This window comes from Anaerovibrio slackiae (assembly GCF_009695585.1).
Lineage (GTDB): Bacteria > Bacillota > Negativicutes > Selenomonadales > Selenomonadaceae > Anaerovibrio > Anaerovibrio slackiae.
The window spans coordinates 57672-108150 of sequence record NZ_VUNR01000008.1; the positions used below are offsets into that span (position 1 = coordinate 57672).

A 50479-nucleotide genomic window follows, 5' to 3' on the forward strand; every position below is an offset into this window, starting at 1 on the left:
CTAAACATATATGTTGTCAATGAATGACTGATGTATACATAGAAAACTACTAGGGAAATGGGCATAAAGAAAAGCACAAAAAAGGCTGGAACCATGTTCCAGCCTCGAGCTATCAATTGGTGACGCGTAAGGGATTCGAACCCTTGAAGCCGCCGTGAGAGGGCGGAGTCTTAACCACTTGACCAACGCGCCAATGACAATAACTATATTACACTATATTTGAATTTATGTCAATAGCTTTTTTGAAAAAAGTTAATTTTTTGTGAGATGGCTTATTCTGTCAGCCCTGCACTTTGGCAAGTCCGGCCTGCAGGCGCCTGAAGGATTCCTCCCTGCCCAGGATGTACAGGATTTCCGTTACGCCGCCAGGGGTGACCTTCTGTCCGGACAGGGCGATGCGTGCCGGCCACATAAAGGTGCCCATCTTGATGCCTGACTCGGCAACGCCCGGCTGCAGCATGGCATCAATGCCCTCTGGCGTCCACTCCTGCACTTTTTCCAGGATGGAGATGACTGTCGGCAGGATTTCCGCTGCTTTCTCCGGGGTGACCTTGTTGCGCTTGTTGGCAAAGAGGTCAGTAGTGTAGTCAGGCAGCTGGCTGAAGAAGCCGATCTGCTCGCCTACCTGGTTGTAGCGGCTGACGCGGGTGCGAAGCAGGGCGGCCAGGTAGAGCCACTTTTCCTCGCCGATTTTCTCAGGCAGCTCTCCGGCAAAGGCCTTGGCACCGGCAGCAAAGTCAGCATCGCTCATGGCCTTGAAGTATTCACCGTTTACCCAGTCCAGCTTGTTGTAGTCAAATACCGCAGGGGATTTGCTGAGGCCGTCCAGATTGAACTTTTCAATCAGCTCGTCCATGGTGAAGATTTCCTGCTCGGACTTCGGGCTCCAGCCCAGCAGGGCTACGTAGTTGGTAATGGCCTCCGGCAGGTAGCCCATGTCCACCAGCTGGCTGAAGCCAGTGGCGCCGTGGCGCTTGGAAAGCTTGGAAACGGAGCCGTCCTCGTTCTTGCCCATTACAGGCGGCAGGTGGATGAAGGCAGGCGGCTCCCAGCCCAGGAACTGGTATAAAAGCACATGCTTCGGGGTGGAGGTGATGAACTCGGTGCCCCGGATGACATGGGTAATGCTCATGAGGTGGTCATCAATGACGTTGGCGAAGTTGTAGGTAGGCATGCCGTCCTGCTTCAGGATAACCTGGTCCTCCAGGGTTTCGTTCTGGAAGCTGATATGGCCGTGGACGGCATCGTTGAAGGCGGTCTCGCCGGTCAGCGGCATCTTCTGGCGGATGACATAAGGCCTGCCCTCTGCCAGGTACTGGTCGATGGTCTCCTGAGGCAGGTCGCGGCATGCCCTGTTGTAGCCGCCGAACGCCTTGGCATCCCCTGCCTCCTGGGCCTCGTGCTGTTCCTCGCTGGAATCACCGCAGAAGCAGCGGTAGGCATGTCCCCGGGCAATCAGCTCCTCGGCATACTTCTTGTAGATGTCCAGCCGCTGGCTCTGAATGTATGGGCCGCAGTCACCGCCGATGTCAGGTCCCTCGTTAGGCACGATATGGGCAGCGGCAAGGGTGCGGTTAATGAAATCCACGGCATCAGCTACGAAACGCTTCTGGTCGGTGTCCTCGATGCGCAGCAGAAAATCTCCGTCATTTGCCTTGGCAAAAAGATAAGCGTACAGCGCGGTACGCAGGTTGCCGATGTGCATGTAGCCTGTCGGGCTAGGGGCAAATCGGGTACGGATACGGTCACTCATGTTGAAAGCTCTCCTTTATAATATATGATATGCAAATAATTTTTCCTTCTCAAAGTGTAAACAAAATTGCAATTTGTGTCAAGGAATATAAGCAATTGGCAATACTGCATCTGACTATAAATCTGGCTATAGTAAAAATATCTTTATTGGCTATTTTAGTTATAGCCAAATGCGTATATAATTACAATCGTTCAAGGCTGACGGACAAACATAGAAAGACTATATGTAAACGTTATATACAGAAAGTTGTCAATATAGCGGTATGCAGAATGATGAAGGTGAGGATTTAATTATGAGCGAGCAGAAAACAGAGAATAGATATGAGCTGAACAAGCAGCTGGCACAGATGCTGAAGGGCGGCGTCATCATGGACGTTACCACTCCTGAGCAGGCAAGGGTTGCCGAGGCGGCAGGTGCCTGCGCTGTCATGGCGCTGGAGAGGATTCCGGCTGATATCCGCGCCGCAGGCGGCGTATCCCGCATGAGCGACCCGAAGATGATCAAGGGCATCCAGGAGGCTGTTTCCATTCCTGTCATGGCCAAGTGCCGTATCGGCCACTTTGTAGAGGCGCAGGTTCTGGAAGCTATTGAGATTGACTATATTGACGAGAGCGAGGTTCTCTCTCCGGCTGATAATGTTTATCATATTGACAAGCATCAGTTCAAGGTGCCTTTTGTCTGCGGTGCCAAGGATTTGGGCGAGGCACTGCGCCGCATCAGCGAGGGTGCTTCCATGATCCGCACCAAGGGCGAGCCGGGTACCGGCGATATTATTCAGGCTGTGCAGCACATGCGCAAGATTAATGCAGAGATTGCCCGGGTGGCTTCTTTGCAGAAGGATGAGCTTTTCGAGGCTGCCAAGGAGCTCCGGGTGCCTTATGACCTGGTGCAGTATGTGCATGAGAACCGTCGCCTGCCTGTAGTGAACTTTGCTGCCGGTGGCGTGGCAACTCCTGCTGATGCTGCCCTGATGATGCAGCTGGGTGCGGAGGGCGTCTTCGTAGGTTCCGGTATCTTCAAGTCCGGCAACCCTGAGAAGCGTGCGGCAGCTATCGTCCAGTCCGTTACCAACTACAGGAATGCTGACCTGATTGCCCGTCTTTCCGAGGATCTGGGCGAAGCAATGGTGGGCATCAATGAGGATGAAATCAGCCTGCTGATGGCAGAGCGCGGCAAATAAGAAGGTAAATTAAGACGATAAATAAGAAGGTGCTGTTTTATGAAAATAGCTGTTTTGGCTTTGCAGGGAGCCTTTATAGAGCATGAGAAGGTTTTGTCGGAGCTGGGGGCAGAGTGCATTGAGCTCCGCAATGCCGAGGATTTGCAGCAGGATTTTGATGCCCTGGTGCTGCCGGGTGGCGAAAGCACCGTGCAGGGCAAGCTCCTTAGGGAAAGCGGCATGTTTGAGCCATTGAAGGAGCGCATTGAGGCCGGGATGCCGGTTCTGGCTACCTGTGCCGGGATGATTCTGCTGGCTGACCATATTGCCGATGACGATACCCGTCATTTTGCCACTATCCCGATGACCGTAAAGCGCAATGCTTATGGGCGGCAGCTGGGCAGCTTCCACGCCTATGGGGAGCTGGAGACGGTAGGGCAGGTGCCTATGACCTTTATCCGGGCACCTTATGTGGTGTCCGTGGAGGATGGCGTCGAAATGCTGGCACAGGTGGATGGCCGCATCGTGGCAGTCCGCTATGGCAATCAGCTGGCCCTGGCCTTCCATCCGGAGCTGGATGCTGACCGGCAGGTGCACAGCCTCTTTACGGAGATGGTGGAGGCATACCTTCATGGCAGCCAGCAGCGCCATAGTGCCTGAGTTGTGCTTGCTTCGGCATTGCTATGGTGTTAGGGCTGTACTTCTTTCAGCAGTGCAATAAAACAGGAAATATGTATTATAAAAATGGGACTTTGCGTTTATTGCAGAGTCTTATTTTTTACCCAAAAGATCTAAATTAATTTAAAGTAATAAAACATCTAGCTTGAGTATTGAATTTTAAAACTGATAGTGCTATACTTTAATCGTAATTGTCAGAATATTTATAGGGAGATGATTAAATTGCGATTTGATTCAGTCAGGCAGCGGCTAGTAATGCTGTTTGTCCTGCTAAGTGCGGTGGCGACCGTATCAGTAGGTGGCTATTTTATCTTTTCGATTATTGAGCAGAATGAGGAGGCATCCGCCAGCTATCGGACTATGATGGAGGACGCCTTTGACAGGGAAATCAAGCTGCAGACAGAGGGGCTGGTGTCCTCCCTGAACGGTATTTATGAGGAGCAGAAGGCAGGTGCCCTGACCGAGGAGCAGGCAAAGAAGCTTGCCATTGCCACTATCAAGGCGAACCGCTATGATAACGGCAAGGGATACTTTTTTGCTGATGACAAGGCAACAGGGGTCTGCGTAGCTCATGCCACCCTCGGGGCGAAGGTAGAGGGCAAGCGGCGCATTGATGACAAGGACAGCCATGGGGGCTCCTATATGCAGGAGATTTTCAAGGCAGCAACCAGCAGCCCGGAGGGGGGCTACTCCAATTTTTATTTCCCGAAGCCGGGAGAAACGGAGGATTTGCCGAAGCGGGGCTATTCCATGGAGTTTAAGCCTTATGGGTGGATTATCTGCACAGGTACCTGGACTGATTATATTGATGCTGCCGTGGCGGAGCATGAGGCAAAGGCTGATGAGGCGCTGTGGCATCAGATTGCGGTATCCGTGGTGCTGCTGATTGTTTTGGAGGCGTTGATTATCCTCTGGGGCATGAATCTGGCTGCCGGTTTTGCCAAGCCTATCGGCAGTGCTACAGCTGCGCTGGAGCAGTTTGCAGCCGGGGATTTCAAGTCAGATTTGCAGCATCTGGACGGGAGCCGCAGCGACGAGCTGGGAGCTATGGCAAGGGCACTGAAAACGGTGCAAAGCTCCATGCACGAGCTGGTTAAGCATGTGCAGGCATCGGCTGACCAGGTGGCAGGCCATGCAGGGCAGCTGACAAATATCTCGGAGCAGTCGGCTCAGGCAAGCACCCAGTCGGCCGGGGCGATTACAGGTGTGGCTGAGGCGGCAGCAGGTCAGCTGGAGGCCGTTAATTCCGCGGTGGCAGCCCTGGAAAGGCTGTCTGCTGGCATGCAGGATGTTGACGAGGATGTCAAAAAGAGCGTGGAGCAGACAGAGATGGCACGGCAGGCTTCCCATGATGGCAGCCAGGTAATCAGCCAGGCCCTGGGCGGCATGAAGGCGCTGCAGCAGGCGGTGGCAGATTCGGCACGGGTGGTCAACCAGCTGGGGGAGCGTTCCCATACCATCGGGGAGATTACGGATACTATTACCGGCATTGCGGGCCAGACAAACCTTTTGGCGCTGAATGCTGCTATTGAGGCAGCAAGGGCCGGGGAGGTAGGCCGCGGCTTTGCCGTAGTGGCAGAGGAAATCAGGAAGCTGGCGGAGCAGTCCCAGGATGCTGCCAGCCGTATTGCGGCTCTTATCGGCGAAATTCAGCAGGATACCCAGTCGGCTGTAAACAGCATGGTGAAGGGCAAGGCAATGACGGATGATGCCCTGAAAATGGCAGAGGATGCAGGAGCTGCCTTTGACCATGTGGACGGGGCTGTGGCACAGGCTGCGGAGAAGTCCAACGAGATTGCAGACATGGTTCAGGAAGCCACAGACCATACGCGGAAAGTATTTGAAGCGGTGGAAAAGGTGCGCGACATGAGCAGCAAGATTTCTGATGATTCCCAGAGCGTTTCGGCAGCCACTGAGGAGCAGTCTGCTTCTGAGGAAGAAATGGCGGCCGCCTGCCAGCAGCTTTCCCGTATGGCGGAGGAGCTGGCCGAGGGCATCCACAAATTCAGGGTGTAATTTTGCCTGGCCGGTGTAAAGTTACGGCAGCAAAACAACGATATAGTGTATGTGGGGCTGGTGCAGCTTGTCTGCGCCAGCTTTTTTATTTTATTCTTTGTGTTTTTAAGGAGTATGCTGTTTGAAGAACAACACCTTGGAGATTGCAGCCTGACCGGAAGGTCGGACTACAATTGAAGTAATTTGCACTTGGTATTTGTATAAGGCCTTCCGATGGATTTTTGGCAGGGAGCCTTTTGGTGGCTGATGAGCAGCCAGAGGCTTCTTTGTGTTAGTGTGCTTAATTTGCGAAAATCGTCAGGAGGAAAAACAATGAGCAAGAATTTTATCCATAATAATGACCGTATTAATGGAAGTAATGGTGGCCATAGCAATAGTGAACGGATGAGCATCGGGAAATTTGTTAATGGCAATAACAGGGTAATTATCCGTCATGAGCGGCAGGATGAGCAGCGGCAGGTGGAAAGCCTGGTGCGGGAGTCCTTTTGGAACGTGTATCGTCCCGGCTGTCTTGAGCATTATGTGCTGAACCAGCTGAGGCAGGATGAGGCGTTTGTGCCGGAGCTGAACTTTGTTATGGAACTTGAAGGCGGGCTGATCGGTCAGGTTATTTTCATGAGGGCGGAAATCAAGGCTGATGATGGCAGGAGCATTCCCATCATGACCATGGGGCCTATCTGCATTGCGCCTGAATACAAGCGGCAGGGCTATGGGAAAATCCTGCTGGATTACGGTTTTCAGCAGGCAAAAGCTTTGGGGGCCGGTGCCCTTTGCTTTGAGGGAAATATTGACTTTTACGGCAAGAGCGGCTGTGTGGAGGCGTCAGAGTACGGCATCCGCTATCATGGTCTGCCAGATGGGGCGGATGCCTCGTTTTTCCTGTGCCGTGAGCTGATTCCGGGCTATCTGGAGGGGATTGCCGGCGAATACGCCACCCCGAAGGGGTATTTTGTGGATGAGGCAGAGGCTGAGGAGTTTGACAGGCAGTTTCCGCCAAAAGAGAAGCTGAAGCTGCCGGGGCAGATTTTCGGCTGAGAGGATAGTTTGTAAATGGCCTTGCAAATCCTGCAAGGGAATAGGTGTAATTCAAAAAGGCTCACGGCGAAAAAGCCGTGAGCCTTGTGTCTTCAATGGCGGAGAGAGGGGGATTCGAACCCCCGGTGGTTATTAGCCACACCTGATTTCGAGTCAGGCACCTTCGACCACTCGGACACCTCTCCGCATTATGTGTTTATACTGGCACAATAATGCCAGCTAAATTATTATATACTAAAACGCAGAAAAATGAAAGTATTTTCTGTGGGCTTTGCCTGGTAATTAGTTATACTCGTATAGTGTGGCATTATGCTTATTTGGGAGGGGATATAATTTCGGGCAAATAGCTAAATGATATGCAATATTGAGACAATATAATATTATCTTACAGATGTAATAAAAAGCTTAACAGTTACTATCATGCACTTTCAAGTGACAAGCTTGCCAATACCAAAATTCGCCAGATGCTAGCAAGCACATTCTTAATTCAATTAATGATTTTCATGGTGAGGTAAAATTGGGAAAATACGAGGCGAAATTTAAAATAAGCCGCAGGAATCTGCAGCTTATTGACGGACTTATTGAGTTAGAGCAGGGCAAGGTACTGAGTATAATCTGATTTTGGGATGCCGATGGCTTCCATGGCTTTTTCGGCTGACCAATGAGTGTTCTTCATAAGATTCTTTATAGAATCCAGTTTGCTGGTTGCCGCTTTTTCTTCGGCTTTAACTCTGGCAGCTTCAGATTCAGCTCTGGCGGCTTCAGCTTTGGCAAGCTCCGCCTTTGCCTCTGCCATTCTCTCGGCAACATATTCTTCTACGATATTGCACATTTTGCATACCTCCTCGTCAAGAGATTTTAGATGTTTCATTTTGTCCGCTAAAAGCCTGGAGTGCATTTTTGCCGGGTCGGCATTCTGAAAATCCTGCATGAGCCTGCCCAGGGGTGTGTCGGATTTGTTTTCGCCATTGACATAGATGATGTGAGCCATGTCGTCAAACTTTACGCCCAGCTCATTGATATGCCTGTCAATGTGGTAGATGGGGAGGCCGTATCCCAGCACATCCTTTGCGGTAATGAAGATCACATATGTCTCTGGCAGGTCATCGAAGTCATCGCCTGCTTTCAGATGCCGCAGATCCAGCATATCAATGTTGTACCTGGCTCTTTTGGGAGCAGCTCCGCTGCTGACATTCTGCACCTCAAAGTTGTATTCGTTGCCGTACTGGTCGATGGCCAATACATCGAAGCGGACACCGCGCCCATAAAGGTTGGGAACAGCATACTGAGTTTTTACGCTGATGACCTTCAGGTCATGCCGTTCCATGATGATGTTCAGGACATACTGCATGGCAGCGGTATCGTCTTCCATGAAGCAGTTGAAGAAAATGTCATCCATCAGCGTCATGGCCTGAACTCTGGCTATCAGCCGCTGCCAGTGTGCATCATCTTTGGGGAGTAATGGTGAATTAGCGTTATTATTTACCGTTTTCAATCCTTTCACCGCCTTCATTATAACATGAAATGTATCTATTTTTCTACTATGGGAATTTGACAAATGTGGGAATTGGATGAATAACTATGGAAGTTATTAATGAGAGCAAATTTTCATTACATACATTCTAACATATAAATGTTTGCAAATCAAGAGTTTTTTCTTGAGGATAATTTAATTTTTTCGCAAAAGTAAGGGGAAAAGCCATTTTCTAATTGACATTAATTCTCTATTATTCTATAATATGGTCACGGTATAAATATAACAATTTTTACATTATTGGACGGTTTTCTATAACTAAAAAATCATAATGGAGGCTGAGTATTATGAGTGAAAAGACTTTTCCTTTATCCAAGGAACAGCTGGAGGCAGTGATTGCCAAGTACCCGACACCTTTTCATATTTATGACGAAAAGGCTATCAGGAACAATATCCGCAAGTTGCAGGCGGCATTCAGCTGGGCTCCGAAGTTTCAGGAGCATTTTGCCGTGAAGGCAGCCCCGAATCCGCGGCTGATTCAGGTGCTGGCAGAGGAAGGTGCCGGGAGTGATTGCAGCTCATTGCCTGAGCTGCTTTTATCCAAGGCGGCAGGCGTAGTAGGGGAGGATATCATGCTGACCTCTAACGATACTCCTGCGGACGAGTTCCAGAAGGCTATTGAGCTGGGGGCTATCATCAACCTGGATGATATTTCCCATATTGAGTATCTGGACAAGCATGCCGGTATGCCACAGTGCATGTCTTTCCGCTACAATCCTGGTAATCTGATTGAGGGCAACGATATTATTGGCAAGCCTACTGAGGCGAAGTACGGCGTTACCTATGACCAGATTTTTGAGGCGTACAAGCTGGCGCAGGCAAAGGGCGTTAAGCGTTTTGGCCTGCACACCATGGTTATTTCCAACGAGCGCCGCACCGAGGGCTTTATTTACACGGCAAAGCTCATGTTCAATCTGGCTGTGGAAATCAAGAACAAGCTGGGCATTGAGCTGGAGTTTGTCAATCTGGGGGGCGGCGTAGGCATTCCGTATCGTCCGGAGGAGGAGCCTGTTGACCTGGAGGCTGTAGGCAAGGGCATCCAGCAGGCATACAATGAAATCCTGGGTACTGCGGGGCTGACCAATATCGCCATCAAGATGGAAAGCGGCCGTGCCATGACCGGTCCTGCCGGATGGCTGGTGTCTACTGTCCTGCATGAGAAAAAGACCTACAAGGACTATATCGGCCTTGATTCCTGCATGGCAAATCTCATGCGCCCTGCCCTCTATGGCGCATATCATCACATCACTATCTCCGGCAAGGAAAATGCCCTGTGCGACCACATTTATGATGTGACCGGCTCCTTGTGCGAGAACAATGACAAGTTTGCCATTGACCGCAAGCTGCCGAAGATTGATATCGGTGACCGCATTATCATCCATGATGCCGGTGCCCACGGCCATGCTATGGGGTTCAACTATAATGGCAAGCTGAGAAGCGCGGAGCTTTTGCTGCATGAGGATGGCAGTGTGGAGCTTATCCGCCGTGCCGAGACTAACGAGGATTACTTTGCTACGTTGACAGGCTTCGACGGAGCTATAATGTAAAAATAAATTTGCTGCCGCTGTGTTTTTGAGATAATCAAGGCACAGCGGTATTTTTCTGCCACAATTTTTTTAAAAATTATGTAATGCTTTTCCCTATGCCGCGTATAAGGATTGCAAGAAGGAATTCCGCTAAGAGATTAAAATATTTGTGAGGATGTAAACGGGAAAGGATGATTTTTATGTTGAAGAGCATGTTTGAGGGACGTATGGGCAGGGGAAGGTATATCAGGAATTGCCTGCTGGCAGCTGTGGTGACCTTTTTTGCCTTTTTGGCAGTAGAGGGGGCTGCTGTAGCCATGTATGGTGAGGAAGTTTTTAGTAATACGCTCAATCAGCAGCTGATGATACTGATTTTTGCAATTGCCGAGCTGGTTACCTTCAGCTTCGATGTGCGCCGCCTGCATGATTTGGGCAAGGGTGGCAAGTGGCTGCTTTTGCCAATATTGCCTGTGGTGTCCGGCGTTATCAGCCTGGAAATCAGCAGCAACCTGGTACTGGAGATTGTTAATTGCTCTGGGTATGTACTGTTCCTGGCATTGGCTGTGCTCAAGGGGCAGGAACAGGAAAATGCTTACGGCAGCCCTTGCTGAATACGATACTGGCAGATAACGATAGATGTTTTTTGTAGTCCCTGTGTGTGGTGATATGCCCTGCACAGGGGCTTTTTTCTGTGCAAGTGGGTATACTCATTTGCAATATGACTGCAAAACAGGTATCATTGATGTAGAATAAAAATAGTAACGGGAGATAATGCAAGGTGCGTTTATTTATAGCGGAAAAGCCCAGCATGGGGCGTGAGATTGCGGCAAATCTGCCGGGGCCTCAGCGGAAGGGCAATGGGTTTATCGAGACGGCGGCAGGCACGGTGACGTGGCTTTTTGGCCATGTGCTGAGGCAGGCGGAGCCACAGGAATACGATGCAAAATACAAAATCTGGCGGGCGGAGGATTTGCCCATCGTGCCTAAGAAGTGGCAGCTTCTGGTATCGGAGAGCAGTGCCAAGCAGTTTGCCGTGGTGCGGCAGCTCATCAGCCAGGCTGATGAAATCGTCCATGCCGGGGACCCGGACCGGGAGGGGCAGCTGCTGGTGGATGAGGTGCTGGAATACGTGGGCTGTGACAAGCCGGTGCGGCGCATCCTCCTGAATGCCCTGGATGAAAAGAGCATCAAGGAGGCAATCAGCAATTTGCGGCAGAATGGGGAGTTTTTCAATCTCAGGCAGTCGGCACTGGCAAGGGCAAGGGCTGACTGGCTGATTGGCATGAATCTGTCCCGGGCCTATACCCTGGCTGCCCAGCGGTCAGGCCACCGCAATCTGGTGCTGCCGGTGGGGCGCGTCAAGACCCCGACGCTGGCGCTGGTAGTGCGCCGGGAGCGGGAGATAGAGAATTTCAAGCCCCAGGATTATTACACCATCAAGGGGCTTTTTCAGCATGCCAACGGGCAGTTCTCTGCCCAGTGGAAGCCAAAGGATATTCAGGCAGGCCTGGACCCGGAGGGCAGGCTGATTGATAAGAAGATTGCCGAGGCGAAGCTGGCAGAGTTTTCTGAGAGCCCCAATGATGGCGTGATTTCCGGCTACACCAAGGCAAAGAAGCAGGAGCCACAGCGGCTGCCATTTTCACTGTCGTCCTTGCAGGTGCTGGCAGGCAGGCGGTTTGGCTATGAGCCTCAGCAGGTGCTGGACACGGCTCAGAAGCTCTACGAGCAGAAGCTGACCACCTATCCACGTTCCGACTGTGAATACCTGCCGACAAATCAGTTTAAGGATAGCGCAGTTATCCTGCAAAATTTGCAGGGGCTGGCTCATGAGCAGCTGGCTGCCTGGGCGGCAGGGGCGGATAGCAGAATAAAAAGCCGTGCCTGGAACGACAAGAAGATTTCGGCTCATCACGCCATTATCCCCACCCGTGTCAGGGCGGATTTGACGAAGCTGAGCATTGTGGAGCGCAATATTTATTTTTTGATTGCCCAGGCGTATCTGGCGCAGTTTTATCCTGTCCACACCTACTATCAGACCAAGGTGGAGGTGACCTACAAGGATGAGCTGTTTGCTGCCAGCGGCAGGACGGAGATTGATTTGGGCTGGAAGGCTCTTTATACCTATAAGAAAAAAGCCGGGGATGCAAATAATGCTGGCGGCACGGATAATGCCGATGGCAGTGATGATGACAATAACGAGAATAGCGAAAATAATGATAACGGCGAGAATGGTGACAATGGTGCCGATGGCAATGCCCTGCCGCCCATGAAGAAAAATGACGGCGTGCAGTATTTGTCCGGCGAGCTGGGGCAGAGTGTTACCAAGCCGCCAAGCCGTTTTACCCAGGCGACATTGATTGCTGCCATGAAGGATATTCATAAATTCGTGCAGAACCCGGAGGCCAAGAAGCAGCTGAAGGCGGTATACGGCATAGGCACGGAGGCTACCCGGGCAACTATCCTGGATGAGCTGATTCACAAGCGGAAGCTGCTGACGGAAATGGGCAAGAAGAAGTATCTTCAGCCTGCCAAGTCGGCCTATATGCTGATTGATGCCATGCCGGAGGAGCTGGCCTATCCGGATTTTACGGCAATCTGGGAGGACAGGCTGCACTCAATGGCAGAGGGGGAGGGCTCTCTTGACGAGTTTCTGCAATCCCAGGTGGACTTTACCACTAGCCTGTGCCAAAAGGCGAATGGCACCAGCCTGGCGGCCGAGGGGCAGATACGCTGTCCTCGTTGCAATATTGGCGTTATGAAGAAGCGTCATGGCAGAAATGGCGATTTCTGGGGCTGCAGCAATTATCCCCGCTGCCGTATGAGCTGTGATGACAAGGAGGGCAAGCCTGACTTTGAGGGCACCAGGAGGCGGCAGGGAGCTTATGGAAGCTATGCAGCTAATTCTGCTAACCTTGTTGATGCTGCTTCTGATGATTTTGATTTGGGCAATCCTTATATGAGTGATGAGGAAATGGAAGCTTTTTCCAGAGAATTTTTGCGTTAGTGTGGAGGTAGAAGTAAGATTTGGACGATATTACGACGATTATCATCAAGCTGATATTGGTAGTTTTACTGGTGCTGATGAATGGGTTTTTCGTGGCAGCAGAATTTGCAGTGGTGAAAATCCGCAGCTCCCGCCTGGAAACCATGATAAATGAGGGCAATAACCGGGCGGTGTACGCCAAAAAGCTCACTGACCATCTGGATGTGTCCCTGTCCGTCACCCAGCTGGGTATTACATTGGCATCCCTTGGCCTTGGCTGGCTGGGCGAGCCTACGGTCAGTCATGTGCTGGAGCCGGTATTTGTGTATTTCGGGCTGAGTGGCGCCCTGGCTACTACCATTTCCTTTGCCATCGCTTTCGGGCTGATTACGGCAATGCATATTATCTGCGGCGAGCTGATTCCGAAAAATCTGGCTATCCAGAAGGCGGAGGCGGTGACGCTGAATATTGCCGTGCCTATGCTGCTCTTTCAGAAGGTGATGTATCCTTTTGTGTGGTTTTTGAACCATGTGGCCAATTATACGGCAGAAAAGCTGGGGATTCCGGTGGAAACGGAAAGCGAAAATCCTGCCCACACGGAGGAAGAAATCCGCATCCTCATGGAGGAAAGCCACAAGAAGGGCTATATTGACAAGACGGAGCTGGATTTTGTGGACAATGTCTTTGATTTTGCCGACAGGAATGTGCGTGAAATCATGATACCCCGTACCGACATGGTGTGCCTGTATACGGAGGATTCCTTCGATGAGAATATTCAGGTGGCAGTGTCTGAGCACATGACCCGCTATCCTGTGTGCCGTGAGGACAAGGACGATATTATCGGCTTTTTGCACATCAAGGATTTGATGGGCTATCTGTACAAGAGACGCCGCCCAAGGCTCAGGCAGCTGGTGCGGAAGGCACTGATTGTGCCGGAGACCATGAAAATCAGCATGCTTTTGAAGATGATGCAGCGTGACCGCTCCCAGCTGGCTATTGTGGTGGATGAGTATGGCGGTACGGCTGGCATGGTGACCATTGAGGATATTATTGAGGAAATCGTGGGTGAGATTCAGGATGAGTTTGACCAGGAGAGGCCGCTGGCGGAAAAGCGGGATGAGTGCCTGTACTCCATTGATGCCAAGCTGCTGCTGGAGGAAGTCTGCGATATTCTGGAGATGGATATCGAGGCGGATAATATCGATACCATAGGCGGCTGGCTCTACAACAACGTCCAGTCACCGCCAAGCATCGGCATGAAGGCCAGCTGGAACGGCAGGGATTTCTTCGTGGAGGAAATGGACAATTTGCGCATTACCAGAATTTTGGCGAAGCTGCCGAAGCCTTTGGCAGAGGAGCATGACGAAATTGTGGATATGACGGAAAACGGCCAAAAGGATGAAAATGCAGCAAAGCAGTAAAATAAATTATGCGTTATTGCATGAAGGCGGAAAATAGAAATTATAGTAAATTTTAGTAAATTATAGCGGGGGCAGGGGCAATGGTTCTGACAGTGGAGGATTTGGGCAAAAGCTATGGCGAGAAAGCCCTTTTTAGTCATGTAAATCTCAATATCAACGAAGGGGACAAAATCGGTATTGTGGGCATCAACGGCACCGGCAAGTCCACTTTCCTGCGGACTGTGGCAGGAAGGCTGGCGGCGGATACCGGCAGCATGGTGACTATGCGCAACCTGCGCATCAGCTTCTTGGAGCAGTCCAAGGAGTTTGAGGCTGGCAATACGGTGCTGATGGAGGCATTCAAGGATGACAGCCCCCTGATGCAGGCACTGCGGAATTATGAGTCTGCGCTGGCAAAAAGTGAGGCAGGGGACACCTCGGAGGAGGTGCAGAAGCTTCTGGTGAAGGCATCGGGGCAGATTGATGCCCTGAATGGCTGGAGCATGGAGAGCGAGGCCAAGAGCATCCTCACCCATCTGGGCATAACGGATTTTGAGGCGAAGGTGGAGAGTCTTTCCTCCGGACAGCAGAAACGGCTGGCACTGGCTACGGCACTTATCCAGCCCTGCGATTTGCTGCTTCTTGATGAGCCTACCAACCATCTGGACAGCGAGACTATCGGCTGGCTGGAGGAATACCTGGCCAGTTGGAAGGGCTCACTGCTGATGGTTACTCATGACCGTTATTTTTTGGACAGGGTGGCCAGCGGCATATTGGAATTTGACAAGGGCAGGACATATAGCTATCAGGGGAATTATTCCGAGTTTTTGGAGCTGAAGGCGGCGCGGATTGAACGTGAGGAAGCCGGGGAGCGGAAGCGGCAGAATTTCCTCAGGAATGAGCTGGCATGGATTCGCCGGGGCGCCCAGGCACGGTCTACCAAGCAGAAGGCCCGCATTCAGCGTTATGAGCAGGTCAGGGACCAGAAGGTGGATTTGGAGCGGAACAAGGTGGAAATCGGCCTTGCCGGGAGCCGCCTGGGGCGGAAGATTATTGAGCTTGACCATGTGGGCTATGAATGGGAAGGCAAAACATATATCAGGGATTTGACCTATACTGTGCTGAGGAATGACCGCATCGGCATTTTGGGCGGCAATGGCACTGGCAAGTCCACCCTGCTGAATATTATTGCCGGGCGGCTGCAGCCTACCAGCGGCAGCGTGGATATCGGCCAGACCGTGAAGATTGGCTATTTTGCCCAGACCAATGCAGAGATGGACGGCAGGCTGCGTGCCAAGGAGTATATTCAGGAAGCGGCCCATTATATTACCATGGCGGATGGCACTAAGCTGTCCGCAGGGCAGCTGATGGAGCGTTTTTTGTTTCCGCCGGATTTGCAGTATACGGAGGTTGCCCGCCTGTCAGGCGGTGAAAAGCGCCGTCTTTACCTTTTGCGGGTGCTGATGGAGGCTCCTAACGTGCTGCTTCTTGATGAGCCTACCAATGATTTGGATTTGGAAACCATGGGTATCCTGGAGAATTTTATTGAGGATTTCAACGGGGCGATAATTTTTGTGTCCCATGACCGCTTCTTTACTGACCGCATGGCAAAAAAGGTTTTTGTCTATGACAAAAATGACTTTGGCAAAATCAATTTTTATGTGGGCGGCTATAGTGATTACAAGGCGAGGGCTGAGGCAGAGGAAAAAGCGGCTGCTAAAGCCGCTTTGAACAGTCCGGGCAATAAAAAACAGCAGGGCACAGATATGGCAGCTTCTGCTGAGAAGAAGCCTGCCCAGAAGGAAAAGACCCAGAAAAAAGGGCTTACCATGTCTGAGAAGCGTGAATATGGCGAGATTGAGGCGATTATTGCCAGCAAGGAAGGGGAGCTGAAGGGCATCCACTACCAGATGGAATTATATGCGGCAGATTATAGCAAAATCAGCGAGCTGACCAGGGAGGAAACCAGGGTTTCTGCCGAACTGGAAAAGCTGATGGAACGCTGGGCATATCTGGAGGAAAAGGCGGAAGAAGGGTGATATGCAAAAGTAGCTGGCAAAAAATGTCCAATTTGTTATTGCAGTTTAGGGGAAAAAATAGCTGGCAAAAAAATGCGGCAGGTAAAAATCAGCTGTGGAAGAAATGTGAAGTGTCAAAATGAATGGGGGGACGGACATGGAGTCGAAGAAAGTGCTGAACTTTTATAAGGCACTGGCAAATCTCAGGGAAATTGAGGCACAGGAACCGCCTTATGATACTGTTACGGAAACTGGCATGGTTGCCCTGTATGGAATATGTTTTGAGCAGGCATGGAAGGCCATGAAGGACAGGCTGGAGTTTTCAGGTTATGCAGAGCAGAAGCTGGATTCACCAAGGGCTGTTATTAAACTGGCATATCAGGTGAATATGCTGGCTGATGAGCAGCTTTGGCTGGATGCGCTGCAGGCACGTAACAATGTAGCTCATTCTTATAATGAACAGATTGCCTTGGGAATTATTGCAGACAGCAAGTCAAAATTTATTGCTATGTTTGAGGTGTTAAAACGGGAAATAGAAGAAAATTGGGTGTGATATAAATGGATTTGCCGGAAAAAGTGCGCCTGGGGATTGTTGACCTGGCAAAAAAATATGATATTGACGAGGTAATTCTGTTTGGCTCCCGGGCAAGAGGTGACAACAAGCCCCGCAGTGATGTGGATTTGGCAGTGCGTGGCGGCAATATAACCTGCTTTTCCCTTGATGTGGATGAAGAAATTCCTACTCTGCTGATGTTTGATGTAGTAAATCTTGATTGGGCTGTCCAGCCTGAACTGCTGGAGGAAATTGCCAGGGATGGCGTAGTTTTGTACAGTCGGTGATGAAGGGCAATAGATTAGTCGGTGTCTACTTATTTATTAGGTACGTCAGATGATTTGTGATAAGTATATAGGTTCTAAAATATTTTGCAAAAAAGCATCATTTGTGGTAAGATTTTGTTAGAAGATATGTTGCAATAGTTTTGTTGGGCATACTGGGATGGTGATGGTGTAATGTGCGAAATTATCGAGAAATATAAAGCTGAGGGCAGAATTGAGGGACTTTTGAAAATGGCTGTTTCGCTGTGGAAAAAAGGCAAGCTCACTGAGCAGGAAGCGGCGGATGAGGCCGGTATCAGCTTGGAAGAATTTAAAAAAGCTGCCACATCTGGTATCGTTGTATAAAAAGAAAAATGGTGGTGCTGAGTATGAGTTATAAGGCCAGAATTCGCGAAGATGCCATGCGCCTTAATCCGATGGATGATGCCATGTTTCAGAAAATGGCGGAGGATGTGGCGTTTCCCCAGGAAATTTTGCAGGTGATATTGTCTGATAAGGCTTTGCAGGTGCTCGAAAATGTTCCGCAGTTTTCATTAAAGAATATGCAGGGGCGTTCTTGTATACTGGATGTCAGGTGCCTGCTGAGTGATGGCCGCATCGTCAATATAGAGGTTCAGAAAGCGGATGATGATGACCATCAGCGCCGGGTGCGGTATAATGGTTCCCTCGTGACCACCAACATTACTGAGCCCGGGGATAAATTTAAGGATGTGCCTGATGTAATAATTATCTTTATATCCAAGTTTGATGTTTTCAAATCCGGTAAAGCCCTGTATCATGTAGACCGGGTGATTCGTGAAACAGGAGAGCTGGCGTATAATGGCTTTTCTGAGATTTATATCAATGCAGAGGTTAATGATAATTCTGATGTGGCAAAGTTGATGGAAATCTTCACTAAGGATGAAGTATATGATGACGTCAAGTTTCCTGCGACTTCCAGTCGCAAGCGTTTGTTCAAGCACACTGAGGAAGGAGTGAGCGCAATGTGTGAAATTATTGAGAAATATAAGGCTGAAGGTATGGCACAGGGCATGGCTATGGGCAGAGCCGAGGGCAGAATTGAGGGCAGAGCCGAGGGCAGAGCCGAGGGCAGAATTGAGGGACTGCTGAAAATGGCAGTTTCGTTGTGGAAAAAGGGCAGGCTCACTGAGCAGGAAGCGGCGGATGAGGCTGGCATCAGCTTGGAAGAATTTAAAAAGGCTGCAGCTGGTGCAACCATCTAAAAAATAAATGTTATTTTTAGCACTTGCGTTATTGTAATAATAGCGTAGGTGCTTTTGTTTTGTAGTAAAAGGACATAATGTGTCTGTGGTAGTGTGTATTATACTATGTTGTATGAAACTGTTTATCAAAATAAATGTGAATTCAATATGATAAATGCTTAAATTGTGTAAATTTTATTTGAATAGCAGGATTTTCGCTGTTTATGTTGGTATTGAATAATCTGGAGTAAATAGAGTATAATATCCACGAGCATTGTCTCCTTTGATGGTAATGGTTTGTGGTGAACCCATTATACTTCATTTTGGAGGTCAATGCTCTTTTTATTTGCAAACTTTCAATAAATCAATGTTTTGAGGTATTTTTGAATTATAAAAACGGGTAGTTTTTGACACTACCATAATTTATCAGAGAGACATAATATGTACTTCTGCCTGTATATAATGTACCTATAAAAATTATTTTTAGTTCACTATATACATGGGAGGCGGATTATTATGGGCTGGTTTGAGGATTTTTTTGATGATACCTTGGATGTGGTGGCTGATGCTGTAGTGGGTGTTTCCAGTGCGGCGATTGATACTGCGGTCAAGGCACGTCAGGCAGGAGTTGTGTTTCCTCCGGGGGAAGCTGTAGCGGATTTTTGGGATGTGGATATGGATGATGCGGTATCCGCTGCTGAAAATCAGGGGCAATACCTGCATGATGAGGATGCTGATACGGATGAGGAAATAGGTGAATATGTGTTAGAGAAAGACGATGGGCTGGTCGAAGCTATATCGGATTTGGAGAATGAAACAGGTAAAAACCAGTAAACTTGTAAAAAAATAAATTTGAAAAATGCAGCCGTGCTTTCGCGCAGGCTGCATTTTTCATGGAGTTTACGGAACAAATTGTTTCTATACATAGATATTATATTTTTTAGAATGTTTATTGCACTTCTTAATTAGAAAGATTATAATTAGATTAGAAAAGATTATTATGGTTATAACCGTGCAATTTTTACCAATCCAAGCCTGAGAGGGGGAGATGTGGATGCCATTACGGGAAAGTGATACTGTGGAATTAAAAAGAGAAGTAGTTCCTGATATTTGCAAAGAAGTTATTGCTTTGGCGAATACAAAGGGAGGAACGATATACATAGGCATAGCAGATGATGGTGATATAATTGGGGTTCATGATGCAGATGCAGTGATGCTGCAGGTTAATAATATGGTAAGGGATGCCGTCAAGCCAGATGTGACCATGTTTGTCAGTTATGATGTGGAGGATATGGATGGCAGGCAGGTAATCAGGATTGGTGTGCAAAGAGGGACAAACAGACCGTATTATCTAGGCAGTAAAGGGCTGAAGCCAAGCGGTGTATATGTAAGGCATGGTACATCTACTGATCCGGCTACTGACAGCGCCATACGGCAAATGATAAAGGAGTCAGATGGCGATAGCTATGAAGCCATGCGTTCCTTGGAGCAGGAGCTGACTTTTACCTGCGCAGAAAAAGAATTTGCCAGGCATGGTATGGAATTGGGGCATGCCCAAATGAAAACGTTGGGCATGCTTACTCAGGAGAATATTTTTACCAATGCGGCGTATCTGCTTTCTGACCAGTGTACGGTGTCTATCAAGCTGGCGACTTTTGCAGGCTCAGGCAGATTGGAGTTTCAGGACAGGCGGGAGTGCAGCGGCTCTCTCTTTACCCAGCTGGAGAAGGCTTATGCCTACATTGATATGCACAACAAAAATCGTTCATCTTTTCAGGGGCTGTATCGCATTGATACAAGGGACTATCCGGAGGAGGCCCTGCGGGAAGCACTGCTGAATTGCTGTGTACACAGGGATTATGCCTTTAGTGCCAGCACGCTGGTAAGTATTTTTGAAGACAGGATTGAGTTTGTATCTGTAGGCGGACTGGTGGATGGTATTGAATTGGAGGATGTATTGCTGGGGTTGTCTGTATGCCGCAATCCCAAGCTGGCTGCTATATTTTATCGCCTTGACCTGATTGAGGCTTATGGCACGGGGCTGAGGAAAATCATGCAAGCCTACGATAAGGCTGAACGCAAGCCGCAATTTCAGGTTACGGGCAACGCATTCAAAATCATTTTGCCAAATACATCTTCCTCTGCAATGGCAGGTGAAACAGTCTGTGAAAACTCTGCTGGTATAAGCATGCTGTACTCGGCTATGGATAAGCCGGAAACAACAGTTATGAACATGCTGGCTGCACGGGGGACGATTGTCAGGAGCGAGGTTGAGCAGCAGCTGGGCATCAGTCAGGCCAGTGCTATCCGTCTGCTGAAGTATATGAGCGAAAATGGGCTGATAAAGCGTGTGGGGCGTGGCAAGTCAACGCGGTATATCAAATAAGGGATGCTATTTCAGTTCCTTGATGGTAGCTGCAATAGTTTTGGCGGCATGGCGCAGCTCGTCCTCCGTATGGGTTGCCATGAGGGCTGCCCGGAGCATGGCATGATTTTTTGCCACGGTCGGGTAGCGGATGGCGGAGATATAGATGTTTTTCTGGCGCAGGGCAGCGGCGGCCTTGAGTGCCAGTTCTTCATCGTGGAGGATAATAGGCACAATGGCGGTTTCGCTATCTGCCTCGATGCCATGTGTCTGCAGCTCCTGGCAGAAAATGCGGGTATTTTGCTGTAGTGCCTGTGCCATCTCCGGCTGCTCCGTCAGAAGCTGCAGTGCCTGCTTGGCGGCGGCAAGTACCGCTGGTGCCAGGCTGGTGGAAAAAATGTAGCTGCGGGCCGTATTTCTGAGATAATCAATCAGCAACTGGCTGCCGCAGGCATAGCCGCCTTCTGCGGCAAGGGCTTTGGACATGGTGCCCATGAGAATGTCAGGCATTTCTGCCAAGCCGAAATGCTCCGTGATGCCCCGGCCTGTTCTGCCGAGAACCCCGGTGGAGTGCGCCTCGTCCACCATAGTCAGCACATGATATGTTTTTGCCAGCTCCATGATGCGGGGCAGGTTGGCAATATCCCCGTCCATGCTGAACACGGCATCGGTGACAATCAGGCCCTGGCAGTCGGCATATTCCTGTAGCTTTGCTTCTAAGTCTGCCATATCATTGTGTGCGTAAATCACGGTTTTGGCATGGCTCAGGCGGCAGCCATCAATGATGCTGGCATGGTTCTTTTCATCGCTGAAAATAATGCTGTCCTTGATGCCCATGGCGGAGATAATGCCCACATTTGCCATATAGCCAGTATTAAAGATAATGGCCGCTTCGGTTCCTTTGAAGTGTGCCAGATCCCGTTCCAGCTGGTTGTGCAGAGGCAGGGTGCCGGTGGTCAGACGGGAGCCGCCGGAGCCTGTGCCGTAGATTGCTGCGGCATTTTGGGCAGCGGCTATGACATCTGGATGGTCGATGAGCCCAAGGTAATCATTGGAGGCCAGCATCAACTGCTCCTGGCTGTTGCAGGTAACGTGTGCTGCCTGGGCGGAGGAAATTTCCGTGGTGGTGCGGTAAAGATGGCGATTTTTTTTCTCTGCCAGAATATCTGCGTATACCTGCCAGGGATTTTTGGGGCTGTTTTCTTTTAATGTGCCCTTTTTTATATTTTCTTCGGGATGTGATGTGGCATAGCTTGGAATGGATGACAGCACCGGCTTTTCTGGCACATTTCGCACCAGTACATGCTGCTGTTGCAGGTAGCGGATGCATTCTGCTACCTCCTCGCGAGGCCCCCGGTACAGGAAAATCCGTCCCCCGTCAGGGCAGCCCATAGGCTTTAACTTGGTAATCCTCATATATCCCTTGCTGCGGGTGGCGATATAGCCTGTTACATAGTCCGGGTCATCTGACATGCAAAGCTCGGCGATAATATGAGGCGCGGAAATAACCTTGCTGGCAAGGACGATGGCTTCCTGAAAATGATTTTTGCAGTCGGAGGCGCTGCGGCTGGCAGAATGCTCTGCATCCATGTAGGTGGCGCGGATGCCCCGTGCATGGTCAGGTTCCAGCCGTTCCAGGATATCTGCATCCAGTAGCATGGCACCCCGCATGCTGTAGGTATCCTTGAACATGGACATGATTTTTTCGGCTTTTTCCGGGGAGATGCCAACTTCTGTCAGTCCCTCTGCCATGGCTTTTCTTCCCTCGTCTGCGGTGGTTGCCTCATAGGTGGACACCGGCAGGGCGTCAATGTATTGCAGGTCATCCGGCTGGATTTCTTCGATTTTCAGATTGATAAAATCAGCCTTGCCTTTGGCATGGTGCAGGGCTCTTTGCAGCAGGGCATCCATCTGTGCAGTCAGCTCGGAAGCCCTCAGTATTTTTTCTGCGCCCGAAACATGCTCCTGTGTACCGTTTTCGTGCCTGCTGGCACGCATTTTCAAGCTGTAAATTGACATGGCAATTCCCCTCTTTATTGTTTCTCTTATTATGTTCCTGCTTTTGCTTTTGCTTTTGTTGCTTTGTGTCGCAATAATCAATTGTATGATGATTTGCCACTATCTGTAGGTGTATTTCATATACTTATGATAGGTATTTTTGAGCAAATTGTCAACTGAAATAAAATAACAAGTTGACAATGGTTAACCAAAATATTATGCTTTAGTTAACGCATTTGTCAAACGATAATAGAGGAATATTGCTATTCAATTGGTTGGAGAGGAGTTTATGTTATGAAGAAACCATTTTTAAAATCGTCAGATATTACGGATATTGCCATGCTGGCAGCTCTTTTGACAGTAGCCGGGGCAATCAAGCTGCCAAGCCTGCTGCCGGGGCTGGAATTTCAGATTTCGGCACCTTTGGCTGTGGCTATTTGCTTCGTTTTTGGGTTCAAGAAATATATTTTGGTGGGAATTTTATCCAGTGCTATCAGCCTGGCACTGGGCACTCATAATTTATTTAATGTGGCGATTGCCATGCAATTTCGTTTGATGGTGGGGCTGGTATATGTGCTGTGCGGCAAGCATTATTGGTCCATTGCCCTGGCTGGCCCGATTGGCACCTTTACAGCCAGGATTACCCTTGGCCTGGTATTGGGCAAAGGGGTATGGGCACTGGTGGCAGCTGCCCTGCCAGGTATGGTGTTTACCTTCATTACAGCACCATTTATGGTAAAGCTGCTGCAGCGCATCAGCCAGTCACGGCATGCAATTGTGCAGTAAATTTAGTTTTTTATTGGGCTGAATTGTTATCTAGGGCATATAATTAATGGGCATTGGATTCGTGCAAATAATCCTCTGCCCAGTTTTTTATGTCGTCAAAAACTGAAATTAGAGCATGCCCGGCTTCGTTTAGCAACCTGTTGACATATTACCAGGTTGCTAACGTTAACTTTATAGATATATTATAGCACCAAATGGGCGTTATTCAATGAAATTAGCTATTTGGGATATTTTCTTCCATTAGGCAGGATTTTTATGATTTATGTAGAAGTATTCAACCGGATAGTAGATGGATAAAAAAGGTGGGATATGATATGTCGGATAATATGCCTGAAAATGAGGGACAAAGGCGTGGCTGGTTACTTACTCTTAATCCGCGTTATTTTGGAAAAGGATATAACAGGTGGTGCAATGGAACAAAGGATGGTTCTGTATATAGGCAGGATTGGAGATGCAGTAACACGCATCCCCAGTTGGGAGATGATGTGTTTGTTATGCGGACGGGTAAGCAACCGCGTGGCATTGTGGCACATGGCTATGTATGCAGGGAGCCTTTTTATGACAAGGCTGGTGAAAGTCGTATAGATGTGGAGTTTGACCGTATTCAGGATTTTGATTCGGGCTATGATTTTTTGCCGCAGAATAAGTTAAAAATGGAGTTTCCACAGCAGGATTGGAGTCCTAAAGCTTCTGGTATAGAAATTAGGCAGGAGGTTTTGGGCAAATTGCGTGAGCAGTGGCAGGCTATGCTGGATAATGAATTCTGGCCTCCTGAGGCTGAATATAATCCTGGCATTTCTTCGGAGGAATATGCGGATATTTTCAGGACTCTTGAAGCCAACAAGCTTGATACGTTGTATTATTTATACAAAATGGGTGGAATAGGCTCCTGCAAGCAATTGGAAGAAAAATATGGCAATACGGCAAGCCATTATAATAGCAATGCAATTCGTATCTGCAAGGTGGTGCAGTATGAGACTGGTTGTGATCTGTATGCGCGTCAAAGAAAAAGAAAGAACGGGGAGCTGGCGTATTGGCCGATTTTATTTCAGGGCAGGGATGCCATGGAGAATGAATCTGGGAAATTTGTATATAAATTGAGGCAGTCTGTAAGGGATGCGATAATTTTGTTGGATAAGGAAAATTTTTTTGAGGAGATTAAAATTATGAACCAGTCTGAATATGATAAGAATATAATTCTTTACGGCCCTCCGGGAACAGGTAAGACATATAAAACGGCAGCTTATGCTGTAGCGATTTGTGATGGCGAAGCTGTAGAAGATTTGGCGAATTATGATGATGTGATGAAGCGATATAATGAGCTGAAAGCGGAAGGCAGGGTAGAATTTATTACCTTCCATCAGTCCTATGGCTATGAGGACTTTATTGAGGGGATTAGGCCGGTGATGGATGAAGGGGGCAATGAGCTTTCTTACAAGGTTGTGCCAGGAATTTTTAAGCGATTTTGCAGTGAAGCGTCCAAGAGCGAAGTAGCGGCAAATAACTTCGGAATAGCAAAGGATGCTTCCGTATGGAAAGCCACTATTCGGGACAATGTTTTGCAGGATTGCTATGAGAATAATTATGTGCGCATTGACTGGGAGATGGATGCGCAGTACGCTTCAGGCTTTGTGAATGATATAAATATAGGTGATATAATCCTTACAACAGATAAATCTAGAACTTATATACATGGCATAGCTGTAGTCACCAGTGAGGCATATAAAAAGGAGGGCGTTGACGAAGATACCACTACTAGAAATGTTGAATGGCTTGTCAAAGGATTGCATGAGGATATAACGTCTATCAATGCAGGAAAAGTGCTGCACAGGATGACCTGTGCCCGTGTGCCTAATGTCAAGGTAAAAGACCTGATTGATATGGCTAAAGATAGAAATAGCGGGCTTTCTGATGTAGTGGCAAAGGATAATACCAAGCCCTATGTATTTATTATTGACGAAATTAACAGGGGAAATATTTCCAAGATTTTCGGTGAATTGATAACCCTGCTGGAAGATACGAAACGGGCAGGCATGAAGGAGGCTTTATCGGTTTCCCTGCCATATTCAGACGAATCGTTTAGTGTACCTGCCAATGTCTATATTGTGGGCACTATGAACACGGCAGACCGTTCTATAGCTATGATGGATACTGCCCTGCGGAGAAGGTTCAGGTTTATAGAAATGCTGCCTGAACCAAAGATATTGGAGGGTATTAAGGTGGGGAACATCGACATACCTGCCGTTTTGAAAACCATCAATAAGCGGATAACCTATTTGTTTGATCGGGAACACACCATAGGTCATGCTTTCTTTACGGGCTTGCGCGGTGATAATGCCACTATAGAGAATTTTGGGCGGATATTTGAAAAATCAATTATACCGTTACTGCAGGAATATTTTTATGAGGATTATCACAAAATACAGCTGGTGCTTGGGGATAATGCAAAAAGCTCGGATAAGTATAAGTTTATCATAGCAGATGAATTAAAAAAGGATGATAATGTATTTCGGGGCAATGTAGATGATTTGGATATACCTGATAAAATTTATCGTATCAATAAAAATGCTTTTTCAAATGAAAATAGCTATTTAGAGATTATAGAAGCGGTGGAATAATGAATAATCTGTTTGAGGTAAGGGAATTTGATATCATCGCAAGCAGTGCAGAACGTAAGGATGATACAAGTTACAGATATTTGCCGCCAGCGCAGTTTGCCAAGTTGGTGCGATTTGTGCAGAATTTTTCAGGCGAAGAAGATAGCAGTGATGTATTGAATTTTTTGCAGCTGGGATATAGCCGTCATGTTGGGCAGATTGTCAGGGTTAAAAATTATGTGGGGCTGATTCAGGTTGATAATACTTTGCAGTTGCAGGTTTATCCAAAGATTAGCTTTGGAGATGGGGACGATACGGGCTACCGGTGCACGAAAAAAATATTCATGAAGATGCTTTGCAGCATGAAAGATTTTCCCAGCAAGGTATTTAGCAGTGCCTCTTTGAAGGTGGAGCGCATGAGTATTTTTGAGCTATTTATCAGCATGTATATACATGATGTGCGCCAGCTGGTCAGGTATGGCATAAAATCCGGCTATGTGGCAGAGGAAGGAAATCTCTGCTATTACAAGGGAAAGCTGAAGGTGAGCCAGCACATAAAAGAAAATATCGCCCATAAGGAAAGATTTTATCTTGCCTACGATGAATTTTGCCCGGATTGTGCCGAGAATGCCCTGTTAAAGGCAACCCTGCAATTATTGCAGAAAATAACCACCAGTGCAGAAAATGCCAGGGAAATCAGGCAGCTGCTGTTGCACTTTGAAATGGTGCATGCATCGGTGAATTACGCAGGTGATTTTGCCAAGGCCGTGATAACGAGAGCAAATAAACATTATCAGGGCCTTCTGCAATGGTCGGCATTCTTTTTGTATGGCAGAAGCTTTACTGTATTTGCCGGTGGAGATATAGCAAGAGCGTTGCTTTTTCCCATGGAAACTGTCTATGAACGTTATGTGGCAAATAAGATAAGAAAGGCAATGGGGGATGGCTGGAAGGTTACAGCTCAGGAAGCCTCATGCTGGTTGTTTGAAGCTCCACAGAAATTTGCCTTGCGTCCTGATATTATCCTGAAAAAGAGATCTGGCTGTCCGCAAACTATAGTTATGGACACCAAGTGGAAGCATTTGAGTAGTGATGCAGGAAGCAGTTATGGTATCTCCCAGTCAGATATGTATCAGATGTATGCTTATTCAAAGAAGTTTGATGCTTCGGATATATGGCTCTTATATCCTATGACAGATGAGTTCAGAGCTGGTAATGATCTGGATATTAAGTTTGATAGTGGTGACGGCACGGTAGTGCATGTGTATTTTGTGGATGTGGCTAAGATAGAAAACAGCTTGAGCAGATTGAGGGAAAGGCTGGAGACTAGGGGCTAGTGCAACATATCTTACGATTTTTGGTCTTTTTGCGCAATAATGTTACAAAATTTCAAAATTTGCGCCGGGGGTATTGGCAAAATGCTCAAAAAGTTGCATAATAAAAATGCCGACATTATTTGGTCTGAGGGTGATTTGCATGGAGTACAGGCTGGTGCACAACTGCATAAAGGTCAGGGATCTGGCCAGGTCACTGGATTTTTATGCAAGGGCACTGCACCTTCATGAGAAGCGGCGTGTGCAGTGCGGTCCGGTGACACTGGTGTATCTGGGGGATGAGGCAGGCTCGGAGCATGAGCTGGAGCTGAATTATCGCCCAGGGGCTGATGGTGGCCATGAATCGGGAGCAGGTTCTGCTGCTGCCTTCGGTGATACCGGCAATGCCGGTTCTACTCATTTTGCCTTCGTGGCCGATGATTATGAGTCGGCTCTGGCAGAGCACAGGGCTATGGGCTGTGTGCTGCTGGAAAATGAAGCAAATAATATTTATTTTATCAAGGACCCGGATGGCTACATTATAGAAATCATGCCAAAGGGACATTTTTCCATGACAGAGAGGGGAAAGTTTGATGAGGATTAACGAGGAAAAGTTAAAAGGGATTATTGAGGAGCTGACTCTGGACAAGGAACAGCTGAATGAGATTGCCAGTGCACTGCGCTTTGACATGGAGCTGGCGCTCAGGGGCGAGGAAGCAAGCATGCCAATGCTTTGCTCCTACATCGGTATGCCAAACGGTCAGGAAAAAGGTGAGTTCCTGGCACTTGATTTCGGCGGCACCAACCTTCGTGCCGAGCTGGTGAGCCTCAAGGGTGATTGCCAGTATGAGATTGTCAAGATGGTGGCAAAGCCATTGGTGACGGAGGAATATAACCTGATTAACGGCTCCGCTTCCGCCGAGCAGGTATTTGACTTTATTGCTGACATGTTTGCCGAGCTTCTGGCTGGTGCTGAGAAAAAGACCTACTATCTCGGTCATACCTTCTCTTTCCCTTCCAAGCAGACCGATATTTACAATGCCCGCCTGATTGTCTGGACCAAGGAGTTTGCGATTCCTGGCGTTGAGGGTGAGATTGTCAATGACCTTTTGCAGGCTGCCCTCAACAGGAAGGGACTGGAAAATGTCAAGGTTGTGGCTGTTATCAATGACACCGTGGCAGAGCTGCTGACTGCTGGTTATCAGTATCCTGATACCCAGATTGGCTGCATCTACGCTACCGGCAGCAACAATTGCTACATGGAGCGCACTTCTGCTGCTGACCGTCCAGCCGCTATCATCAACATGGAGTCCGGCAGCTTTAACAAGCTGGTGCCGAGCCAGTGGGACAACCAGCTGGATGCAGAGTCCGAGCGTCCTGGCAACCAGCGCCTTGAGAAGATGGTTTCCGGCCGTTACATGGGCGAGCTCCTGAGCCTTACCGTGCAGGCAGTGATGGACTTGCCTGAGCGTCCTGATTTCAACGCCATCGACATGTCCGGCATTATGTCCGATACCTCTGCTACTGCCGCTGATGCCGCCAAGGTTATCAGCGCCAAGATTGGTGAGCTGCAGCCGGGTGAGGCAGCATATATCCGCGACCTGACCGAGACTATTGCCATCCGCTCCGCCCGCATCGTGGCAGCCTGCTTCGCAGGTATCCTGTGGCATCTGTCCGGCTCCGGCAAGATTGCTGAGCAGCACATTGCTATCGATGGCTCCGTATATGAGCACATGCCTCATATCAAGGAAAGCCTGAACAAGGGCCTGTCCGAGCTTCTGGGGGAGGAGGCAGCTGCTGTTACTCCTATGCTTCTGAAGGACGGCTCCGGCCTGGGTGCAGCCATCGCGGCAGCTGTAGCCAGCAAGGATTTGTAAGAGTTCGCAATTAATTGCAAGTAACTACAATTAGCTATAATTAGCTATAATTAGCTATAATTAGCTATAGTTAGCTATAGTTAGCTGAAAGTTTCTGCCCATAGGCACAAGCCATCGGTTTTGCCTGTGGGCAGTTTTTATGCAAAAACTCACTTCTATACAATATGTAAGAAAATGAATTAATACAGCAATGATGCCCCAATCAATAAGCAAAAATTGGCGTTAATTTGTTGCCGCCAAAAAACATAAATTTATACTAGTATAAAATAATTTTATAGCTTTAAGGGGTTGCCAAAATTTATATTTATGACTATAATCTAATGCAGAATTGAGAAATGCGCTATTATAGTCAAGAATTGTTATAGGAGTGTTGTGAAAAATGGGTAAGAGACCGCATGTTGTTATTATCGGTGCAGGTTTTGGCGGCGTAGCTGCAGCAAAGAAGCTGGCTAAGAAAAATGTTGATGTTACCATTATTGATAGGACAAACTATCATCTGTTCCAGCCATTGCTTTATCAGGTATCAACATCTGTGCTGTCCACGGATGATATTTCTTATCCAATCAGGGCAATGTTCCGTGATTACAAGAATGTGGAGCTGTTCATGGCAAAGGCTCAGGAGATTGACGGCAAGCGCAAGGTGGTAATCACCAACCATGGCGAGGTGGCGTATGACTACCTGATCGTAGCAGCCGGTGCTACCAACAACTTCTTCGGCATGGAGAATGTGGAGAAGTACGCTTACGGCATGAAGTCCATTCCTGAGGCACTGCACATCAGAAACCATGTACTGCACATGTTCGAGCGTGCCAACAAGCAGATTGATAACGAGGAAGTACGTCGCAAGATGCTGACCTTTATCTGCGTAGGCGGCGGCCCTACCGGTGTTGAGGAAGCCGGTGCTATTGCGGAGCTGGTTGCGATTCAGAGAAAGGAATATCCTAACCTGAATTTTGACGAGGTAAGCATCAAGCTCATCGAGGGTACTGACAAGGTGCTGCCTATGATGCCGCCGAAGCTGATCAAGCACACCATTGATGTGCTTGAGTCCAAGGGCGTTGAGGTTATGCTGAATACCCAGGTGGCCGACTGCGATGCTGACGGCCTCTATCTGAAGGACGGCAGGTACATTCCAAGCCGTACCGTTATCTGGGCAGCCGGTGTCAAGGCCAACAAGGTTGCTTCCACCATCGGTACCGAGTGCGACAGGGCAGGCCGTGTGGTAGTAGAGCCTACCTTGCAGGTGCCTGGCTATCCTGAGATTTTCGCCATCGGTGACAATGCCCATTTCATGACCGAGAGCGGCAGGCCGCTGGCTACTGTAGCTCCTGTTGCTATGCAGGAGGCATGGTGTGCAGTAGAAAATATTCTGTCCCTGATCAATGGCAGCAGCAGCCTGAAGAAGTTTGAGTATGTTGACCACGGTGCCATGGCTACCATTGGCCGCTGCCAGGCTGTAGTAAACTGGGGCTTTCTGAAGATTGGCGGCTTTGTGGCATGGGTTATCTGGATGTTCCTGCATCTCCTGCGTCTTGAGGGAGCTCATGCGGATATTACCGTTGGTACCAAGTGGTTCTGGAACTTTGTATCCGGCACACGCCTGGGCCGTATCATCACCAACATCAAGCTGGAGGATGAGGACGAAAATATGGATGCCGCCAAGGCATAAATATGGCTATCAGGGTGTAAATGTGATATTATAGTGGGGTGTGCAGTTGCACATCCCATTTATTTTGCAGGAGTTTAGTATAATTGGTATTGTCCCGGCATATGGGTGCCGGGCTGAGCGTTGTTTTTTAGGAGCGAGGATTTTGAGGAAGTATTTAGGTTTTGCGGCAGGTATCATGGTGGCTGCTGCTTTGTCATGCAGCCAGTCAGCGGGGATGCCCCTGGCCATGCCGGAGGCTATGGCAGCCGGTGTGACCATGGCTGACTCAAAGGATTTGGCAAAGACCATCAGGTTTGAGGATAATGAGGAGATAAAGGTGGATGTCAAGGAAGCGGCGGAAGGCAAGGATGATATAGCTGCCAGGGAAATTCCGGGGTATCTTCGGAAGGTGCGGCTTTCCTGGGAGCCGGTGCCGGGGGCTGTCAGCTATCAGGTAGCGATTATGCGTGCCAACAAGAATATCCCGGAGAATGTGGTATCCGTCAAGCGGGGTATTTTTACCAATGGCTATGAGCTGGATACATCCGTTATGCGCGCCGCCAAGGATTATTACTGGAAGGTCTGCCCTCTGGATGCTTCCGGCCACTATATCAAGCTGTACAGCGACCTGAAGCCACTGACGGAGCAGGAGCTGAACCCGGTTGCCCCTAAGCCGACGACGGAGTTCGAGTCTATGGCTTATGCTCCCCTGTACCCTGTGTTTTCCTGGGTGCCGGTGACAGGAGCCAAGTATTATGATGTTCGTGTCTATCGGGATGATGGCAACGGGGAAAAGCCGGAGCTCATCAGGGAGCTGACCACGGAGGGCTCGGTGCTGTATGAGGATGCCGGCTATACATGGCCGGGACGGTACTACTGGCAGGTCAGGAGCCGCAACGAGCTGGGCAACAGGGTAAGTGAATGGTCGGAGCCCAGCTATTATCAGGTGGAGGCAGCAGCCAAGGTGGCTGCCATCGGGGACAGCATCACCCACGGTGGCGGTGCTGTGTCCACCCCTCCCGGCTATGTGATGTATAACTGGGAGACCTATTCCCAGGTGCCGGTAAAGAACCTGGGCTACAGCGGTGATACGGTGGCTGCCATGGCGGCGCGGTTTGACAGCGATGTGCTGCCCTTTAAGCCGAAAATCCTGGTGATTATGGGGGGCGTCAATGATTTCCGTTCCGGCGGCAGGGCGGAGGAGATTATTCCTTACCTGCGGCAGATTGGCGATAAGTGCCGTGCCCATGGCATTATTCCTGTCTACGCCACGGCAACGCCGATAAATCCGCATTTTATTGCCAACTGGCATTATATTACGGCTCCTGCCGCAGACTGGAAAAACGAGCAGGTGAAGCTGAATCAGTGGATTATGCAGCAGCAGTATGCGGTGGATGTTGCCAGCGGCATGACCGACTGCTACGGACTTTTGATGGATGAGGCCACCACGGATGGACTGCATCCTGATGTGCTGGGCAAAAAAATGATTGGGGAAGCCATCAGCAATTATCTGCTGAAAACCTTTCCCGGCAAGAATCTGCTGGCAAAATAAATAAAATTTATTAAAATATAAAAAGATATAATGATTGCATAATAAAAAGCTCTGCGTGAATGTCGCTAAACGGCGTTCATGCAGAGCTTTACTTTTGTTCATGATTTTGAAGCATTAAAATTAATTTGGCGATAATACACGGTGATAACATGTCAGGCTTCTGCCGGGACAGCCATGTACTCAGGTTCTGCCACGGTGATATGGCAACGGGCGGCGGTGAGGTTTATCAGATTCGTGCGGATTTTTTCCACATCCTGCGGCTCGATCAGAAGCTTGACTGTTACTTTGTCCAGATATTCGGCAGGAGCGGCCCGGAGGCCTTCGCTGCGTATCCAGTTTTCCACTGTTCCCAGCATGGTATAATCCAGCTCCGCTGCCATGAGGCAGACAGGCTTGATTTCCACCTGTGGTGTGGCTTCCAGGCCCAGGGTGGCGATGTGGCTGTAGGCCCTGATCAGTCCGCCGGCCCCCAGCTTGATGCCGCCGAAGTATCTGGTGACTACTACCACGATATTGGTGAGGCCGTGCTGCTTGATGGCTTCCAGGATAGGGTTGCCGGCAGTTCCCCCGGGTTCGCCGTCATCATTGGATTTCTGCTGGCTGCTGTCGGCTCCCAGCACCCAGGCGGAGCAGTTGTGCCGGGCATCAAAATGCTTTTTCTTGATGGCTGCCACGAACTCCCTGGCCTGTTCCTCTGTTGCGGCAGGGGCGGTATAGGCATAAAATTTTGATTTTTGGATTTCGTAGGCGGCGGTGCCTTTTTCGGAGATGGTTCTGTAAGCTTGCATGGCATGGCTCCTTTGTTTCAGGAATATTTGGCGGCTTGCCCTGGGACACTGGCACTTTGTCAGGAATTTTCCGGCAGGGTGAGGCGGCTGCGGAGGGAGCTGGTTTCCGGGGCGGTAAAGAGGCAGTCCGGAGCCTTCCTGAGCATGGTTTCCCGCAGCTGCCTGCTCTGCTCCTCATGGGTTTCTGCCTTGATGTTGGCAGGGTCGGCTGCAGTGCGCAGTGCCCTGATGGTCTCCAGCTGGGCATTGGCATAGCTCTGGGTCTTGTGCAGCAGCAGGGTGGTCAGGTCATAGTTGGTATCGTCCAGGCTGATGGGCGGCGGCAGCTTTTGGAGGCTCTCGTCAGCCTGCTGTGCCTGATGCTCCAGCAGCGTCAGCCTTGTGTACACCGTGTTAATGCTGATGTTGTCGTTGTGGTAGTCGCTGACAATGGCCTGGCACTGGGCCCAGTTGTAGTCCAGCACATCCAGCTGCTTCTTGTAGTCGGTGTACCAGCCGTCAAAAATCTGCTGCTGGGCAGTGATGTGGCGGATGGCGGACTCGTCGGCAGGCGCATCCCCGGCAGGTGACAGCAGCACCGAGCGGGCTATGGCAAAAATGGACAGTGCCAGAGTCAGGCAAAAACCATAAAATACTTTTTTATTTGGCAAATTGCGGTATAATACTAGGAGTAGAAGAAGACAGGTTAATACCGCGGCAATAAAGACAATAGCCATTGTAATATCCTTTCTTTTTGCATATTGGCATATACGGGATGATATGCCGGCGCATATTTATTATGCTGCTGCATAATCCTATGCTTCCATTTTATCATTATTTTTATTAAAACACTATATTATTTTTGGAGGAGTGATTGCTTTGAGCAAGGGAATGCTGTCCAAGACGGCCTGGCGGCTGATGAAGTCATATTGGAAATCCAAGGAAAAATGGCGGGCGAGAGGGCTTCTGGCGGGGGTGATTGCCCTGAGCCTGGGGCAGGTCTATATGCTGGTTATGCTCAACCAGTGGAATAATGTTTTTTATAACGCTTTGCAGGAGCGCGATTTTGAGGTGTTCTGGCCCCTCATAGGGCAGTTCAGCCTGATAGCCTTCGGCTATATCATTATGGCGGTATATGCTATCTATGTGAAGCAGATACTGGAAATCAAGTGGCGTACATGGATGACCAGCAGGTATCTTGATGAGTGGATGCACAGCCAGACCTATTACAGGCTGCAGGTTCTGGGGGGCGATGGCGTGGATAACCCTGACCAGCGTATCTCGGATGATATAGGCATGTTTGTCAATCTTACCTTGTCCTTGTTTATCGGGCTTTTGAAGCAGGTGTCAACGCTGGTGGCTTTTGTGGTTATTCTGTGGCAGCTTTCGGGGGCGCTGGATATTCCTGTGGGGGATACGGTGCTGTCGGTGCCGGGGTATATGGTGTTTGTTACCCTGATTTATTCGGTGGTGGGCACATGGCTGGCCCACAAGGTGGGACGCAGCCTTATCGGCTTGAATTATGACCAGCAGAGGTATGAAGCGGATTTCCGTTTCAGCATGGTGCGTGTCCGTGAGAACAGTGAAAGCATTGCCTTTTATGGCGGCGAAGGGCCTGAGATGCAGAATTTTCAGGAAAGGTTCGGCATGGTCATCCGCAATTTCTGGGCGTTAATGAAAAGAACCAAGCTCTTGAATTTTTATGTCAACGGCTATGCCCAGCTGGCTGTCATCGTGCCGATCCTCATGAGCGCCCCGAAGTATTTTTCCGGGGATATGCAGCTGGGGGGATTTATCCAGACGCTGAGTGCTTTTGGCAGGGTTCAGGATGCCCTCAGCTACTTTGTAGAGGCTTATGATACCATCGCTCAGTATGTGGCTGTTATCCGCCGACTGGGGGGGTTTACCGGCCACATGGAGGCTGCGGAAAACATGCAGGCTTCCTTCGGCTTTGACAGCCGTGACGATATAAATGGGCTGGTGCTGCAGGATGTGCAGGTGGAGCTGCCTGATGGCAGGAGATTGTTTGAGGGGCTTTCCCTGGCGGTGCCGGCCGGCAAATACCTTCTTGTTTCCGGCAATTCCGGCTGTGGCAAGAGCACCCTGCTGAGAGCTTTGGCAGGCATCTGGCCTTATGGCTGCGGCAATGTTTCCCTGCCGTCGGGCTGGCGCAGCATGTTTCTGCCCCAGAGGCCGTATCTGCCCCTGGGCAGCCTGCGCCGGGCTATTTATTATCCGCAGCCTGTGCCGGAAAATGAGTCTGCGGATCTCAGGGAGCTTTTGGAGCGGTTTGGCATAGGCAGGCTTGCGGACAGGCTGGATGAGGTGGATGACTGGAGCCGCATCCTGTCCCTGGGAGAGCAGCAGAGGCTTGCCTTTATCCGCATTCTTCTGTTCAGGCCGGATATAGTATTTTTGGATGAGTCCACCTCGGCCATGGACGAGCAGCGGGAGGCGGAAGCATACGATATCCTGAAGGAGCTGCTGCCGGAGATGGCGGTGATCAGCGTGGGACACCGCTCCACCCTCTTTAAGAAGCACGACAAGAGATTGCAGCTGACGGGCAGCGGCTGGCAACTGTCACCTTTGGCGGAGCAGCTGGCAAGGTGATTATAGGTATTTTGAAGATGTGAAGGGAGATGCAGGCCATGTCGGTATTTCGGGGCAGAACCCCCTGGACGGAGGAAAAGAAGAAACAGCCGCCGCTGTTTTCCAACGGGGAAAAGGCAGGCATGGCATTGTGCCTTGCCATGCTGCTCTTTGCCATTTCGGACGGCGATGTGCCGTTGGCATTTTTTTCCCTGTCCTTTCTGGTCTATGAGGGATATAACGTAGTCAGCAAGGTGGGGGGAGAGAGGTTTCATGCTTTGGCATCATTTTTGCTGGGGCTGGGCATTGCCCTCTTTGCCGGTTCCATCGTGATGGCATTTTTTTGAGGCGTGAAGCCGGTTGCTTTCCCGGACGTTTTATGTTTTCCTGCTGTTTGGCTGATTTTTGGACAAATGATATAATTGATTTTTACTAAATTTCAAATTTTCCGCAGTGCAGAAAATAACAAAAAAAATCCTGTTTTTTTTTACCTCAAAAGCAGGATTTTTTTGTTTTATCTTGAAGTATAAATATAAGTAATTTACATTTGCTTTCTAGCTGTTTTGAAAGAATATTTGCTTGAAAAGAAAATGGCAATAAGGATAGAGGGGACAGCTAGTCAAAGTTTTTTTAGTTAGGATACAGGGGTGATTATTTATGAGTAAAACAAAGTGTTTGGCAATGATTCTTGCAGGCGGCCAGGGCAGCCGTCTTGGTGCCTTGACGAAGAACATTGCAAAACCGGCAGTTCCTTTCGGCGGCAAGTACAGGATTATTGACTTCCCGCTTTCAAACTGCGCCAATTCCGGCATCGATACAGTAGGCGTTCTGACACAGTATCGCCCGCTGGAGCTGCATACCTATCTGGGTACAGGCAATGCCTGGGACCTGGATAAGTCCACCGGCGGCGTGTTCATCCTGCCACCGTATGCCAGGGATAAGGGAGCTGACTGGTACAAGGGTACAGCGGATGCCATCTATCAGAATCTGAATTTCATTGATATGATGGATCCTGACTATGTGCTGATTCTTTCCGGCGACCATATCTACACCATGGATTACTCCAAGATGCTGGATGTGCATCGTGCCAACAAGGCTGATGCTACCATCGGCGTGTTTGAGGTTCCTTGGGATGAGGCACCGCGCTTCGGCATCATGAATACCGATTCCGTGGATGGCCGCATCATCGAGTTCGAGGAGAAGCCACCTCAGCCAAAGAGCAACCTGGCTTCCATGGGTATCTATATCTTCAACCGCGAGTTCCTTAGCAGGTATCTGAAGGACGATGCGGCGAAGGAAAATTCCGAGCACGACTTCGGCAAGAATATCATTCCTGCCATGCTGAACGATAATGCCCGTCTCTATTCCTATGCCTTCGAGGGGTATTGGAAGGATGTAGGAACCATTGAGAGCTTGTGGCAGGCAAACATGGACCTTCTGGCTGATGAGCCGCCGTTCTCCTTTAACAGTGCCTGGACCATTTATTCTTCCAATCCATCCCTGCCGCCTCACTATGTAGGTCCTGAGGCCAGGGTTCACAATTCCATGCTGAATGAGGGCTCCCAGATCCTGGGCGAGGTTGACCACTCCGTGCTGTTCTCCGGCGTAAAGATTGGCAAGGGGGCCAAGGTAACCAACTCCGTAATTATGCCGTTTACCAAGGTAGAGGAAAATGCCGTCATTGACCATGCCATCGTAGCACAGAACTGCGTAATTTCTGCCGGTGCAGCTGTCACCGGTGAGGAGGGCGCTATCGCCGTTGTGCCTGAGGGCGAGGTCGTAGAGGCTGCGGAGGAAGGCCAGCAGGTAAGCTGAGCTGTCCTGGGCGATTTACTGAATTTTGATAAAGAACGGAGTGATTCCTTTGAGTAATATTATGGGTATTATAAAGTTGGACGGTGCCAACTCCATGCTGAAGGAGCTGTGTGAACGCCGCCCTGTTGCGTCCCTGCCTATTGCAGGCCGCTATCGCGTGATTGATTTTGCCGTGTCCAACATGGTAAATTCCGGTGTTGGCAATGTAGGCGTACTGCTTTCTGCCAAGGCACGCTCTGTATTTGACCATCTCCGCTCAGGTAAGGACTGGGATCTGGCACGTCATAGAGGCGGTCTTTCCTATCTGCCTTCCGACCCTTATGACGGACAGCCGGTAACTGGTGACCTGTCCGGCCTCTATCACAATATGGACTATATCCAGCACACCTCTGCCGAGTATATCCTGGTAGCCCAGGCTGACAGCGTGTACAATATTGACTTCCGCTCTGTGCTGCTTTTCCATCAGAATACCGGCGCAGACATCACTATGGTATATTCCAAGGCAAAGACCGATATTCCTGGTGATGCCGCAGTAATGAAGGTTACTGACAGCGGCAGGGTAACGGATATTGCCAAGTCCATGACCGCTACCCAGGGGGCTAACGATTTCCTGGGCATCTATCTCATGTCAAAGGATACCTTCATCAAGGTTGTGTCCAATGGCTTTGAGCGGGGCGGTACGGATTTCCTGCTGGATGGCATCATCCGCCACATGGACGAGTACAGCATCTTTGCCTGCGAGCACAAGGGATATGTTGCCAGAATCAATTCCACCATGGCATACTTCAATGCCAACAAGGATATGCTGAATCCTGAAATCTGGGCTGAGATGTTCATGGGAGCCAACCTCATCCATACCAAGACCAAGGATGCTGCCCCTGTTCAGTACAAGGATACCTCCAGGGTGGTCAACTGCCTGGTTGCCAACGGCTGTGAAATCCGCGGCGAGGTAGAGAACAGTATCCTGTTCCGTGATGTAAAGGTTGGCGAGGGTGTCAAGATTAAGGACTGCATTATCATGGAGAAATGCGTTATCGAGGACAACGCTATGCTCCGCAATGTGATCTGTGACAAGAATGTAACAGTAACCAAGGATCAGTGGCTGAAGGGCGCTGAGAATTATCCTCTGATTGTTGCAAAGGGCACCAAGATTTAATTGTTGCAAAATTAAGATTAGATGGTGAAGCAAGGCCGCTGCAGGAAGCATGGAGGAATTCAGGTTCATGCTTTTTGTGGCGGCTTTTTTACTCTTTGATGGTGTGTATGGGAGTGTGTAGCTGGGTATTGCCAGATATAGCTGGGGATGGCAGGACAGTTCTGCAAGAGGCTCAGTCATGTCAGATAAATTGTCAGCTGACATGACAGTATATAGTGGGAAAATTTCCGTTAAAATATGGCAAAAAATGTAAAAAATGCCCTAAAAAATGTAAAATTAACGCATATATATCAAGGGTTTGCAGGTATTAATGGACAAATTAAAAATATGTGATATAATACTAGCGGTGTCATATTTTTATTAATGTTTTTTTATTAACATTTTTGTTTCTACCGGAGGCCGGATTTTAGTGCAGACAGTTGCACACACAGCAGTATGCAGTAAAATTTTGGCTAGGAGATAGGAGTTGAAAGTATGTCAGTAATTGAAAGAAATATTGAGGAAATGAAGGAAGAGCTGAAGCAGCGTTTTGTAACCACTGCCCAGATTAACTACGGCCGTGAGCTTTCCGGCCTGGATGAGCATGAGATTTATGAGACTCTTGCCCAGGTAGTTAAGCAGTATACTTCCGAGAACTGGATTAAGACAAATAAGCAGTATCAGGAAAACGACGAGAAGCAGGTTTATTATTTCTCCATTGAGTTCCTGCTGGGGCGTCTCCTGAATACCAATCTGATTAACCTTGATTTGAAGAATGCTCTGAAGGCTATGCTGAAGGAGCTGAATCTTGATTTGAATAATCTCTATTCCGAGGAGCCTGATGCAGGTCTCGGCAACGGCGGCCTTGGCCGTCTGGCAGCCTGCTTCGTGGATTCCATGGCTTCTTTGGGCCTGCCTGCTCATGGTTGCGGTATCCGTTACCAGTACGGCCTCTTTGAGCAGAAGATCGTCAACGACCAGCAGGTAGAGATTCCTGATAACTGGCTGCGTAACGGCTTTGCCTGGGAGTTCAGGAAGCCGAACAAGGCCGTAAAGGTTCGTCTTGATGGCGAGGCGTATATGCGCATCAACGATGACGGTACCTCTACTGCCGTGCATGAGGGCTATACCGAGGTAACTGCCGTGCCTTATGATGTGCCTGTTATCGGCTACAAGAACCGTACTGTAAATACCCTGCGCCTGTGGAATGCAGAGGCAGGCCAGGACTTCTCCGATTACGCTACCCTGACCAATGATGAAATTAAGGAGCGTCAGGAGTACAGGAACAACGTCAACAAGATTACTGAGTTCCTCTATCCTGAGGACAGCACCAACGAGGGCAAGCGCCTTCGCCTGATTCAGGAGTACTTCTTCGTATCTGCCGGTGTACAGAGCATCGTGCGCCACTACATGCAGACTCATGATGACCTGTATGGCTTTGCCGACAAGGTTTGCATCCAGATTAACGATACCCATCCAGCTGTAGCAGTTGCCGAGCTGATGCGCGTATTTATTGATGATTACGGTATGGAGTGGGATGATGCCTGGGATATCACCAGGAACACCGTGGCATACACTAACCACACCATTCTGCCTGAGGCCTTGGAGAAGTGGGACAGGAAGCTCTTTAAGAAGCTGTTGCCGCGTATCGACATGATTATCGACGAAATCAACCGCCGCTTCCTCTATGAAGTACGTTCCAAGTACCCTAACGATGAGGAGCTGGTGCGTGAGCTGTCTATCCTGCAGGATGGCCAGGTTCATATGGCACGTCTGGCAGTGGTAGGCTCCTTCAGCGTAAACGGCGTGGCACGTCTCCACTCCAACATCCTGAAGGAAAGCACCCTGAAGTATTTCTACAAGTACTTCCCTGAGAAGTTCAACAACAAGACCAACGGCATTACCCATCGCCGCTGGATGATCAGTGCCAACAACGACCTGGCACACGTTATTGACGACAAGCTGACCAGGGCCTGGAGAGGCGACACTAGGATGATGAAGCAGCTGAACCAGTATGTGGACAACCCTGCTTTCCTGAAGTCCATCGACAAGGTAAAGCGTGCCAGAAAGCGTGCCCTGGCTCAGTATGTGCTGACTCACAACAAGGTCCGCATCAAGGTTGACTCCATGTTTGATGTGCAGGTAAAGCGCATTCATTCCTACAAGCGTCAGCTGATGAATATCATGCATATCATGTATCAGTATGACCGCCTGAAGAATGACCCTACCTACAACATGCCTGTACCTGTTGTTTACTTCTTCGGTGGCAAGGCCGCACCTGGCTACTTCATTGCCAAGGAGACCATCCGCCTGATTCTGGCTGTTGCCAACAAGATTAACACCGACCCTAGCATCGACGGCAAGATCAAGGTTGTCTTCCTGGAGAACTTCGGTGTATCCCTGGGTGAGATGGTATATCCTGCTGCTGATGTCAGCGAGCAGATTTCCACCGCTTCCAAGGAGGCATCCGGTACCGGCAACATGAAGTTCATGATGAACGGTGCCATCACCCTGGGTACTATGGACGGTGCAAATGTTGAGATTCACGAGCAGGTTGGCGATGACAACTGCGTAATCTTCGGCATGCGCTCCGAGGAAGTTATCAACCTCTACGAGCATGGCGGCTACAGTGCATGGGATGAGTATAACACCAATGCCAATGTCCGCAAGGTTATGAATCAGATGACTGACGGTACCTATGGCAACTTCCAGAGCCTGTTTGACTATCTGGTAAACAGCAACGACGAATTCTTCATCATGAAGGACTTCAATGCCTATATTGAAGCTCATGAGGAGATTGTGCGCCGTTATCAGAATCACAATGCATGGTTGCGTTCCTGCGCTGTCAATATTGCCAACTCCGGAATTTTCTCCTCTGACCGTACCATTGCCGAGTATGCAGAGGATATTTGGAATATCAAGCCAGTAGATATCAAATAAGTTTGCGAGAGGGGATGAGCAAATGAATTTATCACAGCTGACGGAATATGATACTTTTTTGTTCCATCAGGGTACCAACTGCAGAGCCTATGAAATGCTGGGAGCGCATTTGACCGAAGAAAACGGGGAGAAGGGCGTGCGCTTCACGGTTTGGGCACCAAATGCCAAGGAGGTCAGCGTAGTCGGTGAGTTCAATCACTGGGACACCCGTGTCAACAAGATGTCCAGGATTGACGATGGTGAGATCTGGAAAATCTTCATTCCTGGTATCAAGGAGGGGGATGTGTACAAGTATGCCATCATGCCGCAGCATGGCGGACCTCACATCATGAAGGCTGACCCTTATGGCTACTATGCAGAGGTGGCTCCTGCAACTGCTTCCCGTGTCTATGACATGAACCACTATGAGTGGCAGGATGCTGAGTGGCAGGAGAAGAAGAAGCGCACCCAGTCCTATGGCCAGCCTATGCTGACCTACGAGGTGCATCTGGGTTCCTGGCGCCGCACTCCTGAGGGCAATCAGCTTTCCTATCGGGATATGGCGGAGCAGCTGGTGAACTACGCCAAGGAAATGAACTACACCCATATCGAGTTCATGCCGCTCTGCGAGCATCCATATGAAGGTTCCTGGGGCTATCAGGCTACCGGCTATTATGCCGCTACCAGCCGCTTCGGCGCACCTGATGACCTGCGCTATCTCATTGACAAGGCCCATCAGGCAGGCATCGGCATAATCATGGACTGGGTACCTGGTCACTTCTGCAAGGACGATCCGGGCCTTCGGGACTTTGATGGACGCAACCTGTATGAGTCCGACAATCCGCAGCGTGCAGATAATGCAGGCTGGGGTACTACCAACTTTGATTATGGCCGCACCGAGGTACAGAGCTTCCTGATTTCCAATGCGATTTTCTGGATGGATCAGTACCATATTGACGGGCTGCGCATCGATGCGGTGGCAAATATGCTGTATCTGGACTATGGCAGGCAGCAGGGCGAGTGGCAGGCCAACAAGTACGGCGGCAACGGCAATCTGGAGGCTATTGATTTCCTCCACAAGCTGAATGAGGCCGTATTCAGGGAGTATCCTCAGGCATTGATGATTGCCGAGGAGTCCACCTCCTGGCCTAACATCTCCAAGCCTGTCTACATGGGCGGCATGGGCTTCAACTACAAGTGGAACATGGGCTGGATGAATGATACCCTTAGCTATTTCAGCCTTGATCCTATCTACAGAAAGTGGCATCATGACAAGATTACCTTCTCCATGATGTATGCTTTCAGCGAGAATTTCGTACTGCCGCTGTCCCATGACGAGGTAGTGCATGGCAAGTGCTCCCTGATCAACAAGATGCCGGGTGACTACTGGCAGAAGTTTGCCGGCCTCCGTGCCTTCTTTGGCTACTGGATGGCTCATCCTGGCAAGAAGCTTCTGTTCCAGGGCGGCGAGTTCGGCCAGTTCGTTGAGTGGAAGTGGGATACCAGCCTTGACTGGCATCTGCCTGAGAAGTACGAGATGCACACCAAGATGCTGGAATTCTCCAAGAACCTCAACAAGTTCTATGTGGAGAACAAAGAATTTTGGCAGGTTGACTTTGACTGGGGCGGCTTTGAGTGGATTGACTGCGATAACGCAGATGACAGCATGCTGTCCTTTATCCGCCGCGCTGATAACGGTGACTTTGTTATCGCTATCTGCAACTTTACTCCTGCTGTCCGTCATGGTGCCCGCTTCGGCGTGCCGAAGGCAGGCGTATATGAGGAGGTATTTAACAGTGATGCAGCTGAGTTTGGCGGTTCCAACGTGCTGAACGAGAATGATATTCCTAGCCAGGAGGTTCCTTGGAACAACAAGGCCCAGTCCATTCAGGTGACTGTACCGCCACTGGCTACCATTTATCTGCGGCTGAAAAAGGAGCGTCCCATAAAAGGTCAGCCTGAGACTGATAATACCAATGAAACTGCAGCTGAGGCAAAGGCTGTTGAGGCAGAGCAGGCAGCTGAGGCGGCTCCTGCACCGGAGGCAGAGGCTGCTCCTGCGGAAGAAATTGTTGCCGAGGCGCCGAAGAAGCGTCGCGGCCGTCCCAAGATGACCGCAGAGGAAAAGGCTGCTGCTGCTGAGAAACGTGCTCAGAAAAAGGCGGAAAAGGCTGCTGCAGAAAAGGCAGAGGCAGAGAAGCCTGCTGCCAAGAAGACAGCTAAGACAGCTGCCAAGAAAACTGCGGCAAAAAAGACAGCAGCAAAGAAAACTGCTGCCAAGGCTGAGCCTGATGAGGCAAAGCCTAAGCGCCGCGGCCGTCCGCCAAAGAAAAAGACAGAGTGATTCTGGCAGTTTTTGGGGGGAGACGGATAAGCAGGTTTCAGATTAGTTAAAATCTTATGTTTGTGAGGCGGGAGCTGCCGGCATGGTGATGCCGTTGGGGAGTGGCAGTTCCCGCCAGAAGGGATATATAATCCGTTTTTACGGAAGGGGTATGCGCAAGGGCGCTAGAAAGAAGGGTTTTTATGAAGGTGTTGTATGTAGCTTCCGAGGCTGTTCCATTTATTAAGACAGGTGGTCTGGCTGATGTGGCTGGTTCCCTGCCGAAAGAGCTGGCAAAGATGGGGGTAGATGCCAGGGTTATCCTGCCGAAATACAGCAAGATAGCTGAGCAGTACAGGTCCCAGATGAAGCATGTAGGGCATATCTTTGTAGATGTATCCTGGCGGCACAAGTATGCCGGTGTGGATATGATTGAGCAGGATGGTGTTACCTATTACTTTGTGGACAATGAGGATTATTTCAAGCGTGATGGCCTTTATGGCTATGGCGATGATGCAGAGAGATTCTCATTTTTCTCAAGGGCTGTCTTGAACCTTCTGCCGCTTCTTGATTTTTTCCCGGATGTAATCAATTCCAATGACTGGCATGCGGCTCTTGTCAATGTGTTCCTGAAGCTGGAGCATCAAGGAGACGAGCGTTATGCCAACATCAAGACGGTATTCTCCATTCACAACCTGAAGTATCAGGGCATGTTCAGCAAGGAGATTATGGACAATGTTCTGGGACTGGATTGGAAGTATTTCAACAACGGTGACCTGGAGTTCCATGATGCTGTCAACTTTATGAAGGGCGGCATCGTCTACGCTGATGTGGTCGGCACTGTCAGCCGTACCTATGCCCAGGAAATCCAGTATCCTTACTTTGGTGAGCAGCTGGATGGCCTCCTGAGAACCAGGGGGGAGAATATTGTCGGCATCGTTAACGGCATTGACTACGATGTGTACAACCCGGAGACGGACCCGAACCTGTTTGTCAACTATACTGCTGATACTATCGGCAAGAAGGCTGACAACAAGGAAAAGCTGCAGGAGCAGCTGGGGCTGCCTGTTGACCGCCGCATTCCGATGATCGGCCTGGTGTCCCGCCTGGTGGCAGCCAAGGGCCTGGATTTGATCGTCCGCGTTATGGATGAGCTTTTGCAGGCGGAGGAGTGCCAGTTTGTGCTGCTAGGCACAGGTGACAAGCAGTATGAGGACTGGTTCCGGGGACTGCAGTGGCGCCTGCCTACCAAGGTATCCGCCAACATCCGCTTCTCCAACGAGCTGGCGCAGCGCATCTATGCAGGCGCGGACCTGTTCCTGATGCCGTCCGAGTATGAGCCGTGCGGCCTGGGGCAGCTGATTGCCCTGCGGTATGGCACGGTGCCTGTTGTGCGCGCTACCGGCGGACTGAAGGATACGGTGGAGTCCTTCAATAAGTATACTAATCAGGGCAATGGCTACAGCTTTAACAACATTAATGCCCATGATATGCTGTTCACCATCAAGACTGCCCTGGCAGACTATCGTGATCCGAATATCTGGCAGCATGTTGTGGAAAATGCTATCAACAGTGATTTCAGCTGGCACAAGTCTGCAGAGGAATATCTGGATTTGTACAAGCGCATTGCTGTAAAGCCTGAGTAATTTAAATTTTTAGCATAAGAGAAACTCGACGGGGTAGTAGGTGTTTATATGCAGCCTCACTCGTCGAGTTTTTTGCAAATAGTGAATAATAGTCAATCATGTGAATGTTTCCTGCTGCATAGGCGGGGACGATGAAGCTGATGAGAGAAATTGTGGGGAGAGATTAGATGCCACAGTTAAAACATGTAGAACACAATTCGCAGAATGAATTTTATCGCAGTCCTGTGGGAGCGGCAGAGGCAACTACAGGTATTCGGTTGCGCCTGAAGCTGGAGCTTTCGGAGTTGGGCAATGTCCAGCCATCTATCCAGATCAAGGCAAGGTTCTGGCGTGAGCGGGTAGGCGAGATGGTCTATGAGCTTTTGCCGGAGGACCCGGTGGGCGGCGAGATGTATTATTCCGCCCATATTACCATGCCTGAGAGGGGCTGCCTTCTTTGGTATTATTTTATTATTACCATGGATGGCAGAACCTGGTACTACGGCAATAACAATGAGCGCATGGGCGGGGTGGGAATTCTGTCCGACAATCCGCCATCCCAGTCCTACCAGATAACGGTATTTAACAAGGGGGCAAGGACGCCGGACTGGTTCAAGCACTCTGTCATGTATCAGATTTTCCCTGACCGCTTTTATCGCAAGGGCAATACCCTGGTGGAGAAGAAGGGGGCTGTATATCATGCCAGCTGGAACGACAAGCCATGCTACTACAAGGACCCTGATACCCGGGAAATCGTTGCATACGACTTCTTCGGGGGCAATCTGGCAGGTATCCGGGAGAAGCTGGGCTACCTCAAGGATTTGGGCATATCTGTTATTTACCTGAACCCGATTTTTGAGTCTGCCAGCAACCATCACTATGATACTGGTGACTACCACAAGGTAGACCCTATCCTGGGCACCAATGAGGAGCTGAAGCAGCTTTGTGCTGATGCAAAAAAAATGGGCATCCGCATTATGCTGGATGGCGTGTTCAGCCATACAGGCGATGACAGCCGTTATTTCAATAAATATGGCAACTATGATACGCTGGGAGCCTATCAGTCCAAGGAGTCTCCTTATTATGACTGGTACTGCTTCAATAATTATCCTAACGGCTATGAAAGCTGGTGGGGCTTCAGCACCCTGCCAAATGTCAAGGAGGAAAACCCTTCCTATATGAAGTTCATCATCGAGAATGAGGACAGCGTGCTGAAATACTGGATGAAGCAGGGCATCTGCGGCTGGCGCCTTGATGTGGTGGACGAGCTTCCTGAGAAATTCACCCAGACCTTCTACAAGGTTCTCAAGGAAGTGGATAAGGATGCAGTTATGCTGGGCGAGGTATGGGAGGATGCTTCCAACAAGAGTGCTTACGGTGTATCCCGTGAATACCTCTGCGGCCAGGAGCTGGATTCTGCCATGAATTATCCGTTCCGGCAGGTAGTGCTGGACTTTTTGCTGGGATATGCTGATGCAACTCAGATTTCCAAGCGGCTCAAGAGCTTGATGGAGAACTACCCGAAGCAGAATTTCTATGTCATGATGAATCTGCTGGGCAGTCATGACAGGGAGCGTATTCTTACCCTGCTGGGTGAGGCCCCTAGCCAGGAAGGTGTACCTGCTGTCCGTCAGGCACAGTACAAGCTGGATGGGCCAAGGCTTCACAAGGGTATTCAGCGTCTCAAGGCGGCTATTTTGTGGCAGATGACCTTCCCGGGAGTGCCTAGTGTTTATTATGGTGATGAAATCGGTTTGCAGGGCTACCGCGACCCTTATTGCCGAGGCACCTATGACTGGGAAAACGGCGATGCGGAGCTCAGGCAGTGGACCAGAAAGCTCATACATTTGCGCAACAAGCATACGGCATTGCAGACAGGCAGCATCCTGCCTATCTATGCCAAGGGAGATGTATACGGCTATGCCCGTGTGATTGATAAGCAGAAGGATGTCTTTGGCATGGAGGCGGAAAATGAGGTATTTATTGTCCTTATTAACCGCAGCAGCGAGCCAAGGCATGCTTCCCTGGATGTGCGGGACCTGGCGGCAGGCATCATGGTGGATGCCCTTGGTGACAGGCCGGATATCAGGATTATGCGGGGCAGGCTGGAGGTTGATATCCCGGCTTATGCCGGCCTTGTATATCAGCACAAGCCGGCGGCAGCGGCTCTTGCCAAAGGGGCACGCCAGTGCGGTGTGCTGTTGCATCCTACTTCCTTGCCATCTCCGTTTGGTATCGGTGACCTGGGGCCTGAGGCGTACAAGTTCGTGGACTTTTTGGCTGAGTCCGGGCAGAAGATTTGGCAGATATTGCCGCTGAACCCTGTGGGAGCAGGCAGCTCTCCGTATGCTTCTCCGTCTGCCTTTGCCGGCAATCCTTTGCTTATTTCTTTGGAGATGCTGGCAGATAAGGGAATTTTGACCGAGGTGGATTTGCAGGATGCTTCTGTCATGGATAATGGCAAGACGGATTATTCCTGGGCGCAGATGCTGAAGCCGTCCCTGATGTTCAAGGCCTATATCAATTTCTTTAATACCAGTACCAAGGAAGACAGGGAGGATTTCCAGAAATTCGTGGATGCCAATCAGTACTGGCTTCGGGATTATGCCATGTTCCAGGCATTGAAGGACTGGCACAATGGCAAGGGCTGGAATGAATGGGATGCTGAATTCGTCCGCCGGGACGAGGTGGCATTGGATGCCATGGAGGAACAGCTTTCCTACGAGATTGGGGAGGTAATGTTCGAGCAGTACATCTTCAACCAGCAGTGGCAGGCTCTGAAGAAGTACGCCAATGACAAGGGCATCAAGATCATGGGAGATATGCCGATTTTTGTTTCCCAGGATAGTGCCGATGCCTGGGCGCATCAGCAGCTGTTCAAGCTGGATCAGAACGGCAGGCCTTACAAGGTTGCCGGTGTACCGCCTGATTATTTCAGCGAGACAGGCCAGCTCTGGGGCAACCCTCAGTATAATTGGGAGATTATGAAGCAGGATGGCTATGACTGGTGGATTCGCCGTTTCAAGAATATCCTGAAGCAGGTGGATATTGTGCGCATTGACCATTTCAGGGGTTTTGAGTCCTTCTGGGAGGTTGATGGTGATGCCAAGACAGCTATTGATGGTGCATGGCGTCCGGGCCCTGGCAAGCCGTTCTTTGACCTGGTGCGGAAGGCAATCGGCAATGTGCCGATTGTGGCAGAGGACCTGGGCGTGATTACCGACCAGGTGGAGCAGCTGAGGCAGGATTGCCAGTTCCCTGGCATGAAGGTGCTGCAGTTTGAGCTGCACTTCAACGAGAACGGCCGCATCAATTTCGTGGAGCCTGAGGACAGCATCGTCTATACCAGCACCCATGACAACAATACTATCGTGGGCTGGCTGAAGGAGAATGCTTCCCGTGCCGAGGCAGAGGCTATTGCCAATATGCTGGGCGTGCCGGGGGCAACTCCTGAGGAGCTGGGCAAAAAGCTGGTGGAGCATGCCTATGCTTCCGAGGCCCGCATGGCTATTATCGCTATGCAGGATGTACTGGGGCTGGACGGCCAGCATCGCATGAACCTGCCGGGTACTGCCGATGGCAACTGGTCCTGGCGCATGACGCCTGGCATGCTGACCAAGGAGAGGTCTGCATGGCTCAAGGGGCTGGCTGACAGGTACAAGCGGTAATTAATATCTTGCAATTTAAAACCTGCATGGACGCCTGGTATGGGCGGACATGCAGGTTTTCTATTTTCCATCTTAAGATCTACAGCACAAAATTTTCGAGAAAGGTGAATTATAAAGCCTTGATTGAATATATTTTGTTTTTATGCTACAATACATATGTACATAAAAATTGGTGTGAGGAAGCATTGAGATGAGTAAATGGAGAAAAGATAAGCGGATAGCAAAATGGAATAAGCTGACACTGCGCAACAACTTCATGTTCAGATTGGTCATGGAAAAGCAGGAATTGTGCAAAAAATTGATAGAGTGCATTCTCGGTATCAAAATAAAATCAATATCATATATGGAACACGAAAAGAGCTTTGAGGCAAATCTAAAGAGCAAGGGCATACGCCTTGATTTATTTGTTATTGATGAAGATGGTGTTGCCTATGACATTGAGATGCAGATGGATAACAGCTATAAGGAATTTCTGGGCAGACGAACCAGATATTATGTATCCACTATGGATAACAATGCCTTGAAGAAGGGGGAAAGATATAGCCAGCTGCGCAAATCCTATGTTATTTTTATCTGTACCTTTGATCCATTTGGCAGGGGTCTTGCCAAGTATACTTTCAATGCTATTTGCAACGAGGACCACAGCCTTGTTTTAGATGATGGCGTAACCCGTGTATTTATCAATACTGAGGGAGATAGGCATAGGATAAGTAAGGAATTGGCTAGTCTTATAGGTTATATCTCAACCGGGGAAGTAACTGATGATTATACCAAGGATTTAGATGAAGAGGTTAGGGCTCTTAGGAATGATGACGGAAGGGAGCGTGATTATATGACTTACATGCAGACTATAATGGAGCATGAGGATATGGCGTATAGCCAAGGGATTAGCCAAGGAATTAGCCAAGGAATTAGCCAAGGAATTAGTCAGGCAAATAAGGCAACAGCAATCAAAATGCTCAAAGCCAATAAGCCATATGAGGAAATCTCTGAATTTACGGAGCTGACGTTGTCAGAAATCAGGGAACTAGCCGCATCTTTGCATATTGTACATTGAATTTGAATATCGAATATAACTGCCGCTTGATGAAAAATTACTACATGCGGCAGTTTTATTTTTCTAAAAGGGGGCTATTTATAATATTTTCCCAATTAATAGTGATGCCGTCTTCTAAAGCAGCTTTCAGTCACGCTCTTTTTCATCTATGGTATTGTGGTTACAGCATCAATGTGGAGTTAGAATATAAATAGTACAAGTCAAAATGAGAAATCCTAAATAAGTTCATGACATGGTACAATATATGTACCTATCTTGAGGAGGATTTCAGAATGGCTAAACAACATGACAAACAGTTTAA

The 50479-nt window shown here is 49.3% G+C and carries 36 protein-coding genes and 2 tRNA genes; 31 read left to right on the top strand and 7 right to left on the bottom strand.

The annotated features are described in order from the left end of the window. Positions 1–117 precede the first annotated feature (117 nt). Together FYJ84_RS05800 and gltX are read right to left on the bottom strand one after the other, a co-directional pair. Positions 118–192 (bottom strand) — tRNA-Glu (locus FYJ84_RS05800). 88 nt (positions 193–280) lie between these two features. Then, the gene (gene gltX / locus FYJ84_RS05805) at positions 281–1753 is read right to left on the bottom strand and encodes a glutamate--tRNA ligase (protein WP_154406650.1); all 1473 of its coding nucleotides are present in this window, start codon (positions 1751–1753) and stop codon (positions 281–283) included. 292 nt (positions 1754–2045) lie between these two features. Between gltX and pdxS the strand changes: the two genes are divergently transcribed. The 4 genes from pdxS to FYJ84_RS05825 all read left to right on the top strand — a co-directional run bounded on the left by pdxS (position 2046) and on the right by FYJ84_RS05825 (position 6641). Further along, positions 2046–2933: a pyridoxal 5'-phosphate synthase lyase subunit PdxS gene (pdxS, locus tag FYJ84_RS05810; RefSeq protein WP_154406651.1), complete on the top strand. Its 888-nt coding sequence runs from the start codon at positions 2046–2048 to the stop codon at positions 2931–2933. 39 nt (positions 2934–2972) lie between these two features. After that, positions 2973–3572 (top strand): pyridoxal 5'-phosphate synthase glutaminase subunit PdxT, encoded by a 600-nt coding sequence (gene pdxT / locus FYJ84_RS05815; RefSeq protein WP_154406652.1) that lies wholly within the window; start codon positions 2973–2975, stop codon positions 3570–3572. A gap of 240 nt (positions 3573–3812) precedes the next feature. Beyond that, entirely contained in the window at positions 3813–5606 is a 1794-nt protein-coding gene (locus FYJ84_RS05820) for a methyl-accepting chemotaxis protein (RefSeq protein WP_205764114.1), read from the top strand. Between the two features lie 312 nt (positions 5607–5918). Continuing rightward, positions 5919–6641, top strand: coding sequence for a GNAT family N-acetyltransferase (locus FYJ84_RS05825; protein ID WP_235901368.1), 723 nt, complete (start codon positions 5919–5921; stop codon positions 6639–6641). A 96-nt stretch (positions 6642–6737) separates the two neighbouring features. Here the strand turns inward: FYJ84_RS05825 and FYJ84_RS05830 are convergent. Then, positions 6738–6826: transfer RNA gene (locus FYJ84_RS05830), tRNA-Ser, on the bottom strand. 401 nt (positions 6827–7227) lie between these two features. Next, positions 7228–8136, bottom strand: a complete 909-nt coding sequence (locus FYJ84_RS05835) for a PD-(D/E)XK nuclease family transposase (protein WP_205764115.1) — start codon at positions 8134–8136, stop codon at positions 7228–7230. 326 nt (positions 8137–8462) lie between these two features. Here FYJ84_RS05835 and FYJ84_RS05840 point away from each other — a divergent pair, with 326 nt between their 5' ends. From FYJ84_RS05840 to FYJ84_RS05890, 11 genes are all read left to right on the top strand, one after another. After that, a complete protein-coding gene (locus tag FYJ84_RS05840) occupies positions 8463–9722 on the top strand; it encodes a diaminopimelate decarboxylase family protein (RefSeq protein WP_154406655.1) in 1260 nt (419 codons plus the stop codon). Between the two features lie 179 nt (positions 9723–9901). Continuing rightward, positions 9902–10312 carry a DUF805 domain-containing protein gene (locus tag FYJ84_RS05845; RefSeq protein WP_205764116.1) on the top strand — a complete coding sequence of 137 codons (411 nt, stop codon included), beginning with the start codon at positions 9902–9904 and terminating at the stop codon, positions 10310–10312. Between the two features lie 167 nt (positions 10313–10479). Further along, on the top strand, positions 10480–12708 hold the full coding sequence (locus tag FYJ84_RS05850) for a DNA topoisomerase III (RefSeq protein WP_328596342.1): 2229 nt from the start codon (positions 10480–10482) through the stop codon (positions 12706–12708). A 20-nt stretch (positions 12709–12728) separates the two neighbouring features. Then, positions 12729–14108, top strand: a complete 1380-nt coding sequence (locus tag FYJ84_RS05855) for a hemolysin family protein (RefSeq protein ID WP_154406657.1) — start codon at positions 12729–12731, stop codon at positions 14106–14108. Positions 14109–14188: 80 nt separating this feature from the next. Continuing rightward, complete coding sequence (locus FYJ84_RS05860) at positions 14189–16126, top strand: ABC-F family ATP-binding cassette domain-containing protein (protein WP_154406658.1); 1938 nt, start codon at positions 14189–14191, stop codon at positions 16124–16126. A gap of 136 nt (positions 16127–16262) precedes the next feature. Continuing rightward, positions 16263–16658: an HI0074 family nucleotidyltransferase substrate-binding subunit gene (locus FYJ84_RS05865; protein WP_154406659.1), complete on the top strand. Its 396-nt coding sequence runs from the start codon at positions 16263–16265 to the stop codon at positions 16656–16658. A gap of 5 nt (positions 16659–16663) precedes the next feature. Beyond that, positions 16664–16945, top strand: coding sequence for a nucleotidyltransferase family protein (locus FYJ84_RS05870; RefSeq protein ID WP_154406660.1), 282 nt, complete (start codon positions 16664–16666; stop codon positions 16943–16945). A gap of 171 nt (positions 16946–17116) precedes the next feature. Beyond that, positions 17117–17287 (top strand): hypothetical protein, encoded by a 171-nt coding sequence (locus tag FYJ84_RS05875; RefSeq protein WP_154406661.1) that lies wholly within the window; start codon positions 17117–17119, stop codon positions 17285–17287. A 23-nt stretch (positions 17288–17310) separates the two neighbouring features. Beyond that, the gene (locus tag FYJ84_RS05880) at positions 17311–18165 is read left to right on the top strand and encodes an Rpn family recombination-promoting nuclease/putative transposase (protein ID WP_154406662.1); all 855 of its coding nucleotides are present in this window, start codon (positions 17311–17313) and stop codon (positions 18163–18165) included. A 495-nt stretch (positions 18166–18660) separates the two neighbouring features. After that, positions 18661–18978 carry a hypothetical protein gene (locus FYJ84_RS05885; protein ID WP_154406663.1) on the top strand — a complete coding sequence of 106 codons (318 nt, stop codon included), beginning with the start codon at positions 18661–18663 and terminating at the stop codon, positions 18976–18978. A 220-nt stretch (positions 18979–19198) separates the two neighbouring features. Next, entirely contained in the window at positions 19199–20530 is a 1332-nt protein-coding gene (locus tag FYJ84_RS05890; RefSeq protein WP_154406664.1) for an RNA-binding domain-containing protein, read from the top strand. Positions 20531–20536: 6 nt separating this feature from the next. On the opposite strand, the gene bioF is transcribed toward FYJ84_RS05890, so the two are convergent. After that, complete coding sequence (gene bioF / locus FYJ84_RS05895; RefSeq protein WP_154406665.1) at positions 20537–22528, bottom strand: 8-amino-7-oxononanoate synthase; 1992 nt, start codon at positions 22526–22528, stop codon at positions 20537–20539. A 273-nt stretch (positions 22529–22801) separates the two neighbouring features. Between bioF and FYJ84_RS05900 the strand changes: the two genes are divergently transcribed. From FYJ84_RS05900 to FYJ84_RS05930, 7 genes are all read left to right on the top strand, one after another. Further along, on the top strand, positions 22802–23293 hold the full coding sequence (locus tag FYJ84_RS05900) for a hypothetical protein (RefSeq protein WP_154406666.1): 492 nt from the start codon (positions 22802–22804) through the stop codon (positions 23291–23293). Between the two features lie 494 nt (positions 23294–23787). After that, a complete protein-coding gene (locus FYJ84_RS14640; protein ID WP_235901369.1) occupies positions 23788–25911 on the top strand; it encodes an AAA family ATPase in 2124 nt (707 codons plus the stop codon). After that, positions 25911–27227, top strand: a complete 1317-nt coding sequence (locus FYJ84_RS05910; protein ID WP_154406668.1) for an McrC family protein — start codon at positions 25911–25913, stop codon at positions 27225–27227. The genes FYJ84_RS14640 and FYJ84_RS05910 overlap by 1 nt, the downstream gene beginning before the upstream one ends. A 106-nt stretch (positions 27228–27333) precedes the next feature. Further along, positions 27334–27807 carry a VOC family protein gene (locus FYJ84_RS05915; protein WP_205764117.1) on the top strand — a complete coding sequence of 158 codons (474 nt, stop codon included), beginning with the start codon at positions 27334–27336 and terminating at the stop codon, positions 27805–27807. Continuing rightward, positions 27797–29080 carry a hexokinase family protein gene (locus FYJ84_RS05920; RefSeq protein ID WP_154406670.1) on the top strand — a complete coding sequence of 428 codons (1284 nt, stop codon included), beginning with the start codon at positions 27797–27799 and terminating at the stop codon, positions 29078–29080. Before FYJ84_RS05915 ends, FYJ84_RS05920 begins: the two co-directional genes overlap by 11 nt. Positions 29081–29459: 379 nt before the next feature. Then, on the top strand, positions 29460–30749 hold the full coding sequence (locus FYJ84_RS05925; RefSeq protein WP_154406671.1) for an NAD(P)/FAD-dependent oxidoreductase: 1290 nt from the start codon (positions 29460–29462) through the stop codon (positions 30747–30749). 142 nt (positions 30750–30891) lie between these two features. Next, positions 30892–32280: a GDSL-type esterase/lipase family protein gene (locus FYJ84_RS05930; RefSeq protein ID WP_154406672.1), complete on the top strand. Its 1389-nt coding sequence runs from the start codon at positions 30892–30894 to the stop codon at positions 32278–32280. A gap of 152 nt (positions 32281–32432) precedes the next feature. Here FYJ84_RS05930 and FYJ84_RS05935 read toward each other — a convergent pair whose 3' ends face one another. Continuing rightward, a complete protein-coding gene (locus FYJ84_RS05935; protein ID WP_154406673.1) occupies positions 32433–33068 on the bottom strand; it encodes a YigZ family protein in 636 nt (211 codons plus the stop codon). Between the two features lie 59 nt (positions 33069–33127). Beyond that, positions 33128–33718, bottom strand: coding sequence for a hypothetical protein (locus FYJ84_RS05940; protein WP_154406674.1), 591 nt, complete (start codon positions 33716–33718; stop codon positions 33128–33130). Between the two features lie 220 nt (positions 33719–33938). Between FYJ84_RS05940 and FYJ84_RS05945 the strand changes: the two genes are divergently transcribed. The 9 genes from FYJ84_RS05945 to FYJ84_RS05985 all read left to right on the top strand — a co-directional run bounded on the left by FYJ84_RS05945 (position 33939) and on the right by FYJ84_RS05985 (position 50178). Further along, positions 33939–35657: an ABC transporter ATP-binding protein/permease gene (locus FYJ84_RS05945; RefSeq protein WP_154406691.1), complete on the top strand. Its 1719-nt coding sequence runs from the start codon at positions 33939–33941 to the stop codon at positions 35655–35657. A 38-nt stretch (positions 35658–35695) separates the two neighbouring features. Further along, positions 35696–35983, top strand: coding sequence for a hypothetical protein (locus FYJ84_RS05950; RefSeq protein ID WP_154406675.1), 288 nt, complete (start codon positions 35696–35698; stop codon positions 35981–35983). Between the two features lie 310 nt (positions 35984–36293). Further along, positions 36294–37451 (top strand): glucose-1-phosphate adenylyltransferase, encoded by a 1158-nt coding sequence (locus tag FYJ84_RS05955; RefSeq protein WP_154406676.1) that lies wholly within the window; start codon positions 36294–36296, stop codon positions 37449–37451. Between the two features lie 49 nt (positions 37452–37500). Beyond that, positions 37501–38607 carry a glucose-1-phosphate adenylyltransferase subunit GlgD gene (gene glgD / locus FYJ84_RS05960; protein ID WP_154406677.1) on the top strand — a complete coding sequence of 369 codons (1107 nt, stop codon included), beginning with the start codon at positions 37501–37503 and terminating at the stop codon, positions 38605–38607. A 474-nt stretch (positions 38608–39081) separates the two neighbouring features. After that, complete coding sequence (locus FYJ84_RS05965) at positions 39082–41526, top strand: glycogen/starch/alpha-glucan phosphorylase (protein ID WP_154406678.1); 2445 nt, start codon at positions 39082–39084, stop codon at positions 41524–41526. Between the two features lie 22 nt (positions 41527–41548). Beyond that, positions 41549–43849 (top strand): 1,4-alpha-glucan branching protein GlgB, encoded by a 2301-nt coding sequence (gene glgB, locus FYJ84_RS05970; protein ID WP_154406679.1) that lies wholly within the window; start codon positions 41549–41551, stop codon positions 43847–43849. A 182-nt stretch (positions 43850–44031) separates the two neighbouring features. Beyond that, positions 44032–45474 carry a glycogen synthase GlgA gene (gene glgA, locus FYJ84_RS05975; protein ID WP_154406680.1) on the top strand — a complete coding sequence of 481 codons (1443 nt, stop codon included), beginning with the start codon at positions 44032–44034 and terminating at the stop codon, positions 45472–45474. 167 nt (positions 45475–45641) lie between these two features. Continuing rightward, positions 45642–49121: a 4-alpha-glucanotransferase gene (gene malQ, locus FYJ84_RS05980; protein ID WP_154406681.1), complete on the top strand. Its 3480-nt coding sequence runs from the start codon at positions 45642–45644 to the stop codon at positions 49119–49121. Between the two features lie 190 nt (positions 49122–49311). After that, positions 49312–50178, top strand: coding sequence for an Rpn family recombination-promoting nuclease/putative transposase (locus FYJ84_RS05985; protein ID WP_154406682.1), 867 nt, complete (start codon positions 49312–49314; stop codon positions 50176–50178). Positions 50179–50479: the final 301 nt, after the last annotated feature.

What these genes read in the sequence shown, in the direction of transcription:
- gltX (WP_154406650.1), bottom strand. Translation starts at nt 1,753, where the DNA reads ATGAGTGACCGTATCCGTACCCGATTTGCCCCTAGCCCGACAGGCTAC.
- pdxS (WP_154406651.1), top strand. Translation starts at nt 2,046, where the DNA reads ATGAGCGAGCAGAAAACAGAGAATAGATATGAGCTGAACAAGCAGCTG.
- pdxT (WP_154406652.1), top strand. Translation starts at nt 2,973, where the DNA reads ATGAAAATAGCTGTTTTGGCTTTGCAGGGAGCCTTTATAGAGCATGAG.
- FYJ84_RS05825 (WP_235901368.1), top strand. Translation starts at nt 5,919, where the DNA reads ATGAGCAAGAATTTTATCCATAATAATGACCGTATTAATGGAAGTAAT.
- FYJ84_RS05840 (WP_154406655.1), top strand. Translation starts at nt 8,463, where the DNA reads ATGAGTGAAAAGACTTTTCCTTTATCCAAGGAACAGCTGGAGGCAGTG.
- FYJ84_RS05845 (WP_205764116.1), top strand. Translation starts at nt 9,902, where the DNA reads ATGTTGAAGAGCATGTTTGAGGGACGTATGGGCAGGGGAAGGTATATC.
- FYJ84_RS05860 (WP_154406658.1), top strand. Translation starts at nt 14,189, where the DNA reads ATGGTTCTGACAGTGGAGGATTTGGGCAAAAGCTATGGCGAGAAAGCC.
- FYJ84_RS05865 (WP_154406659.1), top strand. Translation starts at nt 16,263, where the DNA reads ATGGAGTCGAAGAAAGTGCTGAACTTTTATAAGGCACTGGCAAATCTC.
- FYJ84_RS05870 (WP_154406660.1), top strand. Translation starts at nt 16,664, where the DNA reads ATGGATTTGCCGGAAAAAGTGCGCCTGGGGATTGTTGACCTGGCAAAA.
- FYJ84_RS05875 (WP_154406661.1), top strand. Translation starts at nt 17,117, where the DNA reads ATGTGCGAAATTATCGAGAAATATAAAGCTGAGGGCAGAATTGAGGGA.
- FYJ84_RS05880 (WP_154406662.1), top strand. Translation starts at nt 17,311, where the DNA reads ATGAGTTATAAGGCCAGAATTCGCGAAGATGCCATGCGCCTTAATCCG.
- FYJ84_RS05885 (WP_154406663.1), top strand. Translation starts at nt 18,661, where the DNA reads ATGGGCTGGTTTGAGGATTTTTTTGATGATACCTTGGATGTGGTGGCT.
- FYJ84_RS05890 (WP_154406664.1), top strand. Translation starts at nt 19,199, where the DNA reads ATGCCATTACGGGAAAGTGATACTGTGGAATTAAAAAGAGAAGTAGTT.
- bioF (WP_154406665.1), bottom strand. Translation starts at nt 22,528, where the DNA reads ATGTCAATTTACAGCTTGAAAATGCGTGCCAGCAGGCACGAAAACGGT.
- FYJ84_RS05900 (WP_154406666.1), top strand. Translation starts at nt 22,802, where the DNA reads ATGAAGAAACCATTTTTAAAATCGTCAGATATTACGGATATTGCCATG.
- FYJ84_RS14640 (WP_235901369.1), top strand. Translation starts at nt 23,788, where the DNA reads ATGCGGACGGGTAAGCAACCGCGTGGCATTGTGGCACATGGCTATGTA.
- FYJ84_RS05910 (WP_154406668.1), top strand. Translation starts at nt 25,911, where the DNA reads ATGAATAATCTGTTTGAGGTAAGGGAATTTGATATCATCGCAAGCAGT.
- FYJ84_RS05915 (WP_205764117.1), top strand. Translation starts at nt 27,334, where the DNA reads ATGCCGACATTATTTGGTCTGAGGGTGATTTGCATGGAGTACAGGCTG.
- FYJ84_RS05920 (WP_154406670.1), top strand. Translation starts at nt 27,797, where the DNA reads ATGAGGATTAACGAGGAAAAGTTAAAAGGGATTATTGAGGAGCTGACT.
- FYJ84_RS05925 (WP_154406671.1), top strand. Translation starts at nt 29,460, where the DNA reads ATGGGTAAGAGACCGCATGTTGTTATTATCGGTGCAGGTTTTGGCGGC.
- FYJ84_RS05935 (WP_154406673.1), bottom strand. Translation starts at nt 33,068, where the DNA reads ATGCAAGCTTACAGAACCATCTCCGAAAAAGGCACCGCCGCCTACGAA.
- FYJ84_RS05945 (WP_154406691.1), top strand. Translation starts at nt 33,939, where the DNA reads ATGCTGTCCAAGACGGCCTGGCGGCTGATGAAGTCATATTGGAAATCC.
- FYJ84_RS05950 (WP_154406675.1), top strand. Translation starts at nt 35,696, where the DNA reads ATGTCGGTATTTCGGGGCAGAACCCCCTGGACGGAGGAAAAGAAGAAA.
- FYJ84_RS05955 (WP_154406676.1), top strand. Translation starts at nt 36,294, where the DNA reads ATGAGTAAAACAAAGTGTTTGGCAATGATTCTTGCAGGCGGCCAGGGC.
- FYJ84_RS05965 (WP_154406678.1), top strand. Translation starts at nt 39,082, where the DNA reads ATGTCAGTAATTGAAAGAAATATTGAGGAAATGAAGGAAGAGCTGAAG.
- glgB (WP_154406679.1), top strand. Translation starts at nt 41,549, where the DNA reads ATGAATTTATCACAGCTGACGGAATATGATACTTTTTTGTTCCATCAG.
- glgA (WP_154406680.1), top strand. Translation starts at nt 44,032, where the DNA reads ATGAAGGTGTTGTATGTAGCTTCCGAGGCTGTTCCATTTATTAAGACA.
- malQ (WP_154406681.1), top strand. Translation starts at nt 45,642, where the DNA reads ATGCCACAGTTAAAACATGTAGAACACAATTCGCAGAATGAATTTTAT.
- FYJ84_RS05985 (WP_154406682.1), top strand. Translation starts at nt 49,312, where the DNA reads ATGAGTAAATGGAGAAAAGATAAGCGGATAGCAAAATGGAATAAGCTG.